General features: G+C 69.7%; 33 protein-coding genes and 2 pseudogenes (1 of these 35 only partly in view). 18 read left to right on the forward strand and 17 right to left on the reverse strand.

Annotation, left to right across the window (positions count from 1 at the left end):
* The 4 genes from ACWD4G_RS32315 to ACWD4G_RS32330 form a co-directional block, all read left to right on the forward strand.
* On the forward strand, positions 1 to 534 hold the 3' portion of the coding sequence (locus ACWD4G_RS32315; RefSeq protein WP_451299729.1) for a spermidine synthase. The gene continues 153 nt to the left of window position 1, outside the view; 534 of the gene's 687 nt are visible here — the last part of the coding sequence; its start codon lies off the left edge, out of view; it ends in the stop codon at positions 532 to 534.
* 131 nt (positions 535 to 665) lie between these two features.
* On the forward strand, positions 666 to 1403 hold the full coding sequence (locus ACWD4G_RS32320; RefSeq protein ID WP_009341146.1) for a response regulator transcription factor: 738 nt from the start codon (positions 666 to 668) through the stop codon (positions 1401 to 1403).
* Between the two features lie 368 nt (positions 1404 to 1771).
* Complete coding sequence (locus tag ACWD4G_RS32325; RefSeq protein WP_451299798.1) at positions 1772 to 2782, forward strand: HAMP domain-containing sensor histidine kinase; 1011 nt, start codon at positions 1772 to 1774, stop codon at positions 2780 to 2782.
* Between the two features lie 670 nt (positions 2783 to 3452).
* A complete protein-coding gene (locus ACWD4G_RS32330) occupies positions 3453 to 7244 on the forward strand; it encodes a multifunctional oxoglutarate decarboxylase/oxoglutarate dehydrogenase thiamine pyrophosphate-binding subunit/dihydrolipoyllysine-residue succinyltransferase subunit (protein WP_451299732.1) in 3792 nt (1263 codons plus the stop codon).
* A 58-nt stretch (positions 7245 to 7302) separates the two neighbouring features.
* On the opposite strand, the gene fxsT (ACWD4G_RS32335) is transcribed toward ACWD4G_RS32330, so the two are convergent.
* From fxsT (ACWD4G_RS32335) to fxsA, 9 genes are all read right to left on the reverse strand, one after another.
* Positions 7303 to 10764, reverse strand: a complete 3462-nt coding sequence (gene fxsT, locus ACWD4G_RS32335; RefSeq protein ID WP_451299734.1) for an FxSxx-COOH system tetratricopeptide repeat protein — start codon at positions 10762 to 10764, stop codon at positions 7303 to 7305.
* Positions 10764 to 12062, reverse strand: coding sequence for a CHAT domain-containing protein (locus ACWD4G_RS32340; RefSeq protein ID WP_451299736.1), 1299 nt, complete (start codon positions 12060 to 12062; stop codon positions 10764 to 10766). The genes fxsT (ACWD4G_RS32335) and ACWD4G_RS32340 overlap by 1 nt, the downstream gene beginning before the upstream one ends.
* Complete coding sequence (locus ACWD4G_RS32345; protein WP_451299738.1) at positions 12052 to 13983, reverse strand: magnesium chelatase; 1932 nt, start codon at positions 13981 to 13983, stop codon at positions 12052 to 12054. Before ACWD4G_RS32345 ends, ACWD4G_RS32340 begins: the two co-directional genes overlap by 11 nt.
* An 8-nt stretch (positions 13984 to 13991) precedes the next feature.
* Complete coding sequence (locus tag ACWD4G_RS32350; RefSeq protein ID WP_451299740.1) at positions 13992 to 14936, reverse strand: AAA family ATPase; 945 nt, start codon at positions 14934 to 14936, stop codon at positions 13992 to 13994.
* Positions 14933 to 15328 carry a CU044_2847 family protein gene (locus ACWD4G_RS32355; RefSeq protein WP_451299742.1) on the reverse strand — a complete coding sequence of 132 codons (396 nt, stop codon included), beginning with the start codon at positions 15326 to 15328 and terminating at the stop codon, positions 14933 to 14935. Before ACWD4G_RS32355 ends, ACWD4G_RS32350 begins: the two co-directional genes overlap by 4 nt.
* 106 nt (positions 15329 to 15434) lie before the next feature.
* On the reverse strand, positions 15435 to 18437 hold the full coding sequence (fxsT, locus tag ACWD4G_RS32360) for an FxSxx-COOH system tetratricopeptide repeat protein (protein ID WP_451299744.1): 3003 nt from the start codon (positions 18435 to 18437) through the stop codon (positions 15435 to 15437).
* Between the two features lie 217 nt (positions 18438 to 18654).
* On the reverse strand, positions 18655 to 20103 hold the full coding sequence (locus ACWD4G_RS32365; protein ID WP_451299746.1) for an aKG-HExxH-type peptide beta-hydroxylase: 1449 nt from the start codon (positions 20101 to 20103) through the stop codon (positions 18655 to 18657).
* Positions 20100 to 21344, reverse strand: coding sequence for an FxsB family cyclophane-forming radical SAM/SPASM peptide maturase (locus ACWD4G_RS32370; RefSeq protein WP_451299748.1), 1245 nt, complete (start codon positions 21342 to 21344; stop codon positions 20100 to 20102). Before ACWD4G_RS32370 ends, ACWD4G_RS32365 begins: the two co-directional genes overlap by 4 nt.
* Before the next feature lie 180 nt (positions 21345 to 21524).
* The gene (gene fxsA / locus ACWD4G_RS32375) at positions 21525 to 21701 is read right to left on the reverse strand and encodes an FxSxx-COOH cyclophane-containing RiPP peptide (protein ID WP_451299750.1); all 177 of its coding nucleotides are present in this window, start codon (positions 21699 to 21701) and stop codon (positions 21525 to 21527) included.
* 209 nt (positions 21702 to 21910) lie between these two features.
* On the opposite strand from fxsA, the gene ACWD4G_RS32380 reads away from it, so the two are divergent.
* Positions 21911 to 22090 carry a DUF6104 family protein gene (locus ACWD4G_RS32380; protein WP_003992906.1) on the forward strand — a complete coding sequence of 60 codons (180 nt, stop codon included), beginning with the start codon at positions 21911 to 21913 and terminating at the stop codon, positions 22088 to 22090.
* Between the two features lie 83 nt (positions 22091 to 22173).
* Here the strand turns inward: ACWD4G_RS32380 and ACWD4G_RS32385 are convergent, their stop codons facing one another.
* A complete protein-coding gene (locus ACWD4G_RS32385; RefSeq protein WP_451299752.1) occupies positions 22174 to 23001 on the reverse strand; it encodes a hypothetical protein in 828 nt (275 codons plus the stop codon).
* 185 nt (positions 23002 to 23186) lie between these two features.
* On the opposite strand from ACWD4G_RS32385, the pseudogene ACWD4G_RS32390 reads away from it, so the two are divergent.
* Together ACWD4G_RS32390 and ACWD4G_RS32395 are read left to right on the forward strand one after the other, a co-directional pair.
* A pseudogene (locus tag ACWD4G_RS32390) lies at positions 23187 to 24062 on the forward strand (DUF4097 family beta strand repeat-containing protein); the annotation flags it as partial.
* A gap of 583 nt (positions 24063 to 24645) precedes the next feature.
* Positions 24646 to 25764, forward strand: coding sequence for a helix-turn-helix transcriptional regulator (locus ACWD4G_RS32395; protein WP_451299753.1), 1119 nt, complete (start codon positions 24646 to 24648; stop codon positions 25762 to 25764).
* Between the two features lie 115 nt (positions 25765 to 25879).
* On the opposite strand, the gene ACWD4G_RS32400 is transcribed toward ACWD4G_RS32395, so the two are convergent.
* Both ACWD4G_RS32400 and ACWD4G_RS32405 read right to left on the reverse strand, forming a co-directional pair.
* The gene (locus tag ACWD4G_RS32400) at positions 25880 to 26845 is read right to left on the reverse strand and encodes a zinc-binding dehydrogenase (protein ID WP_451299755.1); all 966 of its coding nucleotides are present in this window, start codon (positions 26843 to 26845) and stop codon (positions 25880 to 25882) included.
* A 401-nt stretch (positions 26846 to 27246) separates the two neighbouring features.
* Entirely contained in the window at positions 27247 to 28485 is a 1239-nt protein-coding gene (locus tag ACWD4G_RS32405) for an NAD(P)-dependent malic enzyme (RefSeq protein ID WP_451299757.1), read from the reverse strand.
* Positions 28486 to 29105: 620 nt separating this feature from the next.
* Between ACWD4G_RS32405 and ACWD4G_RS32410 the strand changes: the two genes are divergently transcribed.
* Genes ACWD4G_RS32410 through ACWD4G_RS32420 form a run of 3 tightly spaced genes read left to right on the forward strand, consistent with a single transcriptional unit; the run spans position 29106 to position 31803 of the window.
* A complete protein-coding gene (locus ACWD4G_RS32410) occupies positions 29106 to 30065 on the forward strand; it encodes an ABC transporter substrate-binding protein (protein ID WP_451299759.1) in 960 nt (319 codons plus the stop codon).
* A gap of 38 nt (positions 30066 to 30103) precedes the next feature.
* Positions 30104 to 31045, forward strand: a complete 942-nt coding sequence (locus ACWD4G_RS32415; RefSeq protein WP_451299761.1) for an amino acid ABC transporter permease — start codon at positions 30104 to 30106, stop codon at positions 31043 to 31045.
* Positions 31042 to 31803 carry an amino acid ABC transporter ATP-binding protein gene (locus ACWD4G_RS32420; RefSeq protein ID WP_451299763.1) on the forward strand — a complete coding sequence of 254 codons (762 nt, stop codon included), beginning with the start codon at positions 31042 to 31044 and terminating at the stop codon, positions 31801 to 31803. Before ACWD4G_RS32415 ends, ACWD4G_RS32420 begins: the two co-directional genes overlap by 4 nt.
* Positions 31804 to 31911: 108 nt before the next feature.
* On the opposite strand, the gene ACWD4G_RS32425 is transcribed toward ACWD4G_RS32420, so the two are convergent.
* Positions 31912 to 32712 carry a class I SAM-dependent methyltransferase gene (locus ACWD4G_RS32425; RefSeq protein WP_451299765.1) on the reverse strand — a complete coding sequence of 267 codons (801 nt, stop codon included), beginning with the start codon at positions 32710 to 32712 and terminating at the stop codon, positions 31912 to 31914.
* Between the two features lie 116 nt (positions 32713 to 32828).
* Between ACWD4G_RS32425 and ACWD4G_RS32430 the strand changes: the two genes are divergently transcribed.
* Positions 32829 to 33500 (forward strand): CGNR zinc finger domain-containing protein, encoded by a 672-nt coding sequence (locus ACWD4G_RS32430; RefSeq protein WP_451299767.1) that lies wholly within the window; start codon positions 32829 to 32831, stop codon positions 33498 to 33500.
* Positions 33501 to 33544: 44 nt separating this feature from the next.
* Here the strand turns inward: ACWD4G_RS32430 and sodX are convergent.
* Positions 33545 to 33916: pseudogene (sodX, locus tag ACWD4G_RS32435) on the reverse strand (nickel-type superoxide dismutase maturation protease); the annotation flags it as partial.
* A gap of 76 nt (positions 33917 to 33992) precedes the next feature.
* Between sodX and sodN the strand changes: the two are divergent.
* The gene (gene sodN, locus ACWD4G_RS32440; protein WP_009313646.1) at positions 33993 to 34388 is read left to right on the forward strand and encodes a superoxide dismutase, Ni; all 396 of its coding nucleotides are present in this window, start codon (positions 33993 to 33995) and stop codon (positions 34386 to 34388) included.
* 221 nt (positions 34389 to 34609) lie between these two features.
* Here the strand turns inward: sodN and ACWD4G_RS32445 are convergent, their stop codons facing one another.
* Positions 34610 to 35986 (reverse strand): mucin-1, encoded by a 1377-nt coding sequence (locus tag ACWD4G_RS32445; protein WP_451299769.1) that lies wholly within the window; start codon positions 35984 to 35986, stop codon positions 34610 to 34612.
* Between the two features lie 269 nt (positions 35987 to 36255).
* Between ACWD4G_RS32445 and ACWD4G_RS32450 the strand changes: the two genes are divergently transcribed.
* From ACWD4G_RS32450 to ACWD4G_RS32470, 5 genes are all read left to right on the forward strand, one after another.
* On the forward strand, positions 36256 to 37266 hold the full coding sequence (locus ACWD4G_RS32450; RefSeq protein ID WP_451299771.1) for a LacI family DNA-binding transcriptional regulator: 1011 nt from the start codon (positions 36256 to 36258) through the stop codon (positions 37264 to 37266).
* 250 nt (positions 37267 to 37516) lie between these two features.
* A complete protein-coding gene (locus ACWD4G_RS32455; RefSeq protein WP_451299773.1) occupies positions 37517 to 38905 on the forward strand; it encodes an ABC transporter substrate-binding protein in 1389 nt (462 codons plus the stop codon).
* A gap of 109 nt (positions 38906 to 39014) precedes the next feature.
* Positions 39015 to 39998: a carbohydrate ABC transporter permease gene (locus ACWD4G_RS32460; RefSeq protein WP_451299775.1), complete on the forward strand. Its 984-nt coding sequence runs from the start codon at positions 39015 to 39017 to the stop codon at positions 39996 to 39998.
* A 15-nt stretch (positions 39999 to 40013) separates the two neighbouring features.
* Positions 40014 to 40919, forward strand: coding sequence for a carbohydrate ABC transporter permease (locus ACWD4G_RS32465; RefSeq protein ID WP_451299777.1), 906 nt, complete (start codon positions 40014 to 40016; stop codon positions 40917 to 40919).
* A gap of 117 nt (positions 40920 to 41036) precedes the next feature.
* A complete protein-coding gene (locus tag ACWD4G_RS32470) occupies positions 41037 to 41792 on the forward strand; it encodes a VOC family protein (RefSeq protein WP_451299779.1) in 756 nt (251 codons plus the stop codon).
* 555 nt (positions 41793 to 42347) lie between these two features.
* Here the strand turns inward: ACWD4G_RS32470 and ACWD4G_RS32475 are convergent.
* A complete protein-coding gene (locus ACWD4G_RS32475) occupies positions 42348 to 43433 on the reverse strand; it encodes a family 2 encapsulin nanocompartment cargo protein polyprenyl transferase (protein WP_451299800.1) in 1086 nt (361 codons plus the stop codon).
* 14 nt (positions 43434 to 43447) lie between these two features.
* The gene (locus ACWD4G_RS32480) at positions 43448 to 44854 is read right to left on the reverse strand and encodes a family 2B encapsulin nanocompartment shell protein (RefSeq protein ID WP_451299781.1); all 1407 of its coding nucleotides are present in this window, start codon (positions 44852 to 44854) and stop codon (positions 43448 to 43450) included.
* A gap of 292 nt (positions 44855 to 45146) precedes the next feature.
* Between ACWD4G_RS32480 and ACWD4G_RS32485 the strand changes: the two genes are divergently transcribed.
* Positions 45147 to 45737 (forward strand): N-acetylmuramoyl-L-alanine amidase, encoded by a 591-nt coding sequence (locus tag ACWD4G_RS32485; protein ID WP_451299783.1) that lies wholly within the window; start codon positions 45147 to 45149, stop codon positions 45735 to 45737.
* The last annotated feature ends 455 nt before the right edge of the window (positions 45738 to 46192 follow it).

Raw genomic sequence — 46192 nt, forward strand, 5'->3', positions numbered from 1 at the left:
CGGCTGCTGATCGACGCCGCCCTGGACGCGCTCAACGGTCGTTCTCGGCCAAGTGTGTTGATCGGCGGTCTGGGTGTCGGCTTCTCGCTCGCACACGCCGCCGCCGATCCCCGCTGGGGCGCGATCACGGTCGTCGAACGTGAGCCGGCGGTCATCGAATGGCATCGAACGGGGCCGTTGTCCGAGGTGACCGAGGGTGCCCTCGCGGACTCCCGCACGGACATCGTCGAGGCCGACCTCGTCCGTTACGTCAATGAGACTTGCGCCACGTTCGACGCGCTGTGCCTGGACATCGACAACGGGCCCGACTGGACCGTCTCCGAAGCCAACGAAAACCTGTACTCACCTGCCGGATTGGCAAGCTGCGCAAGGGTGTTGAGCCCTGGAGGGGTACTCGCGGTGTGGTCCGCCCAACCCTCCACACAATTTGAGGAAACTTTGGGGAATGCCGGGTTCCAGCAGGTGCGTACCGAAGAGATCCCGGTTGCCCGAGGCGTTCCGGACGTCGTGCACCTCGCCGTCAGACCTGGATAGCCCTGGCGCGGTAACTGCCCGTACTCTGCTTCCCTGACGCCGATCATTCAAGCGTCAAACGCAGTCATGCGCGGCCACGCGCAGTCGAGGGATCACCCCACGGATTCCGGAAAGCAACTCAGGGGCGGGCGATGGAGCAGACACACACCTCCCACAGCAGCACCACAGCGACCCCGGGCGCACAGCGCCGCGTGCTCGTGGTCGAGGACGATCCGACGATCGTCGACGCCATCGCGGCCCGCCTGCGCGCCGAGGGTTTCGTCGTCCAGACCGCGTCCGACGGCCCCGCGGCGGTCGACACCGCCGAGGCATGGCAGCCCGACCTGCTGATCCTCGACATCATGCTGCCGGGCTTCGACGGCCTGGAGGTCTGTCGGCGCGTACAGGCACAGCGGCCCGTCCCGGTGCTGATGCTCACCGCGCGTGACGACGAGACGGACATGCTGGTCGGGCTCGGCGTCGGCGCCGACGACTACATGACCAAGCCGTTCTCCATGCGCGAGCTGGCCGCCCGCGTGCATGTCCTGCTGCGCCGGGTGGAGCGGGCCGCGCTGGCCGCCACCACCCCGCGCTCGGGCATCCTGCGCCTCGGCGAGCTGGAGATCGACCACGCGCAGCGCCGCGTCCGGGTCCGCAGCGAGGATGTGCATCTGACGCCCACCGAGTTCGACCTGTTGGTATGTCTCGCGAACACGCCGCGTGCCGTACTCTCGCGCGAACAGCTGCTCGCCGAGGTGTGGGACTGGGCGGACGCGTCCGGGACGCGGACCGTGGACAGCCACATCAAGGCGCTGCGGCGGAAGATCGGCGCGGAGCGGATTCGCACGGTGCACGGTGTGGGGTACGCCCTGGAGACCCCGACACCCTGACGCCTGCGCCCGCACCGCGTACGTGGACCCATGCGTAGGGGGCTGGTGGCGGTATGAACGGAGTCGGTGACCCACGGACGCGCGGTCTGGACCCGGGCGTCCCACGGGACCTGGGCACCGCACCTGGCCCGACCGGTCCGGGCGACACACGTGGTCCGGGCGAAGCACGTAATCCGTTGGACGCGCGCGCTTTGAGCGGTGCACGTGGTCCGGGCGATGCTCGTGGCGCGGGTGACACTCGTGGCCCGGGGGACGCACGTGACCCAGGTGACGCGCGGGCGCAGCGTCTCGGTGACGGGCAGGCGAGGAGGGGCGGCGTCTGGCCGTTGAACGGTCTGCGTCCCTTCTCGATCAAGACGAAGCTGGGCATGCTCGTCGTCGTCTCGGTCCTGATCACCACCGGTCTGCTGATGATCGCGGCGCGCACCGAGACCGAGCTGCGCTTCATCACGGTGTTCTCGATGATCGCCACCCTGCTGATCACACAGTTCGTGGCGCACTCCCTCACCGCTCCGCTGGACGAGATGAACGCGGTGGCCCGGGCCTTCTCGCGCGGCGACTACACCCGCCGGGTCCGCGAGAACCGCCGGGACGAGCTGGGCGACCTCGCCCACACGATCAATCTCATGGCCGACGAGCTGGAGGCCCAGGACCGCCAGCGCAAGGAGCTCGTGGCGAATGTCTCGCACGAGCTGCGCACCCCCATCGCGGGCCTGCGCGCGGTCCTGGAGAACATCGTCGACGGCGTCACGTCCGCCGACCCCGAGACGATGCGTACGGCGCTGAAGCAGACGGAACGCCTGGGCCGCCTGGTGGAGACGTTGCTCGACCTCTCCCGGCTGGACAACGGCGTGGTCCCGCTGCGCCGTCGCCGCTTCGAGGTGTGGCCGTATCTGTCCGGGGTCCTCAAGGAGGCGCAGATGGTCTCCTCGGCCCGGGGCGGTATCGCCTCGGACTCGGGCAAGCACACCCGTACGGACGTCCATCTGCACCTGGACGTCCATCCGCCGGAGCTGACCGCGAACGCCGACCCCGAGCGCATCCACCAGGTGGTGGCCAATCTCATCGACAACGCGGTCAAGCACAGTCCGCCGCACGGCCGGGTCACGGTGAAGGCGCGCAGGGGGCCGGCACCGGAGTCGCTGCGGCTGGAGGTCCTGGACGAGGGGCCGGGCATCCCCGAGTCCGAATGGCACCGCGTATTCGAACGCTTCAACCGGGGGGCCGTCAGCTCCCCCCACGGCCCCGGCAGCGACGGCGGCACCGGCCTGGGCCTCGCGATCGCCCGCTGGGCGGTGGACCTCCACGGCGGCGAGATCGGCGTGGCCGAGTCACCGAAGGGATGCCGGATTCAGGTCACGCTGCCGGGCGCGACCTAGTGTTTTCGCCGCCGCCCACCAGCTCGGTGAGTACGGCCGTGCGGCGGCTGCGGGTGGGTGGGGGCTGGTCGCGCCCGCGCGGCGGAGCCGCAAATTGACACAGCCCCGCGCCCCTGAAAAGCAGGGGCTGCGCCCCGTGCTTTTCGGCCCGCAGGGCCGTGTCTTCAGGGGCGCGGGGCTGTGACATCTGCGGCTCCGCCGCGTGGCGCGAGCAACCACGACGGGCCCGCAGCTGCCAACCGACCGCTCCCCCCGAACTCCGAGGCGCACCGATACCCACATCAACCATGGCCGAATCCCCTACCCCATGCCGGATATCGCTCATCCTCCCGGTGCTTACTTCTTCGCCAAGTTGACGTAAAGTTCGAACCGGAGCCACAAGATCCACGGCACGTCCGCGCAGTCGGACACGTGTGATCAGGTGCGTTCGCGCAGAGGGCCGCGCTCATATCGCCGCAGGCCCTGCCCGACGCATGCCCACCCCACCCCCACCACGGCCTTTCCGGCCCGGAACCCCGCTTGTTTCCCGCCATTTCCACCCCCGAAACCCGCTTTCCGATGTGACTTACACGACGAAGAGCGGGCTCGGCCTGACCTTCCCGGCCACGGGGGCGTAGCCTTTATTTCCGCTGTCCATCACCTTGTGAAGCGGAAGAGGGCGGTTGCCGCCGTGTCGCCACAGTCCCCCAGTAACTCGAGCACCTCCACCGAGACGGACGGAGCGGGCAAGAACGCCGCTGCCGCGTTCGGTGCCAACGAGTGGCTCGTCGACGAGATCTATCAGCAGTACCTCCAGGACCCGAACTCGGTAGACCGAGCCTGGTGGGACTTCTTCGCCGATTACAAGCCAGGGGCCCCCACCTCGGCTCCGGCGGGTACTGCGGCCAAGGGGGCCGCAGCGACCACCACGCCCGCGGCCCCCGCCGCCCCGGCGGCTCCGGCCCAGGCGGCCCCCGCGGCTCCGGCCCAGGCCGCCGCCCCCGCCCCGGCCGCCGCGAAGCCCGCCGCCGCTGCCCCGGCCCCGGCCGCCGCGAAGCCCGCGCCCGCCGCCAAGCCGGCCGCCGCGAAGCCGGCCGCTCCGGCGGCCGCCGCCGACGGCCCGGAGCTGATCACGCTGCGCGGCCCCGCCGCCGCGGTCGCGAAGAACATGAACGCCTCCCTGGAGCTGCCCACGGCCACGTCCGTGCGCGCGGTCCCGGTGAAGCTGCTGTTCGACAACCGCATCGTCATCAACAACCACCTCAAGCGCGCCCGGGGCGGGAAGATCTCCTTCACGCACCTGATCGGCTACGCGATGGTGCAGGCCATCAAGGCCATGCCGGCGATGAACTTCTCGTACGGCGAGAAGGACGGCAAGCCGACCCTCGTCAAGCCAGCGCACACCAACCTCGGCCTGGCCATCGACCTGGTGAAGCCCAACGGCGACCGTCAGCTCGTCGTGGCCGCCATCAAGAAGGCCGAGACGCTGAACTTCTTCGAGTTCTGGCAGGCCTACGAGGACATCGTCCGCCGCGCCCGTGACGGCAAGCTGACGATGGACGACTTCACCGGTGTCACGGTCTCCCTGACCAACCCCGGCGGCCTCGGCACCGTCCACTCCGTGCCGCGTCTGATGCCCGGCCAGTCCGTGATCATGGGCGTCGGCTCCATGGACTACCCGGCGGAGTTCCAGGGCACCAGCCAGGACACCCTGAACAAGCTCGGCATCTCGAAGGTCATGACGCTCACGTCGACCTACGACCACCGGGTCATCCAGGGCGCCGCCTCCGGCGAGTTCCTCCGCCAGGTCGCGAACCTGCTGCTCGGCGAGAACGGCTTCTACGACGACATCTTCGAGGCTCTGCGCATCCCGTACGAGCCGATCCGCTGGTTCCGGGACATCGACGCCAGCCACGACGACGACGTCACCAAGGCCGCCCGGGTCTTCGAGCTGATCCACTCCTACCGGGTCCGCGGCCATGTCATGGCCGACACCGACCCGCTGGAGTACCGCCAGCGCAAGCACCCCGACCTGGACATCACCGAGCACGGCCTCACCCTGTGGGACCTGGAGCGGGAGTTCGCGGTCGGCGGCTTCGCCGGCAAGTCGATGATGAAGCTCCGCGACATCCTCGGCGTTCTGCGTGACTCGTACTGCCGTACGACCGGCATCGAGTTCATGCACATCCAGGACCCCAAGCAGCGCAAGTGGATCCAGGACCGCATCGAGCGCCCGCACACCAAGCCGGAGCGCGAGGAGCAGCTGCGCATCCTGCGCCGACTGAACGCGGCGGAGGCCTTCGAGACCTTCCTGCAGACCAAGTACGTCGGCCAGAAGCGCTTCAGCCTGGAGGGCGGCGAGTCCGTCATCCCGCTGCTGGACGCGGTCATCGACAGCGCGGCGGAGTCCCGTCTCGACGAGGTCGTCATCGGTATGGCCCACCGAGGCCGCCTGAACGTCCTCGCGAACATCGTCGGCAAGTCGTACGCGCAGATCTTCCGCGAGTTCGAGGGCAACCTCGACCCGAAGTCGATGCACGGCTCCGGCGATGTGAAGTACCACCTGGGCGCCGAGGGCACGTTCACCGGCCTGGACGGCGAGCAGATCAAGGTCTCCCTGGTCGCGAACCCCTCGCACCTGGAGGCGGTGGACCCGGTCCTGGAGGGCGTCGCCCGCGCCAAGCAGGACATCATCAACAAGGGCGGCACGGACTTCACGGTCCTGCCGGTGGCCCTGCACGGCGACGCGGCCTTCGCGGGCCAGGGCGTGGTGGCCGAGACCCTGAACATGTCGCAGCTGCGCGGCTACCGCACCGGCGGCACGGTCCACATCGTCATCAACAACCAGGTCGGCTTCACGGCCGCCCCGGAGTCCTCCCGCTCGTCGATGTACGCGACGGACGTGGCGAGGATGATCGAGGCCCCGATCTTCCACGTGAACGGCGACGACCCGGAGGCCGTGGTCCGCGTGGCGCGGCTCGCCTTCGAGTTCCGCCAGGCGTTCAACAAGGACGTGGTGATCGACCTCATCTGCTACCGCCGCCGCGGTCACAACGAGTCGGACAACCCGGCGTTCACCCAGCCGCTGATGTACGACCTGATCGACAAGAAGCGCTCGGTGCGCAAGCTCTACACCGAGTCCCTCATCGGTCGCGGCGACATCACCCTGGAAGAGGCCGAGCAGGCGCTGCAGGACTACCAGGGCCAGCTGGAGAAGGTCTTCACGGAGGTCCGCGAGGCCACCTCGCAGCCCGCCGCCGCCGAGGCCGGCGACCCGCAGGACGGTTTCCCGGTCTCGGTGAGCACCGCGATCTCGGCGGAGACCGTCAAGCGGATCGCCGAGTCCCAGGTCAACGTCCCGGACCACATCACCGCCCACCCGCGTCTGCTGCCGCAGCTGCAGCGCCGGGCGTCGATGGTCGAGGACGGCACGATCGACTGGGGCATGGGCGAGACCCTCGCCATCGGCTCCCTTCTCCTTGAGGGCACCCCGGTCCGCCTCGCCGGTCAGGACTCCCAGCGCGGCACCTTCGGCCAGCGTCACGCGGTGATCATCGACCGTGAGACGGGCGAGGAGTTCACCCCGCTGATGTACCTCTCCGAGGACCAGGCGCGGCTGAACGTCTACAACTCCCTGCTCTCCGAGTACGCGGCCATGGGCTTCGAGTACGGCTACTCGCTGGCCCGCCCGAACGCGCTCGTGATGTGGGAGGCCCAGTTCGGCGACTTCGTCAACGGCGCCCAGACGGTCGTGGACGAGTTCATCTCGTCGGCGGAGCAGAAGTGGAGCCAGACGTCCGGCGTCACGCTCCTGCTCCCGCACGGCTACGAGGGCCAGGGCCCGGACCACTCCTCGGCCCGCCCGGAGCGTTTCCTCCAGCTCTGCGCGCAGAACAACATGACGGTCGCCATGCCGACCCTCCCGTCGAACTACTTCCACCTCCTGCGGTGGCAGGTGCACAACCCGCACCACAAGCCGCTGGTGGTCTTCACCCCGAAGTCGATGCTGCGCCTCAAGGCCGCCGCGTCGAAGGCGGACGAGTTCACGACCGGCGAGTTCCGCCCGGTCATCGGCGACGACTCGGTCGACCCGGCCGCCGTCAAGAAGGTCGTCTTCACGGCGGGCAAGGTCTACTACGACCTCGACGCCGAGCGCCAGAAGCGCGGCGCGAAGGACACGGCGATTATCCGCATCGAGCGCCTCTACCCGCTCCCGGGTGCCGAGCTCCAGGCGGAGATCGCCAAGTACCCGAACGCCGAGAAGTACCTGTGGGCCCAGGAGGAGCCGGCGAACCAGGGCGCCTGGCCGTTCATCGCCCTCAACCTGATCGACCACCTGGACCTCGCGGTCGGCGCCGACGTCCCCCACGGCGAGCGCCTGCGCCGTATCTCCCGCCCGCACGGCTCGTCGCCTGCGGTGGGTTCGGCGAAGCGGCACCAGGCTGAGCAGGAGCAGTTGGTGCGGGAGGTGTTCGAGGCGTAGATCTCGGCACTCACGTACTGGCGGAGGGTCCGGTCCCCTTGGGGGCCGGGCCCTCCGGCTACGTGGTCAGCGGTTCGAAGTTCCAGAAGGGGCGCTCGCGAAGAGCTTCCCCTTGGTCGTCCTTGGGATCGCGCAGTGCGGACAGATCCGCCTCCAGGCCCCGCCGGGCGGCCTTGGTCAGGGGATGGTCCGGCCCCAGTGTGTGAGCCGCGCGGGCCACTGTGTCCCGGCTGAGTGCGGCCGCCGACTCCGGGCGGCCCGTGAGACAGCGTGTCGCGGCGACATTGATGGCACAGCCCAGCGTCCACGGATGCCCGGGCCCCACCGCCGCGCTCATCTCCGACAGTGCCCGCTCGGCGCGTGCGTGCGCGTGCTCCCGCTCACCGACGGCGCGGAGGACGAGGGCGTGGTTGCCCCGGGCCCCCGCGGTATAGGGATGTGTCGGCCCGAGCAGCCGCTCGTACCGGTCGACGACCAGTTCACTCAGTCGGCGTGCCTCGTCCACATCGCCGTGCTCGCGCGCGTAGCAGGACTGGGCGACCGCGAAGATCAGCGTGCGGGAGTCGGACCGGCCATAGATCCGTTCGCCTCTCGTGAGTACGGCGCCGAACCGGTCGCGGGCGCCCTCGACGTCGTCCATCCGGTACTGGCACTGGGCCAGGTTGTACTCGGCGTAGAGGGTCTGCGCGTGCTCGTCCCCGAGGACCTCCCGGTGCCGTTCCAGGCATTCCGTCTGGAGGTCCACGGCCTCCCTGTAGCGGCCCAGCAGGCGAAGGTCGACGGCACACCAGATCTCGGAGGACAGCGTCCACACGTCGCGCGGGCCCAGGACCCGCCGCCGGTGCCGGAGGACGGCCTGGTCGATCGCCAGGGTTTCCGTGTAGCGGCCGAGCAGGCGCAGGGACACGGCCTTGTTGTTCAGCGCGGCCAGGGTCGACGGGGCATGCTCCCCGTCCAGATCGGCATAGCCCGCACACGCCTCTTCGGACAGGTCCAGCGCTTCCTCGTAGCGGCCGAGGGGCCGCAGGTCCGCGGCGAGGGAGCCGATCGCCCGCAGGTACGCCCGCCGCCTCGTCCCTCCCGTCGCGCGGTGGTCCTCGACCGCCGCACGGTTCACCGCCTCGCTGGTCCGGAAGTCGCCCACCGCCCGTAGCAGGTTGGCGTAATGGTGGCCGAGGTCCCACGACAGTTCGGGGTGCTCGCCGGCGAGTTCCTGCCAGGCCGTCAGGGTCTGCTCCGCGAGGCGGATGCCGGTGCCGTTGTCCGCCGACACGTAGAGGTAGCGCAGGCAGTTCAGAATCAGCCGGTGCGCGGAGGGGTCCGGGCTGGACAGCAGTTCCGCGTACTCCAGGTGCGGTACCAGTTCCGCGTACCGCGACCATGTGGTGACGTCGTCCGGGCTGCCGGGATCGGCCGCGACGAGCGCCAGCCGAGCCACGGTGGCGCTCTGCCGGTAGTCCTCCACCGCCATGTCGTGGCGCACGGTCTGGTGCACCATCCGGTGCAGTGACAGCAGTTCCCGCGTCGGATCGTGCGCCGGATGCTCGACCCGGACCACGGAGTACTTGCGCAGCTGCTCGACAGCACGGTTCCAGCGGGCCGTGTCCGTGAGCAACCGCGCGATGTCGTACGGCAGTTCGTCGGCCGGTGTCCTTCGGATCAGATGGGCCGGGACCGCGTCGGGGGCGAAGAACGTGGACAGCCTGAGGAGTTGGACCGAGTCGGGGGAGGCGGCCCGGTACTTGTCCAGCAGGATGGTCCACGCCGTACGGAAGCTCATCGGGAAGTCGTCGGGCACATGGACCGGACTGTCCGGACCGGCGTCCCTGGCGAGCAGGTCGAGGTAGTCCGCCACCGGCACGCCCGACTCGTCCAGCCACCCCGCTGTCTGGTCGAGGAGAAGCGGCAGGTCCTGCAGCACTTCCGCCAGTCGGTGCGCGTCGTCCGGGGTCAGCCGTGGGGCACGCCGGCGGATGAACGCGACCGACTCCTGACGGTCGTAGGCCGGGACCTCCACGAGCCCGCCGCGGTGATTGCCCCACTCCGGGTCGCACGAGGTGATCAGGACATGGCCCGGGCCGTACGGCACCAGGTCCCGGATCTCGTCCGGTTCGTCGGCACCGTCCAGGATGAGCAGCCAGCGCGGATACGGGTTGCCGGTGCGCAGCGCGTCCCGCACGGCACGCAGCCGCTCGCCGTACGCGGCTCCGGTCGGCAGTCCCAGGGCCGGGGCCAGCTCGGCGAGGCCCTGTCGGAACGTGGCCTGGTTGCCCGCGTTGACCCACCAGACCACGTGGTAGCCGGACGCGAAGCGATACGCGTACTCGGCGGCCAGCTGTGTCTTGCCGACCCCGGACAGGCCGTGCAGCGTGACCCTGCTCTCGCGCTGGAGCAGTTCGTAGGTGGCGTTCAGCAGGGGCACGCGGCCGGTGAAGCGGTCGTTGCGTTCCGGTACGCGTCCCCAGACCCGCAGGGTGTGGACGGGGAACGGCGGGCCGGTCTCCGCGGACTCGGGCCGTGGGTCGGCGGGGAGGTCGAGACGGTCCAGGAGGCGGTGTTCCGCCTCGTCGGCCCGTACGTCGTGCAGGGTGACGGCGTCGAGTTCGGTCGCCGTCGCAGGCTGGACCGAGGGGGCCACCGTGACCGCGGCGAACCGTTGCGCGCTCGGCACGACGACTTCTCGGAAGGCCGCGTCCCATTCCTCACGGGTGCGGGTGCCCAGGCGGAAGTACGGGTCGCTGAAGAGCAGCAGAACCGGCCCCGGCGACAGCAGGAGGTCCCGTAACGCCTCCCTGAGGTCCACGCCCCGGGGTGGGCCCCATCGCTGGAGCACGACGCGGTGGCCGCGCTGCTCAAGCCGGTGCGCGATCCAGTCGGCCCAGGCGCGGTCGAAGCCGGCGAAGCTGATGGTGACCGTCTGGCGCCCGGTGCGTGGCCGGCGGCGTCGGCGCCCGCGTCCGGCGTCCGGCGGATCTCCGTGCCGCAGGGGTACGAGGGGGACGCGGGAGGCCCCGGTGCGGTGGTCCGACGGGCTCCATGTCTGGTCGGCGAGATCGGACGGTGGTGGCTCCGGCAGCCTGTTCGCCGAGGAGACCCGCTCGCGCATGATCGCCGCCAGGCGCGCCGCCGGCGCCCGGCCGGGCTCGCGTTCCCGGATCTCGGAGGCGAGTTCCGCCTTGCGGACCGGTACGCCCCACTGGTTGCTCACCGTCAGCCACAGCGACGCGTTGCCGGTGGCCCGTGCGGTCGACACCCGGAAGTGGGCGGGGCCGTACGTGCCGCCGAACCGGTGCAGGACGACGCTCGGTTCGTCCAGGGCCGTGCAGACGAAGTAGGGGGAGCCGTCCAGGCTGATGGTGAAGGTGAACTCCTCCTCCGGGTAGGGCCAGGCCCGCTCGGTGTCCTCCTCCGGCAGCGGCCCCCTCAGGTCGACGGTGACCAGGTAGTCGCATTCCGTCTCCGCCACGCGGGGCCAGGCCACGACCGGTTCGATGAAGAGGGTGTGCTCGTCGACGTTCATCACGAGCCCCCTCCCCAGGCGCTGTGCCCCTTGTCGCTGACGAGCCGCAAGGTGGTGAGCGGATGCCCGTAGTAGTGGAACATGAAGGCGTAGAGCAGCCGCAGCACGCGTTTCTGACCGACCATGTCGACGTGCCCCTCATCGTTGCGCGTCGTGGGGATGGCCGCCAGGGTGCCGAAGTCCTCGACCGCGCGGGCCCGGAACGCTCGCAGGGTCTCGGTGACGGGACGCTCGGGGTGGTCGGCCACCTCGCGCATCAGCCGCCGGATCAGTATGCGGGCCTCCACATCTCCTACCCGTCCGGCGGCGACGATGCACCCGCCCGCCCCTTTGCGCAGGAAGAGTTCGGCGAAGCCGCGCAGCGCGTGCTCGCCCTGTGCGCGGTTGTGGACGAAGCGCCCCGAGTGGCAGGCGTTGAGGCACACCAGGGAGCGGTCCGTCCGCAGGACGTGCATCGTCTGGCCGTTGTACTCCGCCCAGGTGCGGTCGGCCAGCGTGAGCCGCATGACGGCGTCGCCGTACGTACCGTGGCAGCCCATGTAGACGAGGCCGGTGCGCTCTTCGGGGGTGTCGAGGGCGCGCAGGAAGGGTGTCATCCGCGGATGCGTCTGGTGGACGTACGGGGTGAAGAGCAGACCGTCGTCGACCATGTCCTGGTGCAGATAGGCCAGGATTCTGCCGTGGCACTCCGCGGTGCGTTGGGGCAGGCCCTGGCTCCCGTCGTGGACGGTCATCCAGCGGGCCAGCCGGAGCAGGGAGCCCAGCAGCCCTCCGGGCAGTCCGAGCCGGTCGTCGGAAGGCACCCAGAACAGCTCCCACGGCAGCTCCAGGCCGGTGTCGTCCCACACGACGAGGCGCAGCCGGTCCCCGTGCCGGGCCCGCAGGCGGTTGATCCAGTCGGCCAGTTCCCCCTGGTTGCCCGACCAGAGTTGGGTACAGCGCAGGATCTCGGACGGGAACTCGCCCGACTCCGTGGCGTTGCCGAGGCCGACGGAGGGGGCGGTGAGCCGTGCCGGTCCGCTGGAGCAGACGAGATCGCCGCACCAGCCCTGGAACCGGTACTCGTCCTGCCCGCCGGCCCGCATGACGTGCAACACGGCGCACCCCTCCTCCAGCTGGTCGTGGAGCCTGGCGTCGACCGTGCCCGTCCCCGTGGGCGGTTCGTTCGGGCGCAGCAGGTGCAGGAGCGACGGTGCCTCACGGCGGACCGCCGCTCGGGGTCTGGCCAACGGTGCGCGACGGATCGCGTTGCCCGCTCCGGTCAGCCAGCGAGGGCCGCGTTGCGGCTCACCACTCACCGGCGTCTCCTCCCCCGTCCCCGGCCGGGCCTTGGTGGGCGCGCCCGTCGACCACGGCTCCGCCCAGCGAGTCCGCCAGGGAGAAGGGCAGGTCTCCGTAGGGTTCCCGGCCCGCGTCGACCACGTAGACGTGCAGTCGTGTCCGGTCCATGGCCCGGATGTCGGCCGCGGCGCGCAGGGCGTCGGCCACGCCTTCCGCGCCGACCGGACCGCTCAGCCGCCCGGTGTGGCTGACACGCAACGGGATGTTGCCCCGGCCGTCGGTGATCACCACCAGCCACGCTTCGACGAGACCGCTGCCGTGTTGCCGGAAGGCCCGACGCAGAGCCCGTGCGGCCTGTTCGACGCCGTGCGCCAGCGGGCTGGCCCGGCCCGGTGGCCGGTAGAGGGCGGCGAGGATGCGCGGGTCCAGGACGCTGCGCGAGGCGAAGGACTCGGCTTTCAGTTCGTCCGCCGTGTCCGCGCTGCCGACCTCGACGACGTGGACCGCGGCCCGTTCCGTGTACGCCCAGTGCAGGAACGGTGTGAGGGCGTCCTGCCAGTCCCAGTCCCTTCGGCAGGTGTGGTCGAGGAGCAGCACCAGCATGCGTTCCGGTGTGCCGGCCCGGACGTAGCTCTGCAGGTCGACGGGTGACACGGTGAAGCGGCCGGCGCGGCGGACGCGCTGGTGCACGGCGGCCTCGCGGACCGTCCGCGCATAGGCCAGGTCGCTCAGATCACGAGCCCGCCGGGTGCCGATCACCACCCCACGCTGCGAGGCGCGTCCGGCCGTGCGCTGCCAGGGGCTGCGCAGGGGCGCGAAGTCACGCGGTACGTCGGCTCGGTCCTCCGGGTACGGGGTGGCCAGGACGGCGGGGGCGCCGCCCGGAGCGCTGCCGACTCCCTCGGCCGGTTCGGGCTCCAACAGTGCCTGGTTCCCCTCGGCGGGCCGTGGGTCGGCCGGGTCCGCTCCTCGTCGGTCCGTGGTGTCGCCGCGTGGCCGAGGGCGGGGCCGGGGCCGGAAGGTCGAGGAACGTGTGCTGTCGGCCGACTGCTCGCCGGCCGGGTGCGTCTCCGTGACGGCCAGTCCCATCAGACGGGCGGCGGCGTCGCAGTGCCCGGCTTCGGCCACCCGCTCCCCTTCCAACAGGGCGAGCGCGCGGGCGAGTCTGAGGAGGGCGAGTTCCCTGCGAACGCTGGCTTCCGGCCCCAGGAGCAGGCTGGTGCGGCTGATCGCCGAGTCCGTGACCGTGACGGGTGGGGCGTCGCCGGAGGCGTCCGCGGCGTGGGCCGCCATGTCGAGCCAGGTGGACGGCACAGTGGCGAGCAGCGTCTCGACGTCGAACGGCCTCAGGTCCGCCACGGGCAGCCGGAGGGCGAACCGGTCGAGCAGATGACCGCTGATGCGGCCCGCGTCGGCCGAGCGGCAGGCCGCCAGCCAGCGGGCGCGCGGCCGGGCCGCGTGCCGGAGCCCCGCGTGCTCGACCACGGCCACGTCCGCGCCCAGGAGTTGGACCGCCCCGCGCATGCCGGCGACGCTCAACCGGTTGAGATCGGGTACGGCGACCACGGGCGGCGGCCCGGCGCGACCGTCCGCCTGGATGAGCGGTCCGGGGGTCAGGTGGAACGCGATGCCGTCGGGTTCCTGTCGCAGTACGAGCCGGGCCCACAGGTCCTCGTCCCGGCTGGTGGCGCCCAGCATGACCATGGGAGGCGCCTGCTGCCGGGCGCCGCCCAGAATCCGGTTGAAGAGACGGGTCACCGGATCGAGCAGTCGCGGCTCCAGGTCGAACAACAACACGCTGGACAGGGCGGGATCGACGGCGGCACAGACAAAGGCCCTGCACAGCCGGGCCGTCAGCGCGTCCGAGTGTTCCGTCGGCTCCGACAGGCCGGGGGCGCCGGAGCCGGGCGCGGCGTCGTTCGGCGGCTCGGTGGGCATCGGTTGCCTCAGCCGAGCTCGAAGAGATCCTTGACGCGGGCCCCGTCCTCGGGCCCCCAGTCGAACGTGCCGCCGTGCGCGGTCTCCGGCCGGCGGTGCCGGAACGCCATCGGCAACACCCGCAGCAGATGGCGCGGCTCGACCGGATTCACGTCCTCCAGCGCGGCGAGCGCCCTGGCGGCCAGCGTCGCGACGATCTCGCCACGCTGTCCGACGGCGTCCACCCGTTCAGCCACCTGGGCGCACATCAGGGCCACGTCGTCGGGCACGCGCGTGTCGTAGACCCTCTCCCTGGCCCCTTCCAGCCGTTCCCGCGCGGCCGCGTCGTCCGCGGCCGCCTCCCGCAGCCAGGCGGATGCCTCTTTCCCCCGTTCCTCTTCGAAGGTCAGTACGGTCCTGATGGTCTGGTGCCGGGCCTCCGTGTCCAACTGCCGGGCCGCGACCATGAGTCCGAAGCGGTCCAGTAACTGCGGGCGCAGCCAGCCTTCCTCCGGGTTCATCGTCCCCACCAGGCCGAAGGACAAGTGCTTGGCGGTGGCCAGGCCTTCCCGCTGCACGGACAGCACCCCCGTCGAGACGACGTCAAGGATGATGTTGACGAGGTGGTCGTCGAGGAGATTCACCTCGTCGACGTACAGCAGTCCTTTGTCGGCGGCCTCTTCCAGCAGTCCGGGCTGCGGACGGGCCTCGCCGCGCATCAGTGCCTCCAGCTGCCAGCCGCCGACCACCCGGTCGTCCGTCGCGTTGATCGGCAGGGTGACCGGCAGTTCCGAGTGGACCATCAGGGCGAATGCCCGTACGAGAGTGGATTTCGCGGTGCCTCGCGCCCCGGCCATCAGCACCCCGCCTATGCGGGGGACCACGTGGTTGAGCTCCAGTGCCAGCTTGAGATCGTCCTGCCCGACCACGCGGCTGTAGGGGAGGATCGGCACGCTCGCCGTCACCTGGCTCACGATGCATCTCCCCCCGGCTCCTCCGGCTGCCCGCCGGTCCGCCATCGGAAGGTGATCTGCAGTTGTGCCTCGGCCTTGCTGGTGACCAGAGCGGCCACTCCGGTGTCGACCTTGATGGCCAACTGCATCTCGATCTCGTCCGGCCTCAGTTCATCACTGAGTTCACCGAATCGCCGCACGGCCTGGGCCGCACATCGCCGGGCGAGGTCCAATCCATCGGTGTAGGCATCACGGGCACTCTGCACCACGCGTTGGGTGGCTCGGCCCCTGGTTTTCTCGTCGCCGTAGATGGCGTCGAGGCCATCGGGGACGGCTGCCGCCGGTTCGGTCTCGACTTGGATGGGAATCGGCCCGTCCGCTCCCGCCGGAACGGGCCCCACTAAAATCACCACACGTCCCCCTGGTCAACTCAATTGTTGCGTGCGGTCGTTGGGAGTGAGATCTGGGTCATTCCCCGGCGCACCGCCGGTTATGCCCTCCGCTCCACGGCTCCCCCACTCACGGATACAAGGGCTCGAAGTCCCAGTACGGGCGTTTACGGGAACGAGCGGACACGGTACGCACATGCTGAGGCCCAAGGGTCTGATGCAGATCTGCCAGCGCTTCCTTTTCGATCTTTTCGGCTTGCTGAGGCTTCCTCAGTCCTCGAAGGTCATCGGCGAGAGCGACACGAGCCGAGAGCGTCAGAGGGTGAGTCCGGCCGAGGGACTCCGTGGCATGCCCCACCGTGACCTCACTGAGCTCGGCGGCGGACTCCAGATCGCCCATCAGCTTGCGGATCGCGGAGGTGCTGATGGCGCATCCGAGGGTCCAGGGGTGGAGTTCCCCGACGGCCGCGGTCATGTCGATCAACGCTTGCTCGGCCAGATCACGGGCCTGCTCACGCTCACCCACGTCACGCAGAATCAACGCGTGATTCAACCGGAATCCCGGGATCATCGGGTGGCCCATGGGGAACGTGGTTTCGCACCACGCGATGACTGCCTCGCTGGCGGTCCGAGCCTCATCAATACTCCCGAACTCCCGAGCCCAGCAACTGTAAGTACTGGTGAAGCTCATGGTGTCGGGATGCGTCTCCCCAAGAACTCGTTCGCCACGCTCGCGCACATCAGCGAGCAGGGCTCCGACCGAGGCAGAACCACCCCCGTGCCGGAGACAGATCGCCAGGTTGTACTCGGCGAGCAGAGTGACGCGATCTCGCTCTCCGAGTTCCCTCCGGCACTCGCGGGCGTGGTCCCTCTGAGCGGACTCGGCCTCCTTGTATCGACCGAGCAGGCGCAGATCGAGGTTTCGCGACAATTGCGACCACAGCGTCTCGGAATTACTGGGACCCAGGAGTCGAAGCCGATCCTCAAAAACGCGCTTATCGATTTCGAGTGCGTCTTTATAGCGCCCGAGGAGTCGGAGAGTGACACCATGGTTGTTGAGAACACGCCGAGTCGTGATCGAGTCGTCCCTCAGGTGTTCCCGACACATGGCGACAAGCCACTCATCGAGTTCCAAGGCCTCGTCGTAGCGAGCGAGACCGCGCAGATCAGCCGCGAGACCGCTGACTGCACGAATATGGTCCAGGGCCCTTGGCGGAGGGTTTTCCGTCATGAAGTCGACGACAACCCGGTTGATCGCTTCCGAGCGTTCGTAGTCGCCCACCTCGCGGAGCAGGTTGGCGTAGTGCCGGGTGAGCTCCCAAATACGCGGATGGTTTTCACCCAGGAGTGGACGCCATGCCTTCATGGCACGCTCGCCGAGCTTGATGCCCGCCCTGAACTCACCGGAGAGATACATGTACCTGAGGCTGTTCAGGGTCAGGCGCTGTACACCTTCGTCCTGGCTCTGCAGGACGTCCGCGTGCTTGAGATGGGGCACGAGCCTCTCATACCTTCCCCATAGCGCACGGTCGCTGGGGTCCCGGGGGTCGGCCGCCACCAGCGCCCGCCGCGCGACGTCGACGAGTTCGGCGCGTTCCTCGTCGGACATCTGCTCCCGGACGATTTGGTGCACCATCCGGTGGAGATAAAACGGCTCACCGGACAGCACCGTCTCCTCCGCAGCATCCTGGAAGTCCTCTCGGATGACGGAGTAACGCCGCAACTGCGTGATGGCCCTCGCCCATCGATCCGAGTCCTCCAGGAACTCTTTGATCCGCTCGGGCAAGCCATAGGTGGGCATCTCCCGGAGCAGACGCACAGGAATGAGGCCCGGGGCGAAGAACGTACACAGTCGCAGCAGATCGACAGAGTCGGGAACTGTCTCACGCAGCTTTTTCAGGAGTATCGACCAGGCGTTCCGGAAAGGAAGCGGGAAATCTGCGGATACCCTCACCGCGTTGCGATCGATGCCTCGCTCCAAAAGCTCGATGTAGTCCTGTACCGAGACGTCCGAGTCATTGAGCCAGCCGGCTGTCTGGTCCAACAACAGAGGCAGGTCCTCCAGTGCCTCCGCCAGCTGATGCGCGTCGGGCCTGCTCAGCCGTGGGGCGCGACGGCCGATGAAGGCCACGGACTCCGGCCGGGAGTAGACGGGCACTTCCAGCAACTGGCTGTTGTGGTTCCGCCATTGCGGATTCCGGGACGTGATGAGTACGTCACCGGTGCCGGTCGGCACGAGGTCCGAGATCTGCTCGGGCTCATCGGCACCGTCCAGGACCAACAACCAGCGGGAGTGCGGCCGCCCACGCCGTAGGGCGTCCCGCACGGCGCGCAGCCGTTCGCCGTAGTCCGCGCCGGTCGAGAGGCCGAGCTTGGGCGCCAGTTCCGCCAGATGCCGCCGGTACACGGCTCGCGTTTCCGCGTTCACCCACCAGACGACGTCGTACTCAAGACGGAACCGGTATACGAACTCGGCGGCCAGCTGTGTCTTCCCCACCCCGGGCATGCCGTGAAAGGTCACGACCGCCGCACCGGGCTCCGCGCCCTGCAGCAGGCCGTATGTGTCGTTCAGCAAGGCTTCGCGACCGGTGAACCGGGTGTTGCGCCGTGGAACCCCGCCCCAGATCTCCGGTGTGGCCAAGGGGAATCGCGGGCCGGGCCGTTCGGCGGCGGAGCGCAGTACGGGTTGCCCGAGCATGTCGAGCCGGTCGAGCAGGCGCCGCTCGGCCTCGTCCGCACCAGGGTTGTTCAGATCGGCGGCCGCCAAAACAGTAGTGGCCGTGGGCACCGAGGCATTGGTGACCAGGACCGCCGCGAACCTGTCGCGATCCGGGACGACCACCTCACGAAGGGCTGCGTTCCATTCGTCGTACGAGCGGCCGCCCAGCTGGAAGTACCACTCGCTGAGGACGATCAGAATGCGACCGGGGGCGAGCTTCAGGTCCCGCAGGAGATCCACCAGCGGAATCTCTTGCGGAACATCCCAACGCTGGGTGTTGACGCGGTGTCCTCGCCGTTCCAGCCGGTCCTTGATCCAAGCCGCCCAGGCACGGTTGTAGCCGGCGAAACTGACGGTGATGGTCTGCTCAGCACGCCCGTCGGCCGACCCAGCCGACACACGGCCTCCCGGCATGAAACGCCCCTCCCCCGCGGTCGTCTCCGCGCGAGTCTAGACGCAAGCCGGGAAGGGCAACAGGTCTATTTGCGCCGCGAGTTGGAGCGCTTCACAGCCAACAGACCAGCATCATTGGTAGAATATCCGACTTGCTGGAATTTACACCTCTTTGCCAGGCGATCAGAATGCGACCAAAACGATCAGGCACCGATAGGACACGCTTCACCTCCCTCGTTTAGCGGTCGCCATAGACGCTCATCCAGCGCATCCGAGCCGCCCTCACGCCCTCTTCGGCGTGAATCCGTATTCGATGGGGTGATGGATCGCCGTTCATGCGTTCACATTGTTCCGACAGCCCTTCGACCACCGCCCGCCCCGCCGCCGTGAGGTCTCCCGATTCGATCACCGGCAGGGTCTCCGCAACCTGCGCCCGATATCTCGCGTGCTCACGCCAGGCCGCCTCTCTCTGCGCGGGCGACACCTCGTCGGCCAGCGCGCAGCGGTGAAAGAAGTCGGCCAGAGCCACATGGCTGTAGACACCCTGCAATAGGCCGTCATATGGCCTCGGATCAGGCCGCCATGGGGCGAAGTAACGTTCCCTCAAACCTTCACCGTGAAGGGTGACCATCTCGCCGAGGGCACCGAGCTTGGCGTGCTGGATCTCGTGCACGAGGGTTGCCGCGAACGTCGCCGGCGAAGGCGGAGCGCTGCTCAGCACCGCGCCGAACGCCTCACGTCGCGTCCCGCTGCAACTCCCCGTGCCGGTGACCGTGCCGCCACCATCCCCGTGGGCGCCCGTCGGCTCGACGAGCGGCACAAGGCAGCGCAGCAGTACCGCGGCTTCCTCCCCCCGCTGCCCACCCCCGAGCCGGAGCATCGCCAAAACACCGGACCAGGAATCGAGCCAACGACGCCACGCCGCCTCGTCGAGGCTCGCGGGACCACTGAGGTCCTGGTGGCGCGGCCCGCTCACTCCTCTGTAGGGGTCGAGATCATCGAGAGGCACCGGCGGGGAGCCGGGCAGGAGCCCCGGCAAGGCGTACTGCGGCTTCCAGGCGGCATCGTCGGACCGTGTGACCCCACCCGCCCCGGCCTCCAGATGGACCACGGTGTCGATCTCACCGGGCTGACGCAAGATCACTCGACCGCTCCCGCACACGACCTCGATCGCCGTCTCCCCGGGCACCGCAGTACGCAAGGCGCCCAGAGAGGGCAGGAAGAGGACCCCGTCCCGCGCCGTGAGCCGCCCGGCGAAGGGCAGGCCCGCGCGGATCGCGGCGGACGCCGCCAGCGCACTGAAGTGAGCCAGATCGCGGTGCAGGGTATGCCGCCGCTCCTCCTCCGAGCGTGTGACCTCACGGCCGCGCAGCGCCCGCAGACAACTACGCGCCCAGGGGCCCACCAGCGGATACAGGAGCAGATCCCGGGCAGGGGAGATGCCGTTACGTTTCTCCCCGCCCACGATGTCCGCCTCGTCCAACAGCGCCCAGTCCTCCTTCAGGCGCTCACGAAGTGAAGGAGGGCACAGCCTCGTATCCGCGGCCTCGACGGCATCGAGCACGGCGCGGAGGAGGAACAGTCGACGGGTGTGCTGGTCCCGTACCAGAAGGGCCAGGGTTTTGGGACCGCCTCCGGTGCGCCCCAGTTCACGGAGGGCTTCCTCGGACAGCGCCGACGAGATCACCGCAGGTCTCCTTGGGATGCGACGGCACCGTCGACGACGCCGCTCGACGGCCCCGTCCAGGCGGCGAGTCTTCCGGCCACGTGCCGGATGAAGCGTTGCAGGTCGCCGCAGTAGACCGAAGGGTTCGAGAAGCCGTGCCCGGCACGGTAGCGGTGGGCGTAGTGGCCGCCCCCGCACACGGTCAGCAGCGGGCATGCACGGCACTGCCGCCCCAGAGCGGCGGCTCCCGACTGCCGTGCGGCGACTCCGGGATGGCGCAGCGCCTCGTCGAAGCTGTTGCCGAAGACGTCGAGCCCGGTGCGGGCGGCGCCGTCGTAGGCGGACTTCAACGAGTCGACCTGCTCGATGGAACCGTCCGTCTCCACGACGACGGCGTCGAACGGGGCCAGGCCCAGCGACTCCGTGGCCGCCGGCAGACCCAGCAGCAGCGCCACGCACTCCTCGAAGAGCCGCACCTTCGTCCGCCGGCGCGCGCTCTGCCACCAGTGGTCGAAGACGGCGCACAGCCAGTCCCCGTACGGGGCGGCCCTATCAGGGGTCCGTCCAGGGTCGATGTGCGGCGGCGGAGAGGACCAGTTGCCGTGCGGCAGCAGGAGGTCGACAGCCGGTGGGCGCAACGCGAGCAAGGAGTCGAACACCTCGACGGGGTTCGTCTCCGGATTCACGACCGCCAGGACCCCGGCGTACGACTCCGGGAAGCTGTCGGCGAGCAGCCGGGCACCGCGTGCGGCGGCCGGCCAGGACGGTCGGCCCCGGTGATCCACACGCTGTGCGTTGTGGGCCGGGAGTCCTCCGTCCAGGCTGACGCCGACCCGGATGCGGTGGCGGGCGAGTACGCGGAGCCGTGCCGCGGTCAGAAGGGTGGCGTTGGTCTGCAGGACGGCGTGGACGGCACACGCGTCCGGAACGCTCTCCCGTACTCGTTCGGTGAAGCCCGCGAGGGTCTCCGCTCCGGCGAGCAGCGGTTCCCCGCCGTGCAGGACCAGGGAGAGCGCTCCCAGACCATGCGCCGTCGCGTGTTCGGCGATGCGCTCCGCCGTACGGGAAAGGACCTGGGGCGACGCCGGCCCGGGGCGCTCCTGCCAGGTGCGGTCGGGGCCCTCGTAGAGGTAGCAGTAGCGGCAGGCGAGATTGCAGCGGCCGTACACCTTGACGATGAATTGCCGGAAGGGGGCGGGCGCCCCGGTTGCCGGGGCGGGTACCGCCTCGGTGGTCGCGTCCGTGCCCCCGCGCTGTCGCATTCTTCCCCCGCGGCGTCCGGCACCCCGCCTCCGGCGGGCGTGCGCCATGGACCTGACCGTCCGGTGTGCCATTCCCAGGCACGTCGTCGGCACAAACGCGGCGCCGTCGAAGGTGTCCGATTCGGCCGACGGGTCGGCCGGAACCCGGCATGACACGGCCACAGGACCGGCGGGGCGTGGTCAGAAGGCGTTGTTGAACCCCCACAGCATCTCGGACGGCTGCTCCGCTCTCTCTCGGAGTTCCGCCAGTACCTCGGCCAGCACGGGATGCTGGATGGTCCGTAGATCCGCGAGCCGCAGCTCGAGAAGGTCCGGAAGCGGTTCCTCGCTCCGTGCGGCATCGTCCCGTACGCCCATGGCGTGGCTCTCCCTCCCCTTGAGTCCGTGATCGGTAGGCCTCGTGTGTCGCCTCTGGGCGCACCGCCGTCCCGTAGGGCATACCCCGCGAGCGGCACGGCTGAGCACCTGACGGCTCGGCGGCCCGTGGCCCTGGGCGTGTGTCCACGCTCGCGTCGGCCCTTCTATGCTTTTCGGAGCCCTTCCCTGAAATCGACGGAGCGTCTTCCATGTACTTCACCGACCGTGGCATCGAGGAACTGGAGAAGCGGCGTGGTGAGGAGGAGGTCACCTTCGAGTGGCTCGCCGAGCAGCTGCGGACGTTTGTCGACCTGAATCCGGACTTCGAGGTTCCGGTGGAACGTCTGGCGACGTGGCTGGCGCGGCTGGACGACGAGGACGACGAGTAGCGCGTCAGGGGCTGGAGCGTCGGTCGTGGAGGGCTGGAGCGTCGGTCACGCGGGTGCGAGCGTCAATCGCGTGGGTTGGGACGTCAGTCGCGTGGGTGGGAGAGGTCGTAGAGCAGGCCGAGGGCGCCGTGGCCGATGAGGAGCCCGCCCGCCACGAACCAGCCGCCGTTGCGGCGGTACACCCCCCAGAGGGCGAGCGGTAGTCCTGTCAGAAGCTGGGCGGTGGCCAGGGCACGGGCTCTGGGAGTGCCCGCCCAGGGGAGCCAGGGGCCGAGGCGTCCCCGTTCGATGGCGTCGAGTTCCGCACGGACGGCTCCGCGCCAGCCGGTCCACTCGATGCGCTGGACGTCACGCTGGACGCGGGCGACCTCGCGGAGCCGGTCGGCGGGTTCGCCGGGGCTCAGTCCGGCGGGGAGGGCCACTCCCGCGCGCGTGAGGACGGCGAGGAGGCTCAGCAGGCGCGTACGGGCGTTCGCGGCGGGGTCGGGCTCGGTGAGGGCGTCCAGGGACTCCGCGTCGAAGATCGGGTCAAGGCCCAGCCGGGCGGCGAAGGTGCGCATCGCCTCGTGCTCTCCGACCGGGGTGCCGTTGGCGAGCCAGATGTAGCCGACGGTGCGACGGAAACCGGCGGCCAGGATGTAGCCGCTGCGGTCGGCGTCCCACCACAGGGCGAGGACGGGCCAGGGGGCGCCGACGGCGAGGGCGGAGGCCCATCCGTTGAGGACCCGGTCGACGGGCTCGCTCCCTAGCAGCCAGGGCTTTCCCTCGGGCACCAGCACACTCCACTCGGGGCCGGCCGAGGTGAGCAGCATCCGCTCCCGGAGGAGTTGGGCGACGGTGGCGACGGAGTCGGCCCCCGCCCGGCAGAGCAGCAGGGCACCGGGAGCGGGGGCGGAGCTTTCCGTCGACATGCACCCACGCTAGGGCGTTTTGTTCGCATACGTCCCCGCGAGATCACCAGAACGAGTGTCTTGACTTCGCGCGACCGCGATATATCGTGAATTACGGAAGACGCGATAGTGCGTGTGCGGTGTGGAGAGGCCGCGCCCAGCGCCGTTCAGGTACCTGTCCTGCCCCTGTCGAGGAGGTCCGCACCATGTCCGAGTGGTCCGTCGCCGAGCCACGAAGGCTCACGTTCGACGAACCGGTGACGGCACTGCATGTGCGCGTCGTCAACGGAACGGTGAACGTCGTGGGCACAGACGAGGGTTCCGCGCGTCTGGAGGTGTCCGCCCTGGAGGGCCCGCCGCTGACGGTGACTCAGAAGGACGGCACCTTGACGGTCGCCTACGACGATCTGCCCTGGAAAGGCTTCCTGAAGTGGCTCGACCGCAAGGGACGGCGACGCAGCGCGCTGGTCTCGCTGGCGGTTCCGGCGAGCACCCACGTGGAGGTGGGCGTGCTCGGCGCCACAGCCGTGGTGTCCGGCGTCGAGGGGCGTACGGAGGTGAAGGGCGTCTCGGGCGACACGACGCTGGTGGGTTTGACTGGTCAGGTACGGGCGACGACGGTCTCCGGGACCGTCGAGGCGCAGGCTCTCAAGGGCGATCTCCAACTGAGTTCCGTCTCCGGCGACCTGACGGTCATCGACGGTTCGTGCCCCACCGTGAAGGCGGACTCGGTGACCGGTTCGATCGTCCTCGACCTCGACCCCTCCGGCCCCACCGATGTCGGCCTCACCAGCGTCTCCGGCGAGATCGCCATCCGGCTCCCCCACCCCACGGACACGGAGGTCGAGGCCAACACCGCCGGCGGCACCATCTCCAACGCCTTCGACGACCTCCGCGTCAGCGGCCCCTGGTACGCCCACAAGGTCACCGGCCGCCTCGGCTCGGGCAACGGCCGCCTCAGGGCGACCACCGTCTCCGGTTCGATCGCCTTGCTGCGCAGACCACCACAGGAAAATGGGCCACGGGGGGACGAGGTGTGGGGCCGGGAGCCGTCTGGCGCAGAGCCGTTGGGCGGGGAGCCGTTGGATTGGGACAAGGAACCGTTGGAGGAGGAGCCGGAGAAGCCGGGGCGTGGGGAAACCGGACCGAGCGGGGGCGGGGCCCGGAGTGATGACGCCTCGGTCGGGAGCGGTCCCGGCTCGGGTGAGCCTGTGCGGGAAGGGCGGGAAGGGGGCGATGGCGCCTTGATCGGGAGCGGCCCCGGACTGGGCGAGGCCGTGCGGGAAGAGAGCGGTGGCACCGCGGCCGACAGCAATCCCGCCTCGGGTGAAGCCACGTGGGAAGGGAGCGATGACACCTCGGCCGACAGCGGCCCTGGTCCGGGTGAAGCCGCGAGGGAAAGGGGTGGGCCGGGGGTGGGCGTCGGGGCATCGGAGCGACCGGGTGCGGCTTCGGCCGTCGACGCGACCGATGCCTCCGCCGGCACCCCGAGGACGATTCGGGCCGCTGCCGTGACCGACAATTCAACTGTCGGCTTCCCCGAGCCGTCCGAGGAACCGCCGGGTCACACGGCGGCCGAGGGGCCGGGCGGCGCCGCGCCGGACGAGTCGGCCACCTGCCCGGCCTCCCGCACGACCCCCACGACCGACAAGAAGGTGCCTTGACATGCCTCCCGTCTTCGCCCACGGACGCCTGCGGCTGTACTTGCTGAAGCTGCTGGACGAGGCGCCGCGCCATGGCTACGAGGTGATCCGGCTGCTGGAGGAGCGCTTCCAGGGCCTGTACGCCCCCTCCGCCGGCACCGTCTACCCGCGCCTGGCCAAGCTGGAGGCCGAGGGCCTGGTCACCCACACCACCGAGGGCGGCCGCAAGGTGTACGCCATCACGGACGCCGGCAGAGCCGAACTGGCCGACCGCAGCGGCGAGTTGGCGGACCTGGAGCTGGAGATCCGCGAGTCGGTGGCGGAGCTGGCCGCCGAGATCAGAGCCGATGTCCAGGGCGCGGCGGGAGACCTGCGCCGAGAGATGCGGGCGGCGGCCTCGGAGGCCCGCGTCCGCAAGGGCACAGGCGCGGGCACGGGCACGGGCACTGGGGAGCAGAGCCCGCTCGGGGAGTTCGGGGAGTACGCCGACAGCGAGGCATGGCGGGCTGCGAAGGAGGAGATGCGCCGCGTCAAGCAGGAGTGGAAGGAGCAGGCCCGCCGGGCCAAGGACGAGAGCCGACGCGCCCGAGAGGAGGCGCAGCGCGCCCGCCGCCAGGCCAAGGAGGCCCAGGAGCGGGTCCGCACCCAGGCCCAGGAGGAACTGCAGCGCATCGCCAAACGGGTCCAGGACCACGTCCAGGACCATTTCAGCCGAGGCGACTGGCCGACCGGAGTGCGCGAGGGCCTGACCGAACTGGCCAAGGAGTTCGGCGAGTTCGGAAAGGATTTCGGCAAGGAGTTCGGCAGGGACTTCGGCTTCGGCCGCCCGGGCACGACCGAGCCCAGAGGCAGCAGCGGTGACGGTGACGGTGCGCCATCGGCCGGTAAGGGCATCGGGGAGCCCGACTACTCGACCACCCCCGAGGACTTCCCGGGCGTGTACGAGCCCGCCTGGGTCCACGAGGCCTCGACGGGCGACCCCGCCCGCGACCTGGACCGCCTCCTGGACCGTTTCCGCGACGACATCCGCGACGCGGCCCGGGACCACGGGGTGACGGAGGACCAACTCCGGGACACCCGCCGCCATCTGTCCACAGCGGCCGCCCATATCGCGGCGACGCTACGGGTGCCGAGGGGGTAGGCCGAAGAGGTGGGCCGAGGGCCGGCACAACGGCGGCCGGCCCGGAAGCATCAGGCCGGCCGCTGTGACGCACCGAGCGGGGGGACGTATCGACGAAGCCCGAACCCTGGCGGGGCTACGGATTGGTGAGGACGATCTTTCCGAACTGGTCGCCCGATTCCATGCGGGCGAAGCCCTCGCGGGCGCGGTCGAGGGGCAGGACCTCGTCGATGACAGGGCGTACGCCGGTGGTGGCGCAGAAGGAGAGGAGGTCTTCCAGTTCGTCCTTGCTGCCCATGGTGGAGCCGACGACCTTGAGTTCGAGGAAGAAGATACGGGTCAGTTCGGCGTGGGAGGGGCGGTCGCCGCTGGTGGCGCCGGAGATGACGAGGGTGCCGCCGGGGCGGAGGGACTTCACCGAGTGGGACCAGGTCGCGGCGCCGACGGTCTCGATGACCGCGTCGACGCGCTGCGGCAGCCGGGCCCCGGACTCCAGGGCCTCCACGGCTCCCAGTTCGACGGCCCGCTTGCGCTTGGCCTCGTCGCGGCTGGTGGCGAAGACCCGTAGACCGGCGGCCTTGCCGAGCACGATGGCGGCGGTGGCGACTCCGCCGCCGGCACCCTGGACGAGTACGGAGTCGCCGGGGCGTACTCCGGCGTTGGTGAAGAGCATGCGGTAGGCCGTGAGCCAGGCGGTGGGGAGGCAGGCGGCCTCTTCGAAGGAGAGTTCCTTGGGCTTGGGGAGGATGTTCCAGGTGGGGACGGTGACCTGTTCGGCGAAGGTGCCCTGGTAGCGCTCGGTGAGGATCGAGCGGGGCTCGTCGGGGCCGACGCCGTGGCCGGTCTGGCCGATCACCGAGTGGAGGACGACCTCGTTGCCGTCCTCGTCGAGGCCGGCGGCGTCGCAGCCGAGGATCATGGGCAGTTTGCCCTCGGGGAGACCGACGCCGCGCAGGGACCAGAGGTCGTGGTGGTTCAGCGAGGCGGCCTTCACGTTCACGGTCGTCCAGCCGGGCCTCGGGGTCGGGGCCGGGCGGTCCCCCAACTCCAGTCCGTTCAGGGGTTGGTCACGGTCAATGCGGGCGGCGTAGGCAGCGAACATGGGCCTGACCATAGGGGGATGCCGGGCCCGGCGGAACCGGAGAGCCCTGTGACACGCGTCCCGCCGCCCCTACCCGTCCCATCCACAACTGGGGGCTACGCCCCCAGACCCCCGGGTGAGTTGTTCGACTGCGGGTGGGTGGGGGCCGGTCGCGCAGTTCCCCGCGCCCCTTAAAAGCATGGGGTGCCTCCAGATCTTTCAGGGGCGCGGGGAACTGCGCGAGCGACCACACACAACCCGCACCCGCCAACCAACCCACACCACCCGAGCTATCACGCGCCAGGGGGCAAAGGGGCACAGCCCCTGGGGACGGGAATGGGTAGGGGCGGCGGGGGCGAGAAAACGCCGACGGCTCCGCCCCACTGATGCGGGGCGGAGCCGCCAAACGACCGACGCCAAGGTCAGCGCCGAGCAACCCCCTCCGCCCGAGCCGCCGCGGCCACCGCCGCGGTGACCGCCGGAGCGACCCGCTCGTCGAACGGCGACGGGATGACGTAGTCGGCGGCGAGGTCGTCCCCGACGACAGCGGCCAGCGCCTCAGCCGCGGCGATCTTCATCCCCTCGGTGATCCGGGACGCCCGCACCTGCAGCGCACCGGCGAAGATCCCGGGGAACGCCAGCACGTTGTTGATCTGGTTCGGGTAGTCGGAGCGCCCGGTGGCGACGACGGCCGCGTACTTGTGCGCGACATCGGGGTGCACCTCGGGGTTCGGGTTGGCCATGGCGAACACGAACGCGCCCTCGGCCATGGAGGCGACGGCCTCCTCCGGGACCGTACCGCCGGAGACACCGATGAAGACGTCGGCGCCGGTGAGGGCGTCCTCCAGGGAGCCCTTGAGCCCGGCCTTGTTGGTGAACCCGGCGACCTCGCGCTTGACGTCGGTGAGGTCCTCGCGGTCGGCGGAGATGATGCCCTTGCGGTCGGCGAGGGCGACGTCCCCGATGCCGGCCTCGACGAGCATCTTGGCGATGGCCACACCGGCCGCGCCCGCACCCGAGATCACGGCCCGCAGCTGACCGATCTCACGGCCGCTCAGCCGCGCCGCGTTGCGCAGGGCCGCCAGCGTCACCACGGCCGTACCGTGCTGGTCGTCGTGGAAGACGGGGATGTCCAGGGCGTCCTGGAGCCGCTTCTCGATCTCGAAGCAGCGGGGCGCCGAGATGTCCTCCAGGTTGACACCGCCGAAGGAGGGGGCGAGCCGGACCACCGTCTCGACGATCTCGTCGACGTCCGTGCAGGCGAGCGCGATCGGCACCGCGTCGACGCCGCCGAACTGCTTGAACAGGATCGCCTTGCCCTCCATCACCGGGAGGGACGCCTCGGGGCCGATGTCGCCGAGGCCGAGCACGGCCGTACCGTCGGTCACGACGGCGACGACGGACGACTTCCACGTGTAGTCGTCGACGAGTTCGGGCTGCTCGGCGATGGCGGTGCACACGCGCGCGACGCCGGGCGTGTAGGCGAGGGACAGATCGTCCTTGTCGCGGATCGGAACAGTGGACTGGACGGCCATCTTGCCGCCGCGGTGCAGCGCGAACACGGGGTCGAAGGAATCGAGCGGCTCGCCGCCCTCCTGGCCCGTATGACCCGTCCTGGTGTCGCCGCTGTCGGTGCGAGGATTGACAATCTCCGCTGCCACTTTGTTGTACCCCTTAAGTCTTCATGGTTTGAGGGTGACCGCTCCCGGTTCGGGAGTGGGCGGGCACCGCGTAAGTCCCAGGTCATCGATACGTACGACGACGAGTACGGGCTCAGACGCGACGGGCGCGCCGCACACGCGCCCTGGGCCCCGGATGAGGGGTGTAAGGAACCTTCTTACCGGACGGACGGCGCCGAGGACGAGTCCACACCCGTTCATACCTTCAAGGTCACAACTCGGAGGTCATTTGAAGACGATCATGGGCGCGGCGACTCATCGAGGGATGGCAGGACACGACAGGACATGTCCACGCATGTCGCAATCCGCTTGAATGCGGCCGCGTATGCGGAATTCACGGCCGACCGCATCCTGAGATGCGCCGAAGATCCTCCGGCCGCAATAAGAGAACTCCGTAGAAGATCCGGTCCGATCGCCCGCTCCACGGCGGTTCATGAGTCAACCGGGGGTGAACCCGTTATCCGATTTTGACATGGAGGGTCATCTGAATGCACATACCCGAATGGCAAGATGCCGTAATCACACGAGGTCGCGACACTCGAAGAGGCGTGTCACCCGCCGACCGCCCGGCATCTCCACCCACCCCGTCGGAGGAACCCACCATGACCGCAAGCACCACCCGTCGTACGACCGGCCTGCGCACCCGTACAGCCGCCGTCGGAGCGATCGCGGTCGCGGGCGCCCTGCTGCTCACCGGGTGCGGTGACCAGACCAAGGACAAGGGTTCCGACACCGCCACGACCAGCTCGGCCCCGCTGGCCGACAAGCTGCCCGCGTCGATCCGGGACAAGGGTGTGATCAACGTCGGGTCGGACATCGCCTACGCGCCGGTGGAGTACAAGGACAGCAGCGGCAAGGTGGTCGGTATCGACATCGACATCGCCAACGCGCTGGGCAAGCAGCTCGGTGTGGAGTTCAAGTTCCAGAACGCCACGTTCGACACCCTGATCGGTGGTCTGGCGGCCAAGCGGTACGACATCGCCATGTCGGCCATGACCGACACCAAGGACCGCCAGGAGGGCATCGACGCCGACACCGGCAAGAAGGTCGGCGCGGGCGTCGACTTCGTCGACTACTTCACGGCCGGTGTCTCGCTCTACACCAACAAGGGCGACGACCAGGGCATCAAGACCTGGGACGACCTCTGCGGCAAGACGATCGCCGTGCAGCGCAACACGTTCTCGAACGACCTCGCCACCGACCAGGCGAAGAAGTGCAAGGACGACGGCAAGGGCGAGCTGAAGATCGAGGACTTCGCCACCAACCCCGAGGCCGAGACCCGGATGCGCTCCAAGGGCGCGGACGTCGTCTCCGCCGACTACCCGGTCGCCGCGTACTCCGTGAAGACCTCCGGCGACGGCGACTACTTCGAGATCGTGGGCGACCAGGTCGAGGCGGGCCCGTACGGCATCGCCGTCGCCAAGGACAACACCGAGCTGCGGGACGCGCTGCAGGCCGCCGTCCAGGCGATCATCGACAGCGGCGAGTACAAGGAGATCATCGAGAAGTGGGGCGTCGCGGACGGCGCCATCACCGAGGCCAAGATCAACGGCGGCTCCTGACCCTTTGATTACCGCTTCGGTTCCGAAAGGCTCCACCCGTGACTGTTGACGTCAACAAGACGGACGGTCCCGAGGACACGCCCCCCGCCGGCCCGGAGGCCATCAAGGCCATTCCGGTCCGGCACCCGGGGCGCTATGTCTCCGCGGCCATCGCGCTCGCGCTCCTCGGCGCGATCATCTACGCCTTCGCCCAGGCCAAGAAGATCAACTGGGGTGCGGTCCCCGACTACTTCTTCGACGACCGCATCATCAGCGGTGTCCTGGACACCCTCATGCTCACCGTGCTCTCCATGGTGATCGGTATCGCCGGCGGCATCCTGCTCGCCGTGATGCGGCTGTCCAAGAACCCGGTGACGTCGTCGATCGCGTGGTTCTACATCTGGTTCTTCCGCGGTACGCCGGTCCTGGTCCAGCTGTTCGTCTGGTTCAACCTCGGCCTGGTCTTCGAGTACATCAACCTCGGCCCGATCTACAAGGACTACTGGTCGTCGTTCATGACGCCGCTGCTGACGGCGCTGCTCGGCCTCGGTCTCAACGAGGCCGCGTACATGGCGGAGATCTGCCGCGCCGGTCTGCTCTCCGTCGACGAGGGGCAGACCGAGGCGGCGAACGCGCTGGGCATGAGCCACGCCAAGACGCTGCGCCGGATCGTGATCCCGCAGGCGATGCGCGTGATCGTGCCGCCCACGGGCAACGAGGTCATCAACATGCTGAAGACCACGTCGCTGGTGTCGACCGTGCAGTACGTGGATCTGCTGAAGGCCGCCCAGGACATCGGCCAGAGCGCGGGCTCCACCGTGGAGATGCTCTTCCTCGCCGCCGCCTGGTATCTGATCCTGACCAGCGTCTTCAGCGTCGGCCAGTACTACCTTGAGAGGTACTACGCGAAGGGCTCGACCCGGTCGCTGCCGCCGACCCCGATCCAGCGTTTCAAGGCGGCCGTGCTGCCCGCGCGCCGCCCGAAGGGAGTCTCGGCATGACCGCCATGGTGAAGGCCGAGGGCATCCACAAGTCCTTCGGCCCGGTCGAGGTCCTCAAGGGCATCGACCTGGAGGTGCGGACGGGCGAGGTGTTCTGCCTCATCGGCCCGTCCGGCTCCGGAAAGTCGACGTTCCTGAGGTGCATCAACCACCTTGAGAAGATCAACGCCGGGCGGCTGTACGTCGACGGCGAGCTGGTCGGCTACCGCCAGCGGGGCGACAAGCTGTACGAGCTGAAGGACAGCGAGGTCGCGCTCAAGCGCCGTGACATCGGCATGGTGTTCCAGCGGTTCAACCTGTTCCCGCACATGACGGCCGTGGAGAACGTCATGGAGGCGCCGGTCCAGGTCAAGGGGACCAGCAAGGCCGCGGCCCGCGAGCGCGCCCGGGAACTGCTGGACCGCGTCGGCCTCGCCGACAAGGCGGACAACTACCCCTCCCAGCTCTCCGGCGGCCAGCAGCAGCGGGTGGCGATCGCGCGGGCGCTGGCGATGGAACCGAAGCTGATGCTCTTCGACGAGCCGACCTCGGCACTCGACCCGGAGCTGGTCGGCGACGTCCTCGACGTCATGCGCGACCTCGCCGAGTCCGGGATGACGATGGTCGTCGTCACCCATGAGATGGGCTTCGCCCGCGAGGTCGGCGACAGCCTGGTCTTCATGGACGGCGGCGTGGTCGTCGAGTCCGGCAACCCCCGCGATGTCCTGACGAACCCCCAGCACGAACGGACCCAGTCGTTCCTGTCCAAGGTCCTCTGACATCCGCTGACCTCCGCCGGGTTCACCGGCGCCTTCACACCCCGCCACGCACGGTCGCATGGCGGGGTGTGTGGCTTCCGGGGCGTTGCGGCTGCGGAGAGGCTGCGGCTACTTGAGCGCCAGCACCAGCGAGTCCGACGGTGAACTCCACACCGTACGGGCCTCGGTGAAGCCCTGGTCGCGCAGGACGCGCGCATGCCATTCCGGGCTCGGCATGTCGCCGTCGGCGTGTTCGCCGTAGATCTCGAAGCGGCGGGCGGTCGGCGCGGCGAGGGCGGGGTCCTGGGCGGCCAGTTGCCACCATGCGGACCAGTCGACGGCGCCGTTGGTCCTGGCGCGTTCCCTGCGGGCGGCGTCCTGGGCGGCGACGGCGGCGTTGATCCGGGGCGTGGTCTCGTCGATCATGTGGTCCGCGTTCATGAAGACACCGCCGTCGCGGACGAGTTCCGCGACCTGACCGTAGAGAGCGGCGAGGGGTTCACGGTGCAGCCAGTGCAGGGCCGTGGCCGTCAGCACGACGTCGTAGGAGTCGTGCGGCAGCCGGTCCGGCCAGTCGGGGTCCTTGAGGTCGGCGGTGACGAACGTGACACGACGGTCGCCGGCGAAGGTGCCCTCGGCGATGGTGAGCAGCGCCGGGTCGAGGTCGACCCCGGTGCTGACGGCGTTCGGGAACCGCGCGAGGAGTCTGGACGTGATGGAACCCGTACCGCAGGCGAGGTCCAGGACACGGGGCTCGGGGCCGACGAGGGCCTCGACCAGGTCCAGCATCACCCGGAACCTCTCCTCGCGGTCGGGCATGTACCACTCCTGCTGTCGGTCCCAGCTCTCCTGCCAGGCCCGCCAGTCGGTGCCGAAGGGGCCCTGGGTGCCCTGGGCGCCTTGGGCGGTGGTTCCGGTCGTGGTGGTCATGGGTGCCCCTTCCTCCGCGTACCGCTGCATTCCCGTACCCGCGTAATACCCTGTAAGCACGAGCAGCCATTACTTGCCCGCAGCACGACGATAGAGCGCCCTCGTAAGGACTACAAGTGGAACTGGCCTATTACTCGGATTACGCCGTCCGTCTCGTCAACACCGAGGAGCCGGCCCGGGGCAGGGACTCGCTCACCTCGGTCGAGGCAGTCCGTGACCTCTTCGGGGGGAACCAGTCGGCGGCCCGGCGGGCGACGGACGCGGATGTGACGCGCTTCCGCTCGGTACGGGGGCGGCTGCGCGCGGTCTTCGAGGCGGCGGACGGCGGCGACGAGACCCTGGCCGTCGACCTGCTGAACTCCCTCCTCCTGGAGTTCCCGGTGAGCCCACAGATCTCGGGCCATGACTTCCGGGACGACGACGGCCGCCCGCTGTGGCACATGCACCTCGCCGACCATCCGTCGAACGCGACGGCGGGCTATGCCGCCATCGCCGCGATGGGCCTCGCCTTCCATCTCACCGAGTACGGGGTGGACCGGCTCGGGCTGTGCGAGGCGTCGCCGTGCCGCAACGCCTATCTCGACACCTCCACCAACCGCTCTCGGCGCTACTGCTCCGACCGCTGCGCGACCCGCGCCAATGTGGCGGCCTACCGGGCCCGCAAACGCCTGGAGGCGGACCGGTCGCAGAGCACGGGCCGAAGCGCGGAGAGCGCCCAGCGGACGACGGTGAACGGCGACCGGACGGCGGTGAGCGGCGACCGCGCCGCGGCCAACGGCGAACGCTGACCGGCGGCAGCGGCCCGGGGCCGGTACCGGAACCGGACCTTCCCCAGCACCAGTTCATCGGGGACGACCCCGTAGTCCGTGCTGTCCCCGCCCGCGTACGCGTTGTCGCCGAGCACCCACCAGCCGCCGTCGCGCCGCTCGGCGGCCCGCTTCACGACCAGCAGGTCCTGCTGGAACGGGTGGCGCAGCACGACCACGTCACCGACCCGCACCCGGGCCCCGTAGTGGACGAGGAGCCGGTCCCCGTGGTGCAGCGTCGGCACCATGGAGGGCCCGGTGACCTCGGCCACCCCCAACGGCAGGAGCCCCCTGCCCCGCTCGGTCTCCTGCGACAGCTCCGGCATCACACCCGGCACCTCCCCGGTTCGGTCCTCCACCAGTCCCAGTCTCACCCCGGACTTTTGTCCTAAGCCCATGGGGGCACTCGCGAAAACCTCTCACGCAGGGAGTAATGTCCCACCTGAGAAGACGATCACGAGGAAGGAATGCTCCATGCTTTCCCGCCTGTTTGCCCCCAAGGTCAAGGTCAGCGCGCACTGCGACCTGCCCTGCGGTGTGTACGACCCGGCCCAGGCCCGCATCGAGGCGGAGTCGGTGAAGGCCGTGCAGGAGAAGATGGCCGCCAACGACGACCCGCACTTCCAGGCTCGCGCGACCGTCATCAAGGAGCAGCGCGCCGAGCTCGCCAAGCACCATGTGTCGGTCCTCTGGAGCGACTACTTCAAGCCCCCGCACTTCGAGAAGTACCCGCAGCTGCACGTCCTGGTCAACGACACCCTGAAGGCCCTCTCGGCCGCCAAGGCGTCCACCGACCCCAAGACCGGCGAGAAGGCCCTGGAGCTCATCGCCGAGATCGACCGGATCTTCTGGGAGACCAAGAAGGCCTGACCCCTCTGGGGGCGCAGCCTTCGACCTGGGCTTTCCCTGATTGCCAGGTCTCCTGTTCCGCACCCGGTCCGCAGCCCGCCGAGCACGGCGGTGCCGGCGGTCCGGGTGCGGTGTCGTTTGCGGCCGTCGTTCACCGCCCCGCCCGGCCCGGCTCAGTGACGGCCGCTGGGCTCAGCCCAGTGACAGCGGCTCGGCCCGGCTCACCCCGCTCAGGCGCCGGCTCAGTCCACGAGCGGGCCCGGCCACACCGCTGAGGCGTCGTCGCGGTCGGGGGCGGGGAGGCGGACGGGGCGGGTCGGGATCGTGTGGGGGCGGCCGTCGAGGACGGTCGTCCAGGGGGCCGGGTGGCCCGAGTAGCACAGGGTCGTCAGGACGAAGACGCCGTCGGCGTAGACCTCCACATACTCGCCGATCGTCAAGAGGCGCAAGGTGGTGGGGGGTTCGGGGAGGACGGTGCCGTCGAGGCGGGTGCCGTCGGGGCCCGTGGCCCACAGGGCGGTGCCGTCACAGGTGAGGGTGAGGGCCGGGCGGTCCCCGTGCGGGGCCGTCGTGCGCAGGGTGATCTCGACCGGGCGGCCGGAGATCTCGATGTCGCCGACCGCGTGCGGGGTCGCGGCGTCCGTCTCCTCGCCCAGCCATGCGTCCAGCCCCGGCCACCACTCCAGTCGCGGCGCCGAACCCTCGGGTACCACAAGGGACTTGGGCTGGGCCAGCATCCCCCGGCAGCGGTCACCGGTGTCGGTGAGGCCGACGCGGCGAGGGGTGGTGTGGATCACGACCCGGGTGCCGTCGGGGGCCTGGATGACGCGGGGGGCGTAGGAGCCGGTGGGGCCCAGGGTGCCGTGCCGGGTCCACGGGCCGCGCAGCTTCGGTGCCGTCCATGCCTCGAAGCCCCGGGTGGCGCCGATCGAGCCGATGAGCAACCAGCCGCCGTCGTCGAGGCGTTCGAGGACCGGGCACTCCAACTCGTTGACGTCGCCGGGGGAGATCAGCGGTGGGTGGACCGTCCAGTTCTCCAGATCGGGCGAGGTCGCCCAGCCGACACAGCCGCTGACCTCGACCGGGAGCGAGGCGTCGGCGGCGCAGATCACCATCACCCAGCCGTCGGACTCGTCGTCGCGTACGACGAAGGGGTCGCGCCAGCCCATGCGGTCGCCGGTGAGATACCAGCGGGGGTCCGCCTCGACGACCGGCCCGGTGCCATGGCGCCGCCAGCCGGTGCCGTCGGTGCGGTCGGAGTACGCGAGGCCCACAGACTGCAGGGGCCAGCCCTCGGGGGTGAGGCCGGAGACTCCCGTGTAGAACATCGCCATCCCGGCGCCAGGGCCGGTGCCATGGCCGGTGCCGTGCCGGAAAGGGTGCATCGTCCACACCGCCTGCTGGTCGAACCTTCCCGGCAGCCCGTTCCCGAACACCGTCCCCTGCGGCCGCCAGTCCACCAGGTCCGTCGAGGTGGCCCGCCCGTACGACGTCTCCATCCGGAGGTGGTCGAACTCGGTGGTCCAGGGGCCCTGGAGGTGCAGCACGGAGTAGGTGCCGTCGTCGTCGCGGAGCAGGGCGAAGTCGTTCACGCAGAGGCCGGGCGGGGCGTAGCGCATGGGCGGTTCCTGTCTGCTCGGAGTCTGCTCGAAGCGCTCAAACGCCTGCGCAACGTATGCACAAACGTATGCGCTGACGATCAATAACAAACGCATCTCATCGAGATCTGGCCCAGTAAAACTGAACGCAAACGCTTGCGCAACAAGGAGGCCGGGTTTACGGTCACGTCACCCGCAGCTCACATCGACGTGAAGACAGGCGTTCGGCGAGACGGGCATTCGACAAGACGGACGTTCGACAAGACATGCAATCGACGGGAGACAGCGCCGTGACGGTCAGCATCATCGATGTCGCCCGCGCCGCCGGGGTTTCGGCATCCACCGTGTCCCGCGCGTTGCGCGGCCGGCCGGGTGTGTCGGACGAGGTCCGCGAACAGATCGCGGCCGTCGCCGCACGCCTCGGCTATACGGCGTCCCGCTCGGCCTCCAGCCTGGCCAGCGGGCGTACGTACACGATCGGCGTCGTCGCTCCGTACATCGGCCGGTGGTTCTTCGGCACCGTGCTGGACGCCGCCGAACAGGAGTTCAGCGCCGCCGGGTACGACGTACTGCTCTACAACCTCGGCTCGGCCGAGGCGCGCAAACGCTTCTTCGCCAAGCTGCCGGTGCGCAAGCGGGTGGACGCGGTGCTGTCGCTGCTCATACCCGACGAGGAGGAGTCGGAGGCGCTGCGTTCGCTCGGGGTGCCGCTGGCCTCGACGGTCGGGGGACCGCGCCCCGGTTTCACGGTGGTCGGCATCGACGACCGGGCGGGCGCCGAGAGCGCCGTACGGCATCTGGTGAACCTCGGCCACCGCCGGATCGGCATGATCGCCGGGGCCAGCGGCCCCCTGCACTGGACCACGCCCATCGACCGTCGCGCCGCCTATCTGCACGTACTTGAGGAGGCCGGGATCGCGTACGACCCGGCGCTGGTGGCCGACGGCGACTACACCGTGGACGGCGGTGAGCGGGCGATGAACGAGCTGTTGGCCGTGTCCCGGCCGCCGACCGCCGTGTTCGCGCAGTCCGACGAGATGGCGATGGGCGCCCTGCGGGCCCTTCGGCGGCATCGGCTGAGGGTGCCGGAGGATGTGTCGGTCGTCGGCTTCGACGACCACGAACTCGCCGATGTGGTCGGGCTGACCACCGTCTTCCAGCCGGTGGCGGGCCAGGGCGCCGAGGCCGCCCGGCTGCTGCTGGCCCAACTCGACGACCCGGCCGCCGAGCCGCCCGGACACATCCAGATGCCGATCCGGTTCGTACTCCGGGAGACGACGGCTCCACCGCGTGCGCGGTAGCGCTCCGCTGGGGGCACGGTGATGAAGCTGCGGGCCGGTGGGGGCTGGTCGCGCAGTTCCCCGCGCCCCTTACGGGGCGCGATGCCCCACCGACCCCGGGTAGCTCCGCACCCAACCCGGGTAGCAGCACACCGGAACACGCCACCCACACGCCCCCTCGCCCACACCCTCACCCCACCGCACGCCCCCTACCGCACCCCACCTCACCCCACCGCACCGCAGCTCCTCACCAGCACGGAGGCACAGACCCATGAGCCCGATCCGCCCGATAAGCACCAAAGGCCCGATATCCCGCCCGGCTTCGCCGGGCACGAGGCTTCGCCGTACCACCGCCACCAGCCTCGCCCTCGTCCTCCCGCTCGCGGCGCTGGCCGCCTGTGGCGGGGGCGGTGGGACCGACACCTCCGCCGAGGCCGGCAGTGGTGAGGGCACGATCAGTGTCTGGGCCCATCAGGGGCAGAAGAGCGAGTCGGACGCGCTGCAGGCCGCGGTGAAGGCGTTCAACTCCTCGCAGAAGAAGGTCAAGGTCGAGCTGAAGCTGATCCCCGAGACCGACTACACCAAGACGATCACCGCCACGGACGCGGCCGAACTCCCGGACGTGATGGAGTTCGACGGCCCGACCATGGCGAACTTCGTCTACAACAAGAAGCTCGCGCCGATCGACGACTACGTGGCCGCGAAGACCCTCTCCAACGCCACCGACGCCAGCAAGGCGCAGGGCGAGATCTCCGGCAAGCACTACGGCCTCGGCATGTTCGACTCGGGGCTCGGCATGTACGGCAGCAAGAAGCTGCTGGACGCGGCCGGGGTGACCTACCCGACGAGCGTGGACGACGCCTGGACGGCGGACGAGTTCGACGCCGCGCTGAAGGCGCTCAAGGCCAAGGACTCCGACGGCAAGGTCGTCGACCTCCAGGAAGGCAGCGGTTACGCCAACGAGTGGGGGACGTACGGCTTCGCCCCGATCGTCTGGTCGGCCGGCGGCTCCCTGCTCAAGGACGGCAAGGCGGAGGGCGCCCTCGACTCGGACGCCGTGGTGTCGGCGATGAAGACCTTCCAGTCCTGGAAGGCGTACACCGACCCCAACACCGACGGCAACGCCTTCGCCAAGGGCCGGGTCGCGCTCAGCTGGGTCGGCCACTGGATGTACCCGGCGTACAGCGAGGCCCTCGGCGACGACCTGGTCGTACTGCCGCTGCCGGACTTCGGCAACGGGCCCAAGACCGGTCAGGGTTCCTGGGCCTGGGGCATCGGCGCCGACACCAAGAACGCCAAGGCCGCGGGAACGTTCCTGGACTTCCTGCTCAACGACACCAACGTCACCGCGATGACCAAGGCCAACGGCGCCCCGCCCGCCACCAAGTCGGCCCTCGCCGCCAGCGAGCTGTACCAGCAGGGCGGCCCGCTCCAGCTCTTCGCCGACCAGCTCGCGGGGCCCTGCGGTGACAGCGACATCAACAAGTCCTGTGTGGCCGTCACCCGCCCGGTGACCGCCGGATACCCGGTCGTGACCGCCGAGTTCAGCGAGGCCGTCAACTCCGTCTACGGCGGCGACGACCCGAAGGAGGCCCTGTCCAAGGCGGCCCGCGCCATCGACCGGGACTTCTCGGACAACGCCGGTTACGAGATCCCGTAACCCCCGCTCCCGCCCGTACTCCTCTCCCGCCCCGCCCCGCAAGACGCCGAGCCCAGCGGTGGGGAGGACAGGCCCGCCGCCCGTCCTCCCCACCGGAAAGAGGACCCCCGTGAAAACCGTGGAACCCGCGTCCGCCACGGCCCCCGGCCGGGGGCAGGCGCCGCCCGTCGCCGTGACGAAGCGTCCGTCCCGCCGGAATCGTGAGTGGCTGCACGGACTGCTGATGTCCACGCCCGCCGTGGCCGGACTGATCGCCTTCGTCGGCATCCCCTTCTGCTACGCCGTGGTGCTCTCCTTCTACAACGTGCGCCTCGGCTCCCCGCTGGAACCCACCTTCTTCGGCGTCGAGCAGTACCACCGTCTGTTCACCGACCCCGACCTCTCCGGCCCCTTCCTGAGGGCGCTGCTGAACAACCTGACCTTCGCCGTAGTCGTCGTACCCCTCCAGACGGGCCTGGCGCTCGGCCTGGCGATCCTGCTGAACCGCAAGCTGAAGGCGATAGGTCTCTTCCGCTCGCTGTTCTTCATGCCGGTGGTCTTCCCCATGGCCCTGGTGGCCGTGATCTGGCGGCTGATCCTGGCCCGCAGCGACCAGGGCATGCTCAACTCCGCGCTGGACGCGGTGACGTTCGGGAACTGGGGCGCGTTCGACTGGCTCGGCGACGGCCTCACCGCGATGGCCTCGGTGATCGTGCTCTCCGTCTGGCAGGGCGTGGGCTTCCAGATGGTCATCCTGCTCGCCGGCCTCCAGCAGATCCCGGGCGAGCTGTACGAGGCGGCAGAGCTCGACCGGGCCTCCCGCTGGCAGCAGTTCCGCCATGTCACCCTGCCCGGCATCCGGGGCACCCTCGTCTTCGTCGCGCTGCTCACCTCGGTGCTGTCGTTCCGCGTGTTCGACCAGGTGTATGTGCTGATCCGGGGCGGCGGTCTCGACGAGGACGCGGCGCGCACGGTGATGTACGAGGCCGTGACCACCGCGTTCGACCAGAACAACATCGGCCAGGCCTCCGCGATCACGGTGGTGTTCTTCCTGATCGTCGTCGCCCTGACCCTGATCCAGCGCCGCCTCGTCCGGCCCGACAACGAGGACTGAGAGGACCGACCCGACATGAGTACGACCACCACGGGCACACGGACGACCGCCACGGGCATCCGTACGAGCACCACCGGCACGGGTCTCTCGCGCGGCCCCCTGCGCCGCTTCCTGGACTACGCCGTCCTGTCCGTCCTCGCCTTCGTCTTCGTGCTGCCCGTCCTCTACCTCCTCCTCGGCAGCCTCAAGCCGTCCGACGAGGTCCTGGGCGGCCTCTCCGGCTTCCTCCCGACCCATCTCTCCTTCGACAACTACTCCGCCGTCCTGAGCAATCTGAACTCCGACAGCACCGGCTACTTCTGGCAGTTCATGGGCGTCTCGCTGCTGCTGGCCTTCGTGGTCGTCACGGGCGGGCTGTTCATCAACTCGATGGCGGCGTACGGGCTGTCACGGCTGAGGTGGCGGGGCAGGGAGGCCGTCTTCACCCTGGTCCTGCTGCTGATGCTGGTGCCGTTCGAGTCGGTGGCGGTGCCGCTCTTCTATCTCTTCAACGACCAGCGGAACACGCTTCTCATCCAGGCGCTGCCGTTCCTCGCCAACGCCTTCTCGATCTACCAGTTCCACACGTTCTTCCGCTCGATCCCGCCGAGCATCGAGGAGGCGGCCCGACTGGACGGCGCCGGCCCCTGGCGGACCTTCTTCGCGATCATCGTTCCGATGTCGAAGCCGGTGTTCGCGTCCGTGGCGATCCTGACCTTCCTCACCCAGTGGGGCTCCTTCCTCTGGCCGGTCCTGATGGTCTCCGACCCCTCGGTCCGCCCGCTCCCGCTGGAGATGAGCGTCTTCCAGGGCCAGCAGCCCCCGGACTGGGGCCAGATCCTCGCCTTCGGCGTGCTGCTCGTGCTGCCCGTCCTGATCGTCTTCGCCTTCTTCCAGCGATGGTTCGTGCAGGGGGTGGCCAGCTCGGCGGTCAAGGGGTGAGCGGCAGCCCGGGCGCAGAACCGACCGGCGCGTCCGGGCGATTCTCACAGGACGGCGGGCAGGCGTCCGCTCTAACGTGACCCCACTCGCCCGCCCACCCCGAGAACGGACGCGCCCATGCCCCAACCCCCCGAGCCGATCCGCTGGACATATGCCTTCGTCGACCGCCCGGCGGCGGACTCCGCCCGGGCCCGCGACTTCTGGACGAAGGTCACCGCCACGTCCCTGTCCGAACCCCGGGGCGAACACGGGGAGTTCGTCACCCTCCTCCCCGAAGGCACCGACCCCTCCCTCAAGGCCCAGTCGGTCACCTCGGGCTCCGGGCGCTCACACCTCGACCTGTGCGTGGCGGACGTACCGGCCCTGATCGCGCGGGCGACCCAGCTGGGCGCCGAGGTCGTGACCCCGCACTCCACCTGGGCGGTGCTCCGCTCCCCCGGCGGCCAGCTCTTCTGCGCGGTTTCCTGGCACGGCGAGTCGGTACGGCCCCCGGTGGTGGACGGCACCCGAGTCGACCAGCTCTGTCTGGATGTGTCCCCCCAGGCGTTCGACATGGAGATCACCTTCTGGATCACGCTCACCGCCTGGACCTCCCGCCCCGGCTCCCGACCGGAGTTCCACGTCCTCACACCCCCGCCCGGCCTCCCCCACCGCCTGCTCCTCCAACGCCTGGACACCCCGCACCCCGCGTCGGCCCATCTGGACCTGTCCTGCGTGGACATCGCCGCGGCCCGCGCCCACCACGAGTCCCTGGGCGCCACCTTCATCTCCGCCGGCCCCCACTGGACGGTCATGCGCGACCCCACGGGCACGGAGTACTGCCTGACGGCACGAGACCCGCACACGGGAGGACTGCCGACGGCAACCGGCTGACTCAACCGCCCCGCGTATGCCCATGCGCCCCAGGAGAGTCATGCACCCCAGAACCTTGCACGCCGTGGGAACCATGGGTCCGGCGGGTCACCGCCCGTGGCTTCTCGGCGGCGGCCTCCACGGCCTCCACCGCCTCGTCGACGTACGCCTCACACTTCGGGTTCCTGCACGGACCCGGACCCCATACGGGTACGAACGCGCCCAGCGTCTTGTGCCGCCGCACGACCGTGGCCACAGGCTGTCCGCAGACCGGGCAGACGTCATTGTCGGTGCCCATGTCCTCAGGGTAGGTCCGACGGAGCGCCCCCGCGATGCCCGGACCACCGCACATACGGCGCGGCGGGCCCCGCACACCGTGGGGATGTGCGGGACCCGCCTCTGACCGGAGACGCCGACGCCGTACACGGGTCAGGTCGGCACGGTGCCGACGCCTCCGGGGCTCAGAGCCTGTGTCGGCTCTCACCGGAATCACCCGGCCTCCACTGTCGCGAGGACGGTCACCTCAGCCGATGCCCGCCACAGTGGATGTCTCGTGATTGTCTGGCGGATGTCTCCTCAAGCGCTGCGCCGGGTCACGAACTCGGCCAGGGCGAGCAGCCCTTGGGCGGACTCCGGGTCCGGGACCGCGCGGGAGAGTTCGTGCACGGCCCGGGACATACGGTCGGCCGCCTGGACCTGCGCCCAGTCGCGCCCCCCGGCCCGCTCCACCGCGAGCGCCGTACGCTCCAGGTCGCCCTCCTCGTACGGCGTGCCGTACAACTCGGCGAGCTCGGCGGCCTCCGGGGTGCCGGAGGCGAGTGCGGCGACCACCGGCAGTGACTTCTTGCGGACCATGAGATCGGCCCCGGCCGGTTTGCCGGTACGGGTCGGGTCGCCCCAGATCCCGATCACGTCGTCGATGAGCTGGAACGCCAGTCCGGCCTCCCGCCCGAACGCGTCCAGGGCCCGGACGTCCTCCTCACCGGCGCCCGCGTAGAGCGCGCCCAGCGCACAGGCGCAGCCCAGCAGCGCGCCCGTCTTCGCCTCGGCCATGGCGAGCACCTCGTCGAGGGTGACCTCCTCGGGTCGGCGCCCCTCCATCTCGGTGTCGGTGTGCTGCCCCGCGCACAACTCGACGACACAGGCCGCGAGCCGCGCCGAAGCGGCCGCCGACGCCGGATGCGGGTCCTCGGCGAGCAGCCGCAGCGCCAGTGCCTGCAGGGCGTCCCCGGCGAGGATCGCGTCCGGCACACCGAACACGGTCCAGGCGGTGGCCCGGTGCCGACGCGTGGTGTCCCGGTCCATGACGTCGTCGTGCAGCAGCGTGAAGTTGTGCACCAACTCCACCGCGGCTGCGGCCCGTACGGCGGTGGACTCGCGACCGCCGAGCGCCTCGACCGCCGCGAGTACGAGGGCCGGACGTATCGCCTTGCCCGCGTTCCCCGTGGCCGGGGTGCCGTCCGCGTGCTCCCAGCCGAAGTGGTAGTTCGCCACCCGGCGCATCGAGCCGGGCAGGCTCCCGATCGCCCGGCGCAGTTCGGGGTCGACGGACGAGCGGGCCTGCTCCAGGATGCCCGCCGCCTCCTGCCCTTCCGACGGACTCCGCGCGCCCTGGCGGCCGACCCCGGGGTGTGCCCGCCCTTCCGGGCGGGCACACGGCATCGGATCGGGCAGGGTCACCGCCACCGGCCGATCTCGACGTTCTCCAGAACGCCGAGCGCGTCCGGGACGAGGACCGCGGCCGAGTAGTAGGCCGTCACGAGGTACTTGATGATGGCCTGTTCGTTGATGCCCATGAAGCGCACGGACAGGCTCGGCTCGATCTCGTCCGGGATGTTCGCGGCCCGCAGACCGATGACGCCCTGGTCCTCCTCACCGGTACGCATGGCGATGATCGAGGTGGTCCTGGCCTCGGTCACCGGGATCTTGTTGCACGGGTAGATCGGCACTCCGCGCCAGGTCGGGATGCGGTTGCCGGCGATGTCGATGGTCTCCGGCACGAGCCCGCGCTTGTTCAGCTCACGCCCGAACGCGGAGATCGCGCGCGGGTGGGCGAGCAGCAGCTTGGTGCCCCGGCGGCGGCTGAGCAGTTCGTCCAGGTCGTCCGGGCTGGGCACACCGTCGTGCGGCTGGAGCCGCTGGTCGTACTCGCAGTTGTGGAGCAGCCCGAACTCCCGGTTGTTGATCAGCTCGTGCTCCTGGCGCTCCTTCAGCGCCTCCACCGTCAGCCGGACCTGCTGCTCGGTCTGGTTCATCGGCTGGTTGTAGAGGTCGGCCACGCGCGTGTGGATGCGCAGCACGGTCTGGGCGACGCTCAGCTCGTACTCACGGGGCGCGGCCTCGTAGTCGACGAAGGTGTGCGGGATGTCCGGCTCACCACTGTGGCCGGCGGCGAGATCGATCTCCTTCTCGCCGTACTTGTTCGTACGCTGCTCCGGGATCGCCCGCAGCTCCTGGAGGTGCGAACTCAGCGTCTCGGCGCGCTCCGCGACCTGTTCGACGGACTGACGTGGCAGGACGAGCACCGTGCACGCGGTGACCGCGCGTGCCGTGTACTCCCAGATCGCGTCGGCGTCGAGCAGCGCCTGCTCGCCGAAGTAGGCCCCGTCGGCGAGCACGCCGAGCACCGCGTCGTCGCCGTACGGACCGGTGCCGATCTTCTCGACCTTGCCGTGCGCGAGCAGGAACACCTCCTCCGCCCGGCTGCCGAACTCGGCCAGCACGGCTCCCGGCGCGAACTCCCGCTGCTCGCACCTCTGGGCCAGCTCGCCCAGCACATCGATGTCCTCATAAGTACGCAGGGCCGGCAGCTCACCCAACTCCGCGGGAATGACGGCGACCTGGTCCCCGGTCTTCACAAAAGTGATGCGGCCGTCGCCCACGGCGTAGGTGAGCCGCCGGTTCACCCGATACGTACCGCCCTGCACATTCACCCAGGGCAGTGTCCGCAGCAGCCAGCGGGAGCTGATCTCCTGCATCTGGGGCGCGGACTTCGTGGTGGTGGCCAGGTTCCGGGCAGCGGCCGTACCGAGACTCTGCTGCGGCCGGTCCTGCTGCGTACGGACCTCTTCGCCTACCGACATACGGATTCCCCTCCGGGTATGCACTGATATCGCGGATATCGCGGTCACCGATCTCGCGATCCAGCGTCCCACCACGGAGCGTGCCGATGCTATTACCCGAAAGAGCGGGAATGGATCTTAGAAGACTGGGCATCTCAGGGAACTTTGCCGATCATCAGCACCCCTACTCCGAACTGACCAATTCCCCCCGCCCACCCCACCCGCAACGTGGCCCACACCCCCGCTGCGGAGTACAAGCGGCATACGAGGCGGCCTCGACCAGCGGCCGTCGCACCGCACGAAGGAGTCGGCCATGGCCCCACCCATGTCCGCGAGCAGATTCCTCACCCTCCTGCGCAACGAGGGTGTCACCGTCGTCGAGGTAGGCGACTGGGAACATCACAACCGCAACGATGTGGGCCCCTGGGGCCCCGTCCACGGCGTGATGATCCACCACACGGTCACCTCCGGCACCAAACGCACCGTGAACCTCTGCCGCAACGGCTACGAGGACCTCCCCGGCCCCCTCTGCCACGGCGTCATCACCAAGGACGGCCGCGTCCACCTCGTCGGCTACGGCCGCGCCAACCACGCCGGCCTCGGCGACGACGACGTCCTCCGCGCGGTGATCGCCGAGAAGGCCCTCCCCCACGACAACGAGGCCAACACCGACGGCAACCGCCACTTCTACGGCTTCGAGTGCGAGAACCTCGGTGACGGCGAGGACCCCTGGCCGGAGCCCCAACTCGACGCCATCGAACGCGTCTCCGCCGCGATCTGCCGCCACCACGCCTGGACGGAACGCTCGGTGATCGGCCACCTGGAGTGGCAGCCGGGCAAGATCGACCCCCGGGGATTCACGATGACGTCCATGAGGAACCGCATCCGGACCCGCCTGAAGTAGTCCCCACTCCCAAGGCACCCGGGGCTTCGGCCGGGCGGGGGTGGGGTGCGCTTGCCGTCGCTGACAGGGTGCCGCTGCGCCCACCCTCCCCCACGCTCGGCTTCTCCCCCACTCTCAGCTTCGTTCGAGCGGGAGGTGCCCCCACCGCGGGCGGTACCCCCATCGCCCCAGCGGCACGACTGCCCGCAGCCGGAGCGGGACAGCGGCCCGCAGCCGGAGCGGGATAGCCGCCCGCAGCCGGAGCAGGACGGCGGCCCTCGACTGGAACGGGACGGCAGCCCACGGCTGGAACGGACAGCGGCCCGCAGCCATAGCTGAACGGCGGCCCGTAGCGAGGGCGGTCATGGGGACGGCGGGTCAGCCGCGTACGGACGGAAGGGGCCGGGCCGGTGTGTCATATGTCCGTCGCGTACAGCCGGCTCAGCAAAGTTCACGCCATCCAACCCCCGAGCAGT

The organism is Streptomyces sp. NPDC002643, from assembly GCF_053592555.1.

Coding starts and splice junctions, on each gene's coding strand:
- ACWD4G_RS32370 (WP_451299748.1), bottom strand. CDS start 21,344: ATGCGACAGCGCGGGGGCACGGACGCGACCACCGAGGCGGTACCCGCC.
- fxsA (WP_451299750.1), bottom strand. CDS start 21,701: ATGGGCGTACGGGACGATGCCGCACGGAGCGAGGAACCGCTTCCGGAC.
- ACWD4G_RS32320 (WP_009341146.1), top strand. CDS start 666: ATGGAGCAGACACACACCTCCCACAGCAGCACCACAGCGACCCCGGGC.
- ACWD4G_RS32395 (WP_451299753.1), top strand. CDS start 24,646: ATGCCTCCCGTCTTCGCCCACGGACGCCTGCGGCTGTACTTGCTGAAG.
- ACWD4G_RS32470 (WP_451299779.1), top strand. CDS start 41,037: ATGCCCCAACCCCCCGAGCCGATCCGCTGGACATATGCCTTCGTCGAC.
- sodN (WP_009313646.1), top strand. CDS start 33,993: ATGCTTTCCCGCCTGTTTGCCCCCAAGGTCAAGGTCAGCGCGCACTGC.
- ACWD4G_RS32345 (WP_451299738.1), bottom strand. CDS start 13,983: ATGCCCACCGAGCCGCCGAACGACGCCGCGCCCGGCTCCGGCGCCCCC.
- ACWD4G_RS32445 (WP_451299769.1), bottom strand. CDS start 35,986: ATGCGCTACGCCCCGCCCGGCCTCTGCGTGAACGACTTCGCCCTGCTC.
- ACWD4G_RS32425 (WP_451299765.1), bottom strand. CDS start 32,712: ATGACCACCACGACCGGAACCACCGCCCAAGGCGCCCAGGGCACCCAG.
- fxsT (WP_451299744.1), bottom strand. CDS start 18,437: ATGCCGGGAGGCCGTGTGTCGGCTGGGTCGGCCGACGGGCGTGCTGAG.
- ACWD4G_RS32465 (WP_451299777.1), top strand. CDS start 40,014: ATGAGTACGACCACCACGGGCACACGGACGACCGCCACGGGCATCCGT.
- ACWD4G_RS32485 (WP_451299783.1), top strand. CDS start 45,147: ATGGCCCCACCCATGTCCGCGAGCAGATTCCTCACCCTCCTGCGCAAC.
- ACWD4G_RS32475 (WP_451299800.1), bottom strand. CDS start 43,433: ATGCCGTGTGCCCGCCCGGAAGGGCGGGCACACCCCGGGGTCGGCCGC.
- ACWD4G_RS32385 (WP_451299752.1), bottom strand. CDS start 23,001: ATGTCGACGGAAAGCTCCGCCCCCGCTCCCGGTGCCCTGCTGCTCTGC.
- ACWD4G_RS32410 (WP_451299759.1), top strand. CDS start 29,106: ATGACCGCAAGCACCACCCGTCGTACGACCGGCCTGCGCACCCGTACA.
- ACWD4G_RS32325 (WP_451299798.1), top strand. CDS start 1,772: ATGCTCGTCGTCGTCTCGGTCCTGATCACCACCGGTCTGCTGATGATC.
- ACWD4G_RS32420 (WP_451299763.1), top strand. CDS start 31,042: ATGACCGCCATGGTGAAGGCCGAGGGCATCCACAAGTCCTTCGGCCCG.
- fxsT (WP_451299734.1), bottom strand. CDS start 10,764: ATGAACGTCGACGAGCACACCCTCTTCATCGAACCGGTCGTGGCCTGG.
- ACWD4G_RS32380 (WP_003992906.1), top strand. CDS start 21,911: ATGTACTTCACCGACCGTGGCATCGAGGAACTGGAGAAGCGGCGTGGT.
- ACWD4G_RS32400 (WP_451299755.1), bottom strand. CDS start 26,845: ATGTTCGCTGCCTACGCCGCCCGCATTGACCGTGACCAACCCCTGAAC.
- ACWD4G_RS32455 (WP_451299773.1), top strand. CDS start 37,517: ATGAGCCCGATCCGCCCGATAAGCACCAAAGGCCCGATATCCCGCCCG.
- ACWD4G_RS32480 (WP_451299781.1), bottom strand. CDS start 44,854: ATGTCGGTAGGCGAAGAGGTCCGTACGCAGCAGGACCGGCCGCAGCAG.